Annotated in this window: 52 protein-coding genes and 2 pseudogenes (2 of these 54 running past the window's edge); 35 read left to right on the top strand and 19 right to left on the bottom strand. The window is 72.6% G+C overall.

Features of this window, described 5'->3' with window-relative positions:
- Positions 1 to 4,461, bottom strand: the 5' portion of a protein-coding gene (locus ACGFIZ_RS13470; protein ID WP_393419039.1) for a carboxyl transferase domain-containing protein. The gene continues 1,008 nt to the left of window position 1, outside the view; the window shows 4,461 of its 5,469 coding nt (coding positions 1-4,461); it begins with the start codon at positions 4,459 to 4,461; its stop codon lies beyond the left edge, outside the window.
- Between the two features lie 732 nt (positions 4,462 to 5,193).
- Between ACGFIZ_RS13470 and ACGFIZ_RS13465 the strand changes: the two genes are divergently transcribed.
- The 8 genes from ACGFIZ_RS13465 (at position 5,194) to ACGFIZ_RS13430 (ending at position 11,554) form a co-directional block, all read left to right on the top strand.
- Entirely contained in the window at positions 5,194 to 6,270 is a 1,077-nt protein-coding gene (locus ACGFIZ_RS13465) for an NAD(P)/FAD-dependent oxidoreductase (protein WP_393418970.1), read from the top strand.
- Between the two features lie 761 nt (positions 6,271 to 7,031).
- Positions 7,032 to 7,658 (top strand): VOC family protein, encoded by a 627-nt coding sequence (locus tag ACGFIZ_RS13460; protein WP_393418968.1) that lies wholly within the window; start codon positions 7,032 to 7,034, stop codon positions 7,656 to 7,658.
- A gap of 353 nt (positions 7,659 to 8,011) precedes the next feature.
- Positions 8,012 to 8,719: a hypothetical protein gene (locus tag ACGFIZ_RS13455; RefSeq protein ID WP_393418966.1), complete on the top strand. Its 708-nt coding sequence runs from the start codon at positions 8,012 to 8,014 to the stop codon at positions 8,717 to 8,719.
- Positions 8,720 to 8,725: 6 nt separating this feature from the next.
- Positions 8,726 to 9,319 (top strand): MauE/DoxX family redox-associated membrane protein, encoded by a 594-nt coding sequence (locus ACGFIZ_RS13450; RefSeq protein ID WP_393418964.1) that lies wholly within the window; start codon positions 8,726 to 8,728, stop codon positions 9,317 to 9,319.
- Positions 9,316 to 9,867: a hypothetical protein gene (locus tag ACGFIZ_RS13445; RefSeq protein ID WP_393418960.1), complete on the top strand. Its 552-nt coding sequence runs from the start codon at positions 9,316 to 9,318 to the stop codon at positions 9,865 to 9,867. The genes ACGFIZ_RS13450 and ACGFIZ_RS13445 overlap by 4 nt, the downstream gene beginning before the upstream one ends.
- On the top strand, positions 9,864 to 10,799 hold the full coding sequence (locus tag ACGFIZ_RS13440; protein ID WP_393418958.1) for a peptidoglycan-binding protein: 936 nt from the start codon (positions 9,864 to 9,866) through the stop codon (positions 10,797 to 10,799). The genes ACGFIZ_RS13445 and ACGFIZ_RS13440 overlap by 4 nt, the downstream gene beginning before the upstream one ends.
- Positions 10,796 to 10,969: a hypothetical protein gene (locus tag ACGFIZ_RS13435; RefSeq protein ID WP_393418956.1), complete on the top strand. Its 174-nt coding sequence runs from the start codon at positions 10,796 to 10,798 to the stop codon at positions 10,967 to 10,969. Before ACGFIZ_RS13440 ends, ACGFIZ_RS13435 begins: the two co-directional genes overlap by 4 nt.
- A gap of 114 nt (positions 10,970 to 11,083) precedes the next feature.
- Positions 11,084 to 11,554: a hypothetical protein gene (locus ACGFIZ_RS13430; RefSeq protein ID WP_393418954.1), complete on the top strand. Its 471-nt coding sequence runs from the start codon at positions 11,084 to 11,086 to the stop codon at positions 11,552 to 11,554.
- Positions 11,555 to 11,602: 48 nt separating this feature from the next.
- Here ACGFIZ_RS13430 and ACGFIZ_RS13425 read toward each other — a convergent pair whose 3' ends face one another.
- The 3 genes and pseudogenes from ACGFIZ_RS13425 to ACGFIZ_RS13415 all read right to left on the bottom strand — a co-directional run.
- Positions 11,603 to 11,752: a hypothetical protein gene (locus ACGFIZ_RS13425; RefSeq protein WP_393418952.1), complete on the bottom strand. Its 150-nt coding sequence runs from the start codon at positions 11,750 to 11,752 to the stop codon at positions 11,603 to 11,605.
- A 14-nt stretch (positions 11,753 to 11,766) separates the two neighbouring features.
- Entirely contained in the window at positions 11,767 to 11,910 is a 144-nt protein-coding gene (locus ACGFIZ_RS13420; RefSeq protein ID WP_393419037.1) for a glycoside hydrolase family 38 C-terminal domain-containing protein, read from the bottom strand.
- Positions 11,911 to 11,925: 15 nt separating this feature from the next.
- Positions 11,926 to 12,105: pseudogene (locus ACGFIZ_RS13415) on the bottom strand (hypothetical protein); the annotation flags it as partial.
- A gap of 20 nt (positions 12,106 to 12,125) precedes the next feature.
- Here ACGFIZ_RS13415 and ACGFIZ_RS13410 point away from each other — a divergent pair.
- Positions 12,126 to 12,599 carry a hypothetical protein gene (locus tag ACGFIZ_RS13410; RefSeq protein WP_393418950.1) on the top strand — a complete coding sequence of 158 codons (474 nt, stop codon included), beginning with the start codon at positions 12,126 to 12,128 and terminating at the stop codon, positions 12,597 to 12,599.
- Between the two features lie 101 nt (positions 12,600 to 12,700).
- Here ACGFIZ_RS13410 and ACGFIZ_RS13405 read toward each other — a convergent pair whose 3' ends face one another.
- From ACGFIZ_RS13405 to ACGFIZ_RS13395, 3 genes are read right to left on the bottom strand one after another with little or no spacing between them, the layout of a single operon-like run.
- A complete protein-coding gene (locus ACGFIZ_RS13405; RefSeq protein ID WP_393418948.1) occupies positions 12,701 to 13,915 on the bottom strand; it encodes an RNA-guided endonuclease TnpB family protein in 1,215 nt (404 codons plus the stop codon).
- Entirely contained in the window at positions 13,912 to 14,481 is a 570-nt protein-coding gene (locus tag ACGFIZ_RS13400) for an IS607 family transposase (protein ID WP_393418946.1), read from the bottom strand. The genes ACGFIZ_RS13405 and ACGFIZ_RS13400 overlap by 4 nt, the downstream gene beginning before the upstream one ends.
- Positions 14,478 to 14,888 (bottom strand): hypothetical protein, encoded by a 411-nt coding sequence (locus ACGFIZ_RS13395; protein ID WP_393418944.1) that lies wholly within the window; start codon positions 14,886 to 14,888, stop codon positions 14,478 to 14,480. Before ACGFIZ_RS13395 ends, ACGFIZ_RS13400 begins: the two co-directional genes overlap by 4 nt.
- Before the next feature lie 403 nt (positions 14,889 to 15,291).
- Here ACGFIZ_RS13395 and ACGFIZ_RS13390 point away from each other — a divergent pair, with 403 nt between their 5' ends.
- Positions 15,292 to 16,260, top strand: a complete 969-nt coding sequence (locus tag ACGFIZ_RS13390) for a trypsin-like serine peptidase (RefSeq protein WP_393418942.1) — start codon at positions 15,292 to 15,294, stop codon at positions 16,258 to 16,260.
- A 107-nt stretch (positions 16,261 to 16,367) separates the two neighbouring features.
- Here the strand turns inward: ACGFIZ_RS13390 and ACGFIZ_RS13385 are convergent, their stop codons facing one another.
- Positions 16,368 to 17,024, bottom strand: coding sequence for a class I SAM-dependent methyltransferase (locus tag ACGFIZ_RS13385; RefSeq protein ID WP_393418940.1), 657 nt, complete (start codon positions 17,022 to 17,024; stop codon positions 16,368 to 16,370).
- Between the two features lie 258 nt (positions 17,025 to 17,282).
- Positions 17,283 to 19,478: a catalase/peroxidase HPI gene (katG, locus tag ACGFIZ_RS13380; protein ID WP_393418938.1), complete on the bottom strand. Its 2,196-nt coding sequence runs from the start codon at positions 19,476 to 19,478 to the stop codon at positions 17,283 to 17,285.
- 379 nt (positions 19,479 to 19,857) lie between these two features.
- Here katG and ACGFIZ_RS13375 point away from each other — a divergent pair, with 379 nt between their 5' ends.
- The 4 genes from ACGFIZ_RS13375 to ACGFIZ_RS13360 all read left to right on the top strand — a co-directional run bounded on the left by ACGFIZ_RS13375 (position 19,858) and on the right by ACGFIZ_RS13360 (position 23,381).
- On the top strand, positions 19,858 to 20,322 hold the full coding sequence (locus ACGFIZ_RS13375; RefSeq protein ID WP_393418936.1) for a hypothetical protein: 465 nt from the start codon (positions 19,858 to 19,860) through the stop codon (positions 20,320 to 20,322).
- A gap of 359 nt (positions 20,323 to 20,681) precedes the next feature.
- Complete coding sequence (locus tag ACGFIZ_RS13370; RefSeq protein ID WP_393418934.1) at positions 20,682 to 22,082, top strand: FAD-dependent oxidoreductase; 1,401 nt, start codon at positions 20,682 to 20,684, stop codon at positions 22,080 to 22,082.
- Between the two features lie 124 nt (positions 22,083 to 22,206).
- Complete coding sequence (locus ACGFIZ_RS13365; protein ID WP_393418932.1) at positions 22,207 to 22,845, top strand: YbaB/EbfC family nucleoid-associated protein; 639 nt, start codon at positions 22,207 to 22,209, stop codon at positions 22,843 to 22,845.
- On the top strand, positions 22,734 to 23,381 hold the full coding sequence (locus ACGFIZ_RS13360) for a polysaccharide lyase family 7 protein (protein ID WP_393418930.1): 648 nt from the start codon (positions 22,734 to 22,736) through the stop codon (positions 23,379 to 23,381). Before ACGFIZ_RS13365 ends, ACGFIZ_RS13360 begins: the two co-directional genes overlap by 112 nt.
- A 132-nt stretch (positions 23,382 to 23,513) precedes the next feature.
- Here the strand turns inward: ACGFIZ_RS13360 and ACGFIZ_RS13355 are convergent, their stop codons facing one another.
- The gene (locus tag ACGFIZ_RS13355; protein ID WP_393418928.1) at positions 23,514 to 24,842 is read right to left on the bottom strand and encodes a trehalase family glycosidase; all 1,329 of its coding nucleotides are present in this window, start codon (positions 24,840 to 24,842) and stop codon (positions 23,514 to 23,516) included.
- Complete coding sequence (locus ACGFIZ_RS13350; RefSeq protein ID WP_393418926.1) at positions 24,839 to 25,657, bottom strand: sugar phosphate isomerase/epimerase family protein; 819 nt, start codon at positions 25,655 to 25,657, stop codon at positions 24,839 to 24,841. The genes ACGFIZ_RS13355 and ACGFIZ_RS13350 overlap by 4 nt, the downstream gene beginning before the upstream one ends.
- 102 nt (positions 25,658 to 25,759) lie before the next feature.
- On the opposite strand from ACGFIZ_RS13350, the gene ACGFIZ_RS13345 reads away from it, so the two are divergent.
- Positions 25,760 to 26,872, top strand: coding sequence for an RNA-guided endonuclease InsQ/TnpB family protein (locus tag ACGFIZ_RS13345; protein ID WP_393418924.1), 1,113 nt, complete (start codon positions 25,760 to 25,762; stop codon positions 26,870 to 26,872).
- A 119-nt stretch (positions 26,873 to 26,991) separates the two neighbouring features.
- On the opposite strand, the gene ACGFIZ_RS13340 is transcribed toward ACGFIZ_RS13345, so the two are convergent.
- The gene (locus ACGFIZ_RS13340) at positions 26,992 to 28,041 is read right to left on the bottom strand and encodes a zinc-binding alcohol dehydrogenase (protein ID WP_393418922.1); all 1,050 of its coding nucleotides are present in this window, start codon (positions 28,039 to 28,041) and stop codon (positions 26,992 to 26,994) included.
- Positions 28,042 to 28,197: 156 nt separating this feature from the next.
- On the opposite strand from ACGFIZ_RS13340, the gene ACGFIZ_RS13335 reads away from it, so the two are divergent.
- The 5 genes from ACGFIZ_RS13335 to ACGFIZ_RS13315 all read left to right on the top strand — a co-directional run bounded on the left by ACGFIZ_RS13335 (position 28,198) and on the right by ACGFIZ_RS13315 (position 32,988).
- Entirely contained in the window at positions 28,198 to 29,607 is a 1,410-nt protein-coding gene (locus ACGFIZ_RS13335) for an ABC transporter substrate-binding protein (protein ID WP_393418920.1), read from the top strand.
- A gap of 2 nt (positions 29,608 to 29,609) precedes the next feature.
- Positions 29,610 to 30,620 carry a carbohydrate ABC transporter permease gene (locus ACGFIZ_RS13330; protein WP_393418918.1) on the top strand — a complete coding sequence of 337 codons (1,011 nt, stop codon included), beginning with the start codon at positions 29,610 to 29,612 and terminating at the stop codon, positions 30,618 to 30,620.
- Positions 30,620 to 31,486 (top strand): carbohydrate ABC transporter permease, encoded by an 867-nt coding sequence (locus ACGFIZ_RS13325; protein WP_393418916.1) that lies wholly within the window; start codon positions 30,620 to 30,622, stop codon positions 31,484 to 31,486. Before ACGFIZ_RS13330 ends, ACGFIZ_RS13325 begins: the two co-directional genes overlap by 1 nt.
- Positions 31,470 to 32,657 (top strand): ROK family protein, encoded by a 1,188-nt coding sequence (locus ACGFIZ_RS13320; RefSeq protein WP_393418914.1) that lies wholly within the window; start codon positions 31,470 to 31,472, stop codon positions 32,655 to 32,657. Before ACGFIZ_RS13325 ends, ACGFIZ_RS13320 begins: the two co-directional genes overlap by 17 nt.
- A gap of 130 nt (positions 32,658 to 32,787) precedes the next feature.
- Positions 32,788 to 32,988: a LuxR C-terminal-related transcriptional regulator gene (locus ACGFIZ_RS13315; RefSeq protein ID WP_393418912.1), complete on the top strand. Its 201-nt coding sequence runs from the start codon at positions 32,788 to 32,790 to the stop codon at positions 32,986 to 32,988.
- 18 nt (positions 32,989 to 33,006) lie between these two features.
- Here the strand turns inward: ACGFIZ_RS13315 and ACGFIZ_RS13310 are convergent, their stop codons facing one another.
- Both ACGFIZ_RS13310 and ACGFIZ_RS13305 read right to left on the bottom strand, forming a co-directional pair.
- The gene (locus ACGFIZ_RS13310; RefSeq protein WP_393418910.1) at positions 33,007 to 33,624 is read right to left on the bottom strand and encodes a class I SAM-dependent methyltransferase; all 618 of its coding nucleotides are present in this window, start codon (positions 33,622 to 33,624) and stop codon (positions 33,007 to 33,009) included.
- Between the two features lie 251 nt (positions 33,625 to 33,875).
- The gene (locus ACGFIZ_RS13305) at positions 33,876 to 34,376 is read right to left on the bottom strand and encodes a hypothetical protein (RefSeq protein ID WP_393418908.1); all 501 of its coding nucleotides are present in this window, start codon (positions 34,374 to 34,376) and stop codon (positions 33,876 to 33,878) included.
- 486 nt (positions 34,377 to 34,862) lie between these two features.
- Here ACGFIZ_RS13305 and ACGFIZ_RS13300 point away from each other — a divergent pair, with 486 nt between their 5' ends.
- Positions 34,863 to 35,336: a molybdenum cofactor biosysynthesis protein gene (locus ACGFIZ_RS13300; RefSeq protein ID WP_393418906.1), complete on the top strand. Its 474-nt coding sequence runs from the start codon at positions 34,863 to 34,865 to the stop codon at positions 35,334 to 35,336.
- Between the two features lie 769 nt (positions 35,337 to 36,105).
- Here ACGFIZ_RS13300 and ACGFIZ_RS13295 read toward each other — a convergent pair.
- Entirely contained in the window at positions 36,106 to 36,504 is a 399-nt protein-coding gene (locus ACGFIZ_RS13295) for an aminotransferase class I/II-fold pyridoxal phosphate-dependent enzyme (RefSeq protein ID WP_393418904.1), read from the bottom strand.
- On the opposite strand from ACGFIZ_RS13295, the gene ACGFIZ_RS13290 reads away from it, so the two are divergent.
- On the top strand, positions 36,503 to 36,814 hold the full coding sequence (locus tag ACGFIZ_RS13290; protein ID WP_393418902.1) for a hypothetical protein: 312 nt from the start codon (positions 36,503 to 36,505) through the stop codon (positions 36,812 to 36,814). The genes ACGFIZ_RS13295 and ACGFIZ_RS13290 overlap by 2 nt on opposite strands.
- A 70-nt stretch (positions 36,815 to 36,884) precedes the next feature.
- Here the strand turns inward: ACGFIZ_RS13290 and ACGFIZ_RS13285 are convergent, their stop codons facing one another.
- Positions 36,885 to 37,502 carry an ATP-dependent Clp protease proteolytic subunit gene (locus tag ACGFIZ_RS13285; protein ID WP_393418900.1) on the bottom strand — a complete coding sequence of 206 codons (618 nt, stop codon included), beginning with the start codon at positions 37,500 to 37,502 and terminating at the stop codon, positions 36,885 to 36,887.
- Positions 37,489 to 37,995: a helix-turn-helix domain-containing protein gene (locus tag ACGFIZ_RS13280; protein WP_393418898.1), complete on the bottom strand. Its 507-nt coding sequence runs from the start codon at positions 37,993 to 37,995 to the stop codon at positions 37,489 to 37,491. The genes ACGFIZ_RS13285 and ACGFIZ_RS13280 overlap by 14 nt, the downstream gene beginning before the upstream one ends.
- A gap of 206 nt (positions 37,996 to 38,201) precedes the next feature.
- On the opposite strand from ACGFIZ_RS13280, the pseudogene ACGFIZ_RS13275 reads away from it, so the two are divergent.
- From ACGFIZ_RS13275 to ACGFIZ_RS13250, 6 genes and pseudogenes are all read left to right on the top strand, one after another.
- A pseudogene (locus ACGFIZ_RS13275) lies at positions 38,202 to 38,714 on the top strand (condensation domain-containing protein); the annotation flags it as partial.
- 46 nt (positions 38,715 to 38,760) lie between these two features.
- Positions 38,761 to 40,815 carry a cytochrome P450 gene (locus tag ACGFIZ_RS13270; RefSeq protein ID WP_393418896.1) on the top strand — a complete coding sequence of 685 codons (2,055 nt, stop codon included), beginning with the start codon at positions 38,761 to 38,763 and terminating at the stop codon, positions 40,813 to 40,815.
- A 125-nt stretch (positions 40,816 to 40,940) separates the two neighbouring features.
- Positions 40,941 to 41,516 carry a radical SAM protein gene (locus ACGFIZ_RS13265; RefSeq protein ID WP_393419035.1) on the top strand — a complete coding sequence of 192 codons (576 nt, stop codon included), beginning with the start codon at positions 40,941 to 40,943 and terminating at the stop codon, positions 41,514 to 41,516.
- Positions 41,517 to 41,548: 32 nt separating this feature from the next.
- Complete coding sequence (locus ACGFIZ_RS13260) at positions 41,549 to 42,355, top strand: Rossmann-like domain-containing protein (RefSeq protein WP_393418894.1); 807 nt, start codon at positions 41,549 to 41,551, stop codon at positions 42,353 to 42,355.
- Between the two features lie 128 nt (positions 42,356 to 42,483).
- On the top strand, positions 42,484 to 43,800 hold the full coding sequence (locus tag ACGFIZ_RS13255; protein WP_393418892.1) for a low temperature requirement protein A: 1,317 nt from the start codon (positions 42,484 to 42,486) through the stop codon (positions 43,798 to 43,800).
- Positions 43,801 to 43,984: 184 nt separating this feature from the next.
- The gene (locus tag ACGFIZ_RS13250; RefSeq protein ID WP_393418890.1) at positions 43,985 to 44,896 is read left to right on the top strand and encodes a TIGR03619 family F420-dependent LLM class oxidoreductase; all 912 of its coding nucleotides are present in this window, start codon (positions 43,985 to 43,987) and stop codon (positions 44,894 to 44,896) included.
- A 51-nt stretch (positions 44,897 to 44,947) separates the two neighbouring features.
- Here the strand turns inward: ACGFIZ_RS13250 and ACGFIZ_RS13245 are convergent, their stop codons facing one another.
- A complete protein-coding gene (locus tag ACGFIZ_RS13245; RefSeq protein WP_393418888.1) occupies positions 44,948 to 45,382 on the bottom strand; it encodes a TIGR03668 family PPOX class F420-dependent oxidoreductase in 435 nt (144 codons plus the stop codon).
- A gap of 7 nt (positions 45,383 to 45,389) precedes the next feature.
- Positions 45,390 to 45,791 (bottom strand): DUF2267 domain-containing protein, encoded by a 402-nt coding sequence (locus tag ACGFIZ_RS13240; protein ID WP_393418886.1) that lies wholly within the window; start codon positions 45,789 to 45,791, stop codon positions 45,390 to 45,392.
- Between the two features lie 158 nt (positions 45,792 to 45,949).
- Here ACGFIZ_RS13240 and ACGFIZ_RS13235 point away from each other — a divergent pair, with 158 nt between their 5' ends.
- The 7 genes from ACGFIZ_RS13235 to fxsT all read left to right on the top strand — a co-directional run.
- Positions 45,950 to 47,812 (top strand): transketolase, encoded by a 1,863-nt coding sequence (locus ACGFIZ_RS13235; RefSeq protein WP_393419033.1) that lies wholly within the window; start codon positions 45,950 to 45,952, stop codon positions 47,810 to 47,812.
- A 111-nt stretch (positions 47,813 to 47,923) separates the two neighbouring features.
- Positions 47,924 to 48,823 (top strand): DUF4231 domain-containing protein, encoded by a 900-nt coding sequence (locus ACGFIZ_RS13230; protein ID WP_393418884.1) that lies wholly within the window; start codon positions 47,924 to 47,926, stop codon positions 48,821 to 48,823.
- Positions 48,824 to 48,877: 54 nt separating this feature from the next.
- Positions 48,878 to 49,135: an FXSXX-COOH protein gene (locus tag ACGFIZ_RS13225; protein WP_393418882.1), complete on the top strand. Its 258-nt coding sequence runs from the start codon at positions 48,878 to 48,880 to the stop codon at positions 49,133 to 49,135.
- Positions 49,107 to 51,437, top strand: a complete 2,331-nt coding sequence (locus ACGFIZ_RS13220) for an FxsB family cyclophane-forming radical SAM/SPASM peptide maturase (protein ID WP_393418880.1) — start codon at positions 49,107 to 49,109, stop codon at positions 51,435 to 51,437. The genes ACGFIZ_RS13225 and ACGFIZ_RS13220 overlap by 29 nt, the downstream gene beginning before the upstream one ends.
- Positions 51,438 to 51,540: 103 nt before the next feature.
- Positions 51,541 to 52,221 carry a TIR-like protein FxsC gene (locus tag ACGFIZ_RS13215; RefSeq protein WP_393418878.1) on the top strand — a complete coding sequence of 227 codons (681 nt, stop codon included), beginning with the start codon at positions 51,541 to 51,543 and terminating at the stop codon, positions 52,219 to 52,221.
- Positions 52,208 to 53,374: a TIR-like protein FxsC gene (locus ACGFIZ_RS13210; RefSeq protein ID WP_393418876.1), complete on the top strand. Its 1,167-nt coding sequence runs from the start codon at positions 52,208 to 52,210 to the stop codon at positions 53,372 to 53,374. The genes ACGFIZ_RS13215 and ACGFIZ_RS13210 overlap by 14 nt, the downstream gene beginning before the upstream one ends.
- Positions 53,371 to 56,652, top strand: partial view of an FxSxx-COOH system tetratricopeptide repeat protein gene (fxsT, locus tag ACGFIZ_RS13205; RefSeq protein WP_393418875.1) — the 5' portion only. It continues 618 nt past the right edge of the window; the window shows 3,282 of its 3,900 coding nt (coding positions 1-3,282); its start codon is at positions 53,371 to 53,373; its stop codon lies beyond the right edge, outside the window. The genes ACGFIZ_RS13210 and fxsT overlap by 4 nt, the downstream gene beginning before the upstream one ends.

Raw genomic sequence — 56,652 nt, 5'->3', positions numbered from 1 at the left:
GGCGGTCAGGTTCGGCGCCCAGTACTGCGCCTGCCCGTTCGGGCCCATCACCCGGTCGTAGCCGCCGATGCCGAAGTTGTCCTCCGCGGAGACGCCACCGGAGAAGTCGAGCGACTGCTTGCCCGTGAGCACCATCGCCGAGTCCGGCGTCATCACCAGGATGCCCTTGGTGTGCATGAGCATCGTCGCCTCGGCGTTCCAGTACGGCTGCGCGCCGACGTTGATGCCCGCGACCACGATGTTGATCTCGCCGCCGTCCTGGGTGAACTCGACGATGCGCTTGAGCGCCGCGGCCACCCAGTCCATGTTCTCCGTGCCCGACGTCATGGAGATCCGGGCGCCGGCGGACAGCGCGTACCACTCCAGCGGCACCCGCATCCGCTCGGCCAGGTCCAGCGCGGCGATCACCCGGCGGCACTCCGGCTCCGACAGGGCACCGAGCGCCTTCGTGGGGTCGCCGAGCAGCACGACCCGGGTGACGCCCTGCGGGTGCCGCGAGGTCGGCGTGGTGACCACGCCGGCGACGATCGCCGCGCTGTTGCGCCCCCTGGGCCGGTCGACCGGCACCAGCGCGTGGTCGTCGTCGAGGTCGTGCTCGACGAAGTCGCCGAGCAGGCCGGTCAGCTCGTACGGGTACACCGTGTTGCGGCTGCTTGCGCGCAGCACCTTCAGCCGGTAGTCGTCCAGCGGCTCGACCGGCTCGACCGGAGGCTCGCCGACGGTCAGGTGGGCGCCGCCGGTGGCGTCGAAGGAGATCCGCAGGGCGATCTTGGTCAGCTCGCCCGTCTCGCGGTCGCGCTGCCGCGCGATGAACAGGATCTCCTCCAGGCCGGCGCCCGCGGTCGTCGGGCGCACGCGCCCGGCGATCATCTCCATCTCCTCGCGGGTGAGGTCGCTCGGCGGCCAGACGTAGATCACGATCCGGTTGGTGTTGAAGCGCGTCTTCGACGCCCGCCGCGACTGCGTACGGCGGATCGAGTCCAGGCAGGCGGCCACGGTGTCCTCGGCCGTCGGCAGCGCGACCAGCCGCCCGTCGTGCTCGCGCAGCGCGGTCAGGTCGCGCACCTGCGCGAACGCGACCAGGCGCTCGTCGGACGGGTTCTCCCGCGCCACGCACTGGAAGAGGTAGACCTCCTCGTCCAAAGATGGCAGCCGGGTCAGGTCGAACTTGCGCAGCCGCTCCAGCTGCATCCGCTGCGCGATGTACGGGTGCAGGCCGCGGATCAGCCGTTCCTCGACCATCCCGGCGCCCGACGGGCGGAACGTGAAGTGGTGGTGCATCACGGCGCCGGCGCGGCCCGCCACGGTCGTGGTCAGCCTGCGGACCCGGTGCGGCAGCGGGTGCGCGTTGACGACCTCCAGCAGCGCGACCACCATCGCGTCGAAGTCCTCCGGCTGGTTCTCCCACCCGAGGTAGATGTCGGCGTCGATGGCGTCCCCGCCGCCGCCGAGCTCGGCGAGCCCGCGCAGCGCGCCGTCCAGCGCGTCGAAGCTCACCGCGGCGGAGACCACGGTCGAGTCCGCGCGCTCGGCGACCACGAACGTGCAGCCCGCCATCTCGCGGGTGCGGACGCTGGTCAGCCCCTTGTTGCCGTAGTACCGCCGGGTCAGGACCTCCAGCATGACCGCGTTGTCGAGGTGGTCGCGCACGAGCCGCTGGCCGAGCAGCCGTACCAGCGGCTCGGTGCTGCGCACCATCTCCGCGACCCGCTCGGCGCGGTCCGGCGAGTCCGGGTGCGCGTCCAGGTGCCGCAGGTGCCTGCGGACCTGGGCGTAGACGCGGGCGCGGTTGCGGCGCAGCAGCGGCTGGGCGAACCAGGCGAACACCACGCCGCGCGCGAGGTCGGCGACCACCGGGAAGCGGACCTGCGTGGCGGCCACCAGCCGCTCCAGCGCGAGGCCGGCGGGCTCGTGCAGCGTGTCGTCCGGCGGGGGCTCCCGCAGCCACGCGCGCAGCAGCGTCGCGACCACCGTGGCGTCGGCGGACGCGCGCTGCAGCGCGAGGAAGATCCGGAACACGGCGGCTTCGAGTTCGGGGGAGCGCTCCAGGTCGGTGACCCCGTAGTGCCCGAGCGCCTTGACGAGCTTGGCCTGGAACGCGCTCGGCAGCCCGGCCCGCTCGACGTCGAGGCTCTGCAGGTAGGTGTGCAGGTACTCGCGGGCGCTGTGCACGTGGCCGTCGCCGCCGTCCTCGCCCGTGGGCCGGTTGCGGCTCAGCTCGGCGAGGTCGGCGAACACGTTGACGAGTTCGAGTTCCTCGGCCAGCGGCCGGCGGCCGTCCGCGCTGGCCGCGCGCCGCGCGGCGAAGTACTCGTCGAGCACCCGGCGGTCGTCGTGCGGGTCGACGTCGAAACCGAGCAGCAGGCTGCGCAGGTCCTCCTGACCGCGTCGGGTGCGCTCGAGCACCGGGATCTCCTCGGGCGCGGCGGGCAGGTCCAGCTCGACGGACCCGACGGCCGCGCTGTCCGCGGCCTCCGTGGCCTCGTCGGCGACCGGCTCCAGCCGCACCAGCGGCGCGCCGGCCTCCACCTGGCTGCCCACGGAGACGACGCATTCCTTCAGGCGCGCCTTGAACGGTGCCCGCAGCACCGTCTCCATCTTCATGGCCTCCAGCACCAGCACCGGCGCGCCCGCCTCGACCTCGGCGCCGACCTCGAGAGGCGTGGCGACGACCAGCGCGGGCATGGGCGAGCGGACGACACCGCCCTCGTCGCGGCTGATCCGGTGCGTCACACCGTCGACCTCGACCAGGTGGATCGGTCCGTGCGTGTCGGTGAGCAGGCGGTACCGGACGCCGTTGACGACGATCTGCCCGGTGTGCCGGTCGAAGCGGTCCAGTTCGACGTCGGCGGTGCGGACGACCTCGCCCGCTTCGATGCCCACGCGGAACCGGTGCGCGCCGACCCGCGCCACGCGCATGCGGTAGCCCACGCCGCGCAGCTTCAGGTCCAGCGGTCCGCCGCTGGAGTGCTGCACCTGCGGGCGACCGCCGGACGCCGTCGACAGCAGCCGCTGCCGCTCGGCGCGCTCCTCCTCCTCGTACGCCTCGACGGCCGCGGCCGCGAGCGCGACGGCGGAGTGCCGGTGCGCGACCAGCCGGCCCTCGCCGCGGACCCGGTCGATCCAGCCGGTGTCCGCGCTGGCGTCGATCACCTCGGGCTGGTCGAGCAGGTCCAGCACGAAGCTCTTGTTCGTCGCGCCGCCCTCGATGACCACCGTCGTGTTCGCCATCGCCCGGCGCAACCTGCCCAGCGCCTCGTCGCGGTCGCGACCGTAGGCGATGACCTTCGCGATCATCGAGTCGAAGTCGGCGGGGATGGTGTCACCCTCGCTGACGCCGGTGTCCACCCGGATGCCCGGCCCGGCGGGAAAGTCCAGCCGCGCGATACGGCCCGGGGAGGGCGCGAAGTCGCGGTCGGGGTCCTCGGCGTTCAGCCGGGCCTCGATGGCGTGCCCGCGCTCCACCGGCGGCGCGCCTTCGAGCCGTCCTCCCGACGCCACGTGCAGCTGCGCCTTGACCAGGTCGAACCCGGTGGTCAACTCGGTGATCGGGTGCTCGACCTGCAGGCGGGTGTTGACCTCCAGGAACGCGAACAGCCGGTCGCCGGGGTGGTAGAGGAACTCGACGGTCGCCGCGCCCCGGTAACCGACCGCGACGGCGAGCCGCTCCGCCGACGCCTTGAGCTCGGCGGCCTGCGCCGGGCTGAGCACCGGCGACGCCGACTCCTCGATGACCTTCTGGTTGCGCCGCTGCACCGAGCAGTCACGGACGCCGAGCGCCCACGCGGTCCCCTGGCCGTCGGCGATCACCTGGACCTCGACGTGCCGGGCGCCGGTGACCAGGCGCTCCAGGAACACGATGCCGCTGCCGAACGCGCGCGCGGCCTCCTGGCTGGTGCGCTCGTACGCGTCGGCGAGCTCGGCGGAGTTCGTGACGACGCGGATGCCGCGCCCGCCGCCGCCCGCGGTCGCCTTCAGCATCAGCGGGTAGCCGATCTCGGCCGCCGCCGCCAGGGCGGCGTCCAGGGTCTCGACCGCGCCGCGGCTCCACGGCGCGACCGGCACGCCGACCTCCTCGGCGATCAGCTTCGCGCCGATCTTGTCGCCGAGCTTGCGCATGGCCTCCGCGCTCGGCCCGACGAAGGTGACGCCGACCTGCTCGCACAACTCCGCGAACGCCGGGTCCTCGGCGACGAAGCCCCAGCCCACCCACGCGGCGTCGGCGCCGGTCTCCACCAGCGCGCGCTCCAGCGTCTTCAGATCGAGGTACGGGCGCGCGGACGCGGGACCGAGGTCGTAGGCGATGTCGGCCTCGCGCACGAACGTGGCGTTCCGGTCGACGTCGGTGTACAGGGCGACCGTCTCGATCCGGGTTCCGGTCTCCGCGGCCAGCTCTCTGACGGCGTGGATGAGCCGCATCGCGGCCTCACCACGGTTGACGATGGCGACACGGCTGAACACCCGACCCAACCCCTCCGGTAGACCCATGACGTACGCACCGGGGGACGACGGCGACCCTCGGTACGGATCACCCTTCCGCGCTCCGGCTGGCGGCGCTATGTCGTAACCACCGAACCCAGGCGGGAGCATTTGTAGGAACCGAACAAAACTTTTTGGCAGCCCCCGCCGGGCGGCGCCGAGCACCTTCGCGCACGGCAGCGCGACGTCGTGCCCGGCGCCCGGGGAGGAGGGCGGCACCGCCCGGCCGAACGTGCGGTGCTTGATGATCGGATAGCCGGGGGTGTACTCGATGTCGTTGTCGGTCCCGAACCCGAAGTAGTTGTTCTCCCGCTTCGCCGACGCGTACACCCAGCGCCGCTGGTCGCGGGTGAATGGCCGCTCCTCGTTGTTGCCGGCCACGATGTACTGGCGCAGCTCTGGCCCGATGGACTCGAGCAGGTACCGGGCGCGGCCGAGGACGGGGAAGTTGCGCAACAGCGCGTGGTCGCGCTGGAGCAGGTCGCGTGCGGCGAGGGCCGCGGCGGCGGCGAGGGCGGCGGGTACGGCTCTACGGGCCCAGCTCATGCCGCCACTCTTTCCGGGACCGCCGTCGCCCAGACGGTCCGGCGCGACGAGGGACGGTCAACCTGCCCGCGGCCTGCTCGTGTCGCACGTCACGCGGGCGCTCGTGTCACAAGGGCCGGGTCGCCGTCGTCCCGTGTTCGACAGCATCATCCGAAACAGGAGGCCAAGATGAGGATCGTGGTAATCGGCGCCGGCTACGCGGGCACGTTCGCGGCGAACCGGCTGGCCAGGAAGCTGAAGTCTGCCGAGATCACGGTGGTCAACCCGCGACCCGACTTCGTGGAGCGCGTCCGACTGCACCAGCAGCTCGCCGGGACCGCCACCGCCGCGGCGCCCCTCGCGTCGATGCTGCGGGACGGGATCACGTCGCACGTCGGCACCGTCGACAAGATCGGCAACGGCAGCGTCGTCCTCGACCACGGCGAGAGCGTCGACTTCGACTACGCCTTCCTCGCCGTGGGCAGCACCGCCCGGCCGATGCGGGGAACGGTCCCGGTGGGCACGTGGGAGGGCGCGGAACAGGCCCGGGTGGCGCTTGCCGCGCTTCCCGCGGGCGGCACGGTCACGGTCGTCGGGGGCGGTCCGACGGGCATCGAGACGGCGGCGGAGGTGGCCGGCGTGCGGCCGGACGTCCGGGTACGGCTCGTCGGGTCGCCGGTCGCCGGGTGCTTCTCCGACGGCGCGCGGCGGCGGGCCCGCGCCGGACTGGAGCGGCTGCGGGTCGACATCGTGGACGACGACGTCACGGAGGTGGCCGCGGGCGCGGGGCGGTTCGACGGCACCGTGCACCTCCGGTCCGGAACGGCGTTCGCCTCCGATCTGACCCTGTGGGCGATCGTGGCCGGCGTCCCCGACCTCGCCGCCCGCAGCGGCCTCGCGGTCGACCCGGAGGGTCGCGCGATCGTCGACGAGTGCCTGCGCAGCGTCACCGACGAACGGATCTTCGCGGTGGGCGACTGCGCGGCGGTGCCGGGAGCCCGTTTCGCGTGTCAGTCCGCCGAGCCGCAGGCCGCGCACGCGGCCGACACCCTGGTCCGCCTGGTCGAGGGTCGCGAGCCCGAGCCGTACTCGCTGCGTTACCTCGCGGTCTGCGTCAGCGTCGGACGCAGGGACGCGGTGGTCCAGTTCGCCCGCCGCGACGACACCCTCCGGCGGGCCTACCTCGGTGGGCGTACCGCGGCCGTGCTCAAGGAGGTGGCCTGCCGCGGTGCGAGGTTCGGCGCCCGCACCGGCACCGGTGTCTGAGCCCCCACAGGCTGGATCGCACCCGATCCGGCTGGGACCGCGTCGGCCCGGGCGGCGCTTCCGTCAGCCCCACCAGGCGGCTCGGCTTGGTCTTCCCGCCAGGCGTCGGGGCCGGGCCCGGCGTGGTTCCCCGCGCGGACTCCGGCCCTCGACCGCCCGGTCTCCCGCGGCTTCCCCTTCCGCCCCACGGATGGGTTGGGATCACACCGTGTCATCGACCACGTGCAGGTCACATGGACGTGTCGTCCCTTTGCTCTGCACCCGTGGACGCAACGGTTACCGTCCGTCGTCGCCGCCCGGGCGCCTGCCGCCGCGGCTCGACGCCGAAGGCCCAGGACGGCGCGGTGCTGCGGTGGGGGGTGCAGAGCAAAGGGGGCGGGAGAGCGTGCGGGTGCCAGCAGCTCCGGCGACGGTGCGTAGTGGTGGTGAAAGGCATCCGTGAAGGTGACGCAAGGTAGCGGCGGTGGAAGCGGATCCATGCCGGGGCGCGCCCGCCCGGCAAGGCGTTCGACCCGGCGCCGCTGCCGGCCCGACGACGAGGGGGCGGCCCCGCCCGAGAAATCGAGTTCGGTCGGCTGACTGTTCCGGAGAGGATGGCGCGGTGATCTGGGGGAGACGGAGCCGTCGGGTTCAGCCGCCGCCGGTGGTGGGCCAGGACGGGCCAGTCGGGGCGGTGCGGGCCGCGGTCGACCATGCCGCGGTGGGCCGGTGGGACACCCTGAACCACCTGGTCGAGGTTCTCCTCGACGTGGACGCCGCCGGTGACGAGGCGGCGGCGCGGTCGGCGCTGGCGGTGGTGGCCGCCACGCGGTCGTCGTGGGGGAGCTTGCTCCGCTGCTGCGGGATCTGGCCCTGGCCCGGCCCGGTGGTGGACGGTCTTCGGCGCCGACGACGCCGGCGCCGTCCGGGCCGCCGCCGGCCGGGCCGGAGCGCGGCTGGACGGCGACGAGGTACACGACCCGGTCGGTGGTGGCTTCCGCCTCCGTACCGGCGTCGCGGCGACCGCCCCCGGTCCCGGCCGGCTCTGCTGGTACGAGTACATGACGTCGGACCCGGTTGCGGCAGACCGGTTCCACGGCGAGGCCCTGGGCCTGCGGGCCACCGTGCCGCCCGGCGCCCCCGACGACTCGTACGCTCTGCTGGCCTCGGACGGCCCACCCGTCGCCGGCCGCCTCGCGACGCCCCCGCCGCTGGACACCCTGCTGCCCACCGGCTGGATGGTGTACTTCGCCGTACCCGACCCGGACGACGTGGCCGAGCGGGCCCGCCGGCTGGGCGGGCGGCTGCTGGTGCCACCGCGCGACGTGGTGACCGGTCGGGTCTGCGCGCTCGCCGACCCGGCGGGCGCGGTCTTCACCGTTATCCGACCCGCCGGGACGGGCGGGTAGGAGCCCGCTTTCAGGCGCCGCGTTGCCGGGAGCAGACCATGGCCAGCCCGCTGGCCTGACGGCCGGGCGGCGAGGCGGCACCCGGCACAGCCGCTGCAGCAGCCAGGCCGGGTCCGGATTGACCACCGCCTCCCCGCGCACGATCACCGTCGGGACCGTCTCGTTCCCACCGGCGACGGCTCACGCCCGCGAACCGCCAGCTCCGCAGCACGCGCCGAATGCTACCGCCGGCGTCGATCGCCCCCGCCGGCCCGGATCTTGCCCAGCGCCCCCCCATGATCGAGCTTGTCAAATATTTCCACGCCGCTATATCGTGCCGGTGAAGCGCCGGACCCCGGCGGAGGGTGGTCGGAATGGCAGCCGCAGCGGTACCGGTGGCACATCGGGCGGTCGACGGACGTCGGTTCGTACTCGACGGCTCGCTCGACCTCACCGCGCCGTTCACGTCCGTGGCCGACGTGACGATCGACGGCCGGCTGCACGAGTTCACGGCCGGCGTGAGCGGGCTGGCCGACGACGTCGCCCGGGCGCTCGGCGTCGACCGGTTCGACGAGGAGCTCACCTACCAGGGCGGCTCGCTGCTGACCGCGCGTACCCGGCCCTACGACCCGCAGATCCGGCTGACCGAGGACCGGCTGGTGGCGGTCTGGCGGGGGCGGCGGTACTGCTTCTTGACCGAGCTGTACGGCGCGGCGACCGTCGACCTCCTCGGGGTGCTGCGGAAACTGCGCGTCGAGGAGTACGACGACGGCCTGACCCTGCACCCCGCCGGCAGGGGCGGCGCCGAGTTCGCGGCGCCGGCGACCGTGCTCAAGGAGGTGCCCGGCCTCGGCCTGCTGGAGATGGCGCCGCTGACCCGGCAGCGGGCCGCGCAGCTGCCGTCGTGGCGGGGGCTGCGGACGCAGGCGGGCGAGCTCTTCCGGGACACGCTCTCCGACGGGAAGCCGTACTTCGTCCTGGCCACGGAGGACACCTGGCTCAGTCTGGTGCCGCTGTCCGACACCGATCTGGAGCAGGTGCCCACCCTGGTGAACCGGCTCCGCGTCTCCAGCGCCGGGTAGGTCGGGGTGTCCGCCCTGGTGGCCAGCGTGGCGACGTACACCGTGCTGTTCACCCTGCTCGTCGCCGTCGCCGAACACCTGTCCCGGCCGGCGGCGCTCGCGCGGGCGTTGGCCGCGCACCGGGTGCTGCCCGCGCCGGTCCCGGTCGCCGCCGTGGTGATCGCGGTCGAGGGGCTGCTCGCCGGCGTCGGGCTGGTGGCGGCGTTCGGCGACGGCGGCCGGGTTCTCGTCGCGGTGCTGGTCGGCAGCTTCGCGCTGTTCGGCCTGTACGCCGGCTACGGCCGGCACGTGACGTCGACCGGGCGCACCGGATCGTGCGGGTGCTCCCGGATCGAGCTGCCGATGACCGGCTGGGTGGTGGCGCGGGCGGTGATCCTCGCCGGCCTGGCCCTGCTCGCGGTGATCCTGTCCGGCTCGGTCGTGCCGCTGCTGGACCGGGCCGACGCCGCCCACGCCGTCGTGCTGCTGGCCGCGGCCACCTTCACCGCGCTGCTGTGGCACCTGCCCGCCGCGATGTACGTCCCGCCCGGCGCGGCCGAGCCGGCCGTGGCCGGCCGGCGGAACCGAAGCATGACGGAGAGAGGCGGCGTAGCCGGATGAGCTTCCAGACCAGCGCGCTGATCCTGAGTTGGATCGCGATCCTCCTGCTGGCGCTCGTGGTGTCGGGCCTGGTGCGCCAGGTGCACGCGCTGTCGAGCGGGGCCGTCCAGCGCCGCCCCGAGTCGGTCGGCCTGCGGCCGGGATCACCCGCCCCCGGACTGGCCCGGTTGGTGCCGGCGCCCTCGGCGGTCCCGCTGGTCCTGCTCTTCCTCGACCGGGAGTGCGGGACCTGCGCCGAGGTGCTGGCCGAGGCGGCCGGCCAGGTGGACCCCGCCCGGCTGGAGTTCCGGGTCCTCTACCGGGACGACCCGCCGGCCCACGCGGCGGGACTGCCGGTCACCGTGCTCGGCGGGCAGGGGGAGCTGTTCGAGCGCTACGACGTCCTCGTCACCCCGTTCGCCACCGTGGTCGACCGCGCCGGACGGGTGCTCCGCGCCGAGCCGCTCGGGTCCCGCGCGGCCCTGCGCCGCCTGCTCGACGGGCTCGACCGCCCATCCGGCGGCCCCGGACCGGCCGTCGCCACGAATCACCACGGAGGTCAGGTATGACCGCTCTCGACGCCGTGCCCTCGTTGCGCGGAGCCGACCCGGGGACCGGGGCCGCCGTCCGGCGCCTGCCGGCGGGCGCCGGTGGTCGCGGCCGGACGGGCTGGGCGCTGTCCCGGCGCACCCTGCTGCAGGCGGGCACCGCGGTGGGGATGGCCGTCCTCAGCGTCTTCCCGGCGGCCCGCCGGGCGTACGCCGACGGCTACACGATCTACGGCAGCTGCCCCACCTACGCCAGCGACCACAACTGCTCACCGGGGTGCGGCCCGAGCACGATCTTCGCCGACGCCTGCAACACCAGCGGCACGTACACCGGATTCCACAAGGACGACGGCGTCACCTGGATCCTGCGGCCCAACCAGTGCTACGCCGGGACGTACGACGGCTGGCTGTGGCGCTACACGGGGGCGTGCGGCGCCTGCGCCTGCTCGGTCGAGCGCCGCTGCCACGACGGGTACCGCAAGACCAGCTCGGGCTGGGTGAACTCGATCTGCCGGTGGAACACCCAGTGCGGATGCCTGACCACGGTCAGCTGGCCCACCACCCGGCGGGGCGAGTCCGGGGCGAACGTCTACACCGTGCAGCACCTGCTGACCGCCCGGGGCCATGCGACCGCGATCGACGGGATCTTCGGCAGCGACACGGAGACGAAGGTGAAGAGCTTCCAGACGGCGGCCGGCCTCGCCGCCACCGGCGTCGTGGACACGACCACCTGGCCGGCGCTCGTGATCGCGGCCCGGTCCGGGAGCACGGGTGACGTCGTCCGGGGCGTGCAGCGCCAACTCAACAAGTACGCCTACAAGCTGACGGTGGACGGGATCTTCGGTCCGGCGACCGAGAGCGCGGCCGCGGACTTTCAACGCCAGAACGGGCTGACGGCCGACGGCATCGTCGGGCGGGACACCTGGCGGACCATGACCGGCGGCGCGGTATGACCCGGACGCCGGCCCCGCCCGCCCGGGCGGCCCGCCGCCGGATCACCGATCCGCTCGTGCCGTTGCTGCTGCTCACCGCCGGAGCGCTGGTCGCCGCCGGGTACGGCAGCGCGCTCACCTGGGCGATGATCGGTGGGCTCGCCGGGTACAGCCTCTCCGGCTCGGTTTGAACGCGCAACAGCGCGTACGCGCTGGCCTCGCCCGGGTGGCGAGATCGGGATCGGCAGGGGATCGTCCTCGCCCTGTTCTCCGCGGGGCTGATCGCCGGTGGCCTGTTCACCGCGTTGCTGCTGGGGCTGCTCTCCGGCCTGTCCGCGCCCCTGCCCGCCCCGTGGCGGTACGCGGCCGTCGTGGCGGTGGCGGTGCTGGGGCTGCTCCGCGAGGTGGGCCTGGTACCGATCCGGCTGCCGCAGAACGCCCGGCAGATCCCGCAGGACGTGCTGCAGCGCAACGTGCGGCGTGGGGCGCTGCAGTTCGGCCTGGAGTTGGGCACGGGACTGCGCACGTACGTCTCGGCGAGCGCGCCGTACGTGCTGGCCGCCGCGCTCCTGCTCGGCGGTCAGCGCCTGCACGTCCCGCTGCTCGCGGGCCTCGGCTTCGGCCTCGGGCGCGCGCTCACCCCGCTGGCCCGCCGCGCCGCCGGCGACGGTGACCGCTGGGACGAAGACCTGCGGGTACGCCTGCGGACGATCACCGTGGCCGCGTGCGCCGTGCTCGTGGTCGCCTTCGGCCTGCTGGCGGTGCGGCAGTTCTGACTCCACCGAACCGGCGGGCGGGGGAGCGCGTCCCCCGCCCGCCCGGGCTCAGCGACCGGCCGGCGTGAGCCGGAGGGTGACCACCTGGAACGGGGCCAGCGCGAGGTCGACGGTACGGCCGTCGATCGAGATCGGGGCCAGCGCGGCAATCTCGGCGTTCTGCCGTTCGAGCAGGTCACAGACCTCGACCCGGGCCACGTCGAAGGAGACGGTCAGGCGGGTGCGGGCGCGCCCGCCAGCGCGACGCCGTACCCGGGCTCGCCGACGTGCAGCCAGCGGTGGGCGCAGATCTCGAACCGGGCCGCGTCCCAGGAGGTGTTGGTGTGGGTGGGCCGCCGGACGTGACCGAACTGGATCTCGAACGAGTCGGGCAGCCAGACCTCCCGGGGCTCGACGCCGAACTCGGCGGCGAAGAACCGCTTGCCCTGGGTGAACTGGCGCACCATCGCCTCGCCGCCCGGCATGTTGGTGTCGGACTCCACCCACATCCCGCCGACCGGCACGAACTGTCCGCTCGCCACCTTCTCCGCGACCCGGCGGTACACCTGCGGGTGGTGCTGGCGATGTGGGCGTGGCCGACGGCGAAGACCCGGTGGGCGCTGGGCACGGCGGGGGCGGCGAGTACGCCGGCCAGCCGGGACCGCGCGGCGCGGGCGCCGCCGGAGACGTCGGCGACGTCGAGTTCGTCGAGCATCAGCTCGAGGGCACGGCGGATCTGGTGCCGCCGCGGGTCCGCCTCGGCCAGCTCGCGGGCCAGCCCGTGCAGCACCCGTACGTCCAGGACGAGTCCGTGCACCTCCTCGTCCAGCACCGCGAGCTCCGCCCGGTCGAGCCGATAGAGCGGCACGTCGGGCGCCGTCTCCCGGTCCCCGAACGGCGAGACCGCGCCCGTGAACCGGGGGTTGGCGGCGGCCTCGACGTACACCTCGACGCGCTCGCCCCCGGCCGCGCGCCGGGCGATCGGCACGTAGGCCGTCCGCGGCTCGATTCCCTTGATCGGCGTGCCGTCCGCGGTGTACGCCAGCCGTTCAGAGAATCTCGGTGATTCTCTTCCTGCTTCGTAGGTCCGTGCCCTGGCGTGCCGGGGTCTTACAGGTCCTCCACAGGCGTTTGGTGTCTCCGGGGAACTGCCCGGCGACATGATCGTCAGGTGGCGGCGTGCATGGCGGCCAGCAGGTTCCGGGCGGCGTTGTGGTCCCGCTGGTGGATGCTGCCGCATTGGCACGTCCATATCCGGTCGGACAGGGTCAGGCCCGTGTTGATCGTCGCGCAGTCACCGCATGTCTTGCTTGACGGGTACCAGCGGTCGGCCGCCCACAGCGTCGATCCGTACCAGCCGGTCTTGTATTCCAACTGCCGCAGGAACTCGCCGAACCCGGCGTCGGACACGGCGCGGGCCAGGCGACGGTTGCGGAGCATCCCGGCGACGTTGAGGGACTCCACGGCGATGGCGCGCTTGGTTCTCGCGAGCCTCGTCGTGAGCTGGTGCAGGAAATCAGCCCGCCGGTGCGCCACGGACAGATGCACAGCGGCGACCGCGCGGATGGCCTTGGCCCGGTTGTTCGACCCGCGTTGGCGGCGGGCCACCGTCTTGTTCGCCCGTCGCAGCTTGCGCGTGGCTGCTGTCAACGCGCGAGGCGCGTGGACTTCCTCCACGGCGCCGGTGTCGTCGGCGATCACCGCGAAGGTTTTGAGTCCGAGATCGATACCGCAGGTCGGTGCGTCTGCCCGCACCGCTCGTCGGGTGTTGACGTCGGTGCGGTCGATGTCGGTCTGGAAGGACACCCACCAGCGGCCGGCCTGCTCGCGTACCGTCGCGCCGATGATCCGGGCACGTCCCTCACCGAGCCGATCGGTCAGCCACGACATGTCCTCGCGGATGGACACGACGCCGATACCGGGCAGGGTGACGGTGCGCGCGCTGACGGGTCGGGCCCGGTCAGCGTCGTAGCGGAACCGTGATCCGTGCTTGCGCCGACGCCAGGTCGGGAACCCGATTCGGCGTCCACGGCGGGCGTCGGCGCGGGAGGCCGCCCAGTTCTTCAGCCCCGCTGCCCGAACCCGGCAGGCCTCCTTCGGCACCCGCGACGACAAACCGGCCTCGGCGAACCACGGGAACGTGGTCGGATGGGCGGCTCGCCACGCCTTCTCCATCGCGGGCGCCGACCATGGCACGGGTGTCAGCAGCTCATCGGGCACACCGTAGGAGCGTTCTGCCTCCCGCTGGTCGAGCGCTGTCTTGACCAGCGCGAGGCAGAAGTTCTCCACCACCCGCGACAGGCCGGCGTGCTGGCCGAGCCGGACGCGCTGGGCCACGGTGGGGTTCAACTCCACCCGGAATCCCTGCTTGACGCGGCTCACACGGTCGCCTCCACGGCCGCCATCGCGGCCTTGGCCTTACGGCTGGCTGAGCGCCGGCCGTACAGGCGAGCGCAGAACGAGGTGAGCACCTCGATCATGTCCCGCACCAGATCGTCGGCCACCTCGGCGTCGTCGGTGACCACGATGCTGCGGCCGGTCGCCGCGAGAGCACAGGACAGATACTCGACGCCGAAGCGGGCCAGCCGGTCCCGGTGCTCGACCACGATGGTGGTGACCTGCGGGTCACGTAGCAGCTTCGCCAACTTCGGCCGGTTGCCGTTGAGCCCGGACCCCACCTCGGTGACGACCTCGGCCACCGTCAACCCTCGGCCGGTGGCGGCGGTGACGACCCGCCCGACCTGCCGCTCCAGGTCAATTTTTTGGTCAGCCGAGGAAACCCGGCAGTACGCGACCACCCGCCCGACCGGGTCGGCAGTCGGTTCGAGGACGAGGTACCGGCCGGTGTCGGTCTTCACCACTGGCACGGGCATCCGCCCGTTCTTCGCCCATGACCACGCAGTCTGGTAGTGCACGCCGTTGCGACGCGCCCATTCGGACAACTTCACCCACGGATGATGCCATAAGAAAGCTCAGGATCAATGATGAACCACCGGGCAGTATTCGACCCCTCGGACCGGAACCCCGGCCCGGCGTTGTCGAAGCCGAGGTCGACGAGGAGCTCGACCCGGTGGCCGCGCATCCGCGCCGGCACCTCGCCGGTGAACCGGAACCAGGTCGTGGTCCAGGCCGGCCCCCACGGCTGGCCCACGGCGAAGGGCGTGTACGCCAGTGCCAGCCCCTCGCCGGCCGGTATGGGCTCGCCGGGCAGGTGCGCCGCCTCGACGTGCACCGGCTCGACGTTCCGGTAGATGGCCGGGATGAGCCGTTCGTCGAGTGCTCGTTCGATCCGCTGGGTCAGGCTGGACAGCGACCGGTGCATCCGCAATTCCGCGGGGTGTGGGAACGTTGCCACACATCAAATCATGTAGAGATCTCTATGTCGCCGGGTGCGGGCAGGTGAGGGTGTGGGCGAGGTTGGCCGGGTCGACGCCCGCCGGGGCTGGTCCGGTGCCGCTGCGGGCGTCGTCGTGGGCCCCGGCCCCTGGCTCTTCCGTCCCGATCGGCGCGGCTGTTCCGGCGGTGGGAGATTCCAAACGGTTGTGCGGTTTCTGGCGCGCCTGGATTCCTGGCCGCGGACAAACCCAGCTACCGGCTTTTGCGAATTGCCAAACTTGCCGAGCGTGGCGGTTGCACGAGGAAGTCAGTATCTGGTTATTGGTGACGTCTTTCTCGATGTGACTGATGTTGAAAATGACCGATGTATCGACGTGGTCGGGACGTATTTTTACCCCTGTCCCCTTCAGGGAGGTGGGAACGTGTCCCCAAAACTGCCAGGAAGTCTGGCGGTCGTTGTGCTGACCGCCGCGGTCGCTTTCGCCGCGCCCGGCGCGGCGCAGGCCAGATCCGTGCCGGGCGGCGGCTCGGCCGTGAGTGCCGTGGCCCAGCTCAGCCCCGAGGTCGCCCGTACGGTGACCGGCACCGGCGTCGAGGCCCGACAGCGGGCCTTGGCGGAGTACTGGACGCCGGCCCGGATGCGGGCGGCCAAGCCCGAGAGCGAGATCCCCGCCGTGCAGGCGGCGCGCGCGGCCGGGCAGTCCGGGCAGCGCGCCAGCCAGCCGCAGGGGCCGGCCGGCACGATCGCCCCCGCCGCGCCGGCAGCCGAGCCGAGTATTGCCGGCTACCCGGTCGGGCATCCGGTTGCCCGCACCACGGGGAAGGTGTTCTTGACGCTCAACGGAAGCAACTACACGTGCATGGGGACCATCGTGAACACCGAGGGCAAGTCAGCGGTGTGGACCGCCGGCCACTGCGTCATCTGGGGTGGCCTCTGGGCGACCAACTGGATGTTCGTGCCGAACTGGAACGGCTCGGCCCCGTACGGCTACTGGTACCCCACCCGACTCTTCACGACCCCGGCCAACGACGTCGGCGCGGCGGTGATGGCCCCCAACAACGGCTGGCGCATCTGCGACTACCTGGGCGGTCAGGGCATCGCCTGGAATCGCGGGCTCCCCGCGGACGTGTACGTCTTTGGGTATTACGCTTCGGAACTCGTCGCCGGGCGCAGCCCCGCCTATGGCGGTGGGAGTGACTACTACGTGGTCGTCTTCATGCCCACTGGTACTCTCCTCGGCCCCTGGTTGATCGAGTTCGACGGCAACTGGGGATTGCTCAACGGGTACAGCGCCGGCAGGTCCGGCACCTGCCCCCAGTGCGTCTACTCGCCGTACTACGGCAACCAGGTGGCGAACCTGTACAACGCGATCCGCTACCTCTCCAGCTGAGCACCGACCTCAACGGGTGCCAGGCTCGACCTGGCACCCACCACCCCTGACGATGCGATTCCGCACTCCGAGGCCACCGGCAGGAGACCCGGGGCCGGCCGAGCGGCTCAGCGGCGACGGACCAGGACGACGTGGTCGACGAGCGTGCCCGTCTCACCGTCCGGGCCGGTGCCCGTCCGATGCGGGGCCCCGAGCCGTTCGGTGTGCCAGCCGTCGGGGTCGAGGTCGAGCGCGGCCAGGATCTCCTCCGGGCTGGCGAACCGGGCGTGCGGGTGGCTATCCCGGGCCCACGGCGGCGGCGCGCCGTGCTCGACGACCAGGAGTCGGCCGCCCGGCCCGACGGCCCGCGCCGCCGCGCGCAGCACCGCCTCCCGGGGCAGCTCCAGCGGGGACTGGAGGAACTGCGCCGAGACCAGGTCGTACCGGCCCGCCGGGAAGGTCCGGGTCAGGTCGTGCCGGGCCGTGGTGATCCGGGAGGCCACGCCGGCCCGGGTCGCCTCGACGGTGAGCCGGTCCAGGGCGGTGGTCGAGACGTCCACCGCGGTCACCCGCCAGCCCCGGCCGGCGAGCCAGATCGCGTCGCCGCCCTCACCGCAGCCCAGGTCGAGCGCGGTGCCGGGCGGCAGTTGGTCCGCCACCTCGGCCAGGACGGCGTTCGCCCGGCCGCTCCACATCCGGTCGCGCCGTTGGTACAGCTCGTCCCAGAACCGGGCGGTGCCCGCGTCCACCGCCGGGTCCACCGGGTACGCCCCGTGCTCGGTCATCGTCTCCCTCTCCGTCGGGCGGACGGCCGCCGCCCCGACCCGGCGATCGTGCGCGGCCGGGGCGCCGCGCGGCAAGGTTCCTTGCCGGTTCGGCAAAACTGTCCGGTGATGGGGGTTATCCGTTGAACGGGGAACGGGTGATGGTCGCCGAGGAGCCGGCGGGCCGCGTCGGCGTCCGGTGGGAGGAGGGCCGGTGGGTCCGGAGGCGTCGCGGGGGCCCCGGTCAGCGCCGCGCCGACCGGGGCCCCTCGTGCGTCGTCAGGCGACGTCGAACCGGTCCAGGTTCATGACCTTTACCCACGCCGCGACGAAGTCGCGGACGAACTTCTCCTGCCCGTCGCGGCTGGCGTAGACCTCCGAGATGGCCCGGAGCTGCGAGTTCGCGCCGAAGACGAGGTCGACGGCGGTGGCGGTCCACCTGACCTCGCCCGTGGCGCGATCCCGACCCTCGTACACGTTCTCGGCCGAGCTGGACGGCTTCCACTCCGTGCCGGTGTCGAGCAGGTTGACGAAGAAGTCGTTCGTCAACGTCCCGGGCCGGTCGGTGAGCACGCCGTGCCGTGCCTGCGCCGCGTTGGCATCGAGAACCCGCATGCCGCCGACGAGCACCGTCATCTCGGGAGCGGTCAGCGTCAACAGGTTGGCCCGGTCCAGCAGCAGGGTCTCCGGCGGCAGCTTCTGCCCGGCGCGCAGGTAGTTGCGGAAGCCGTCCGCCCTCGGTTCGAGCACGGCGAACGACGCCACGTCGGTCTGCTCCTGCGAGGCGTCCGTGCGCCCCGGCGTGAACGGGACCGTGACGTCGTGCCCGGCGCTCCGGGCCGCCTGCTCGACGGCGGCGCACCCGGCCAGGACGATCAGGTCGGCGAGCGAGACCCGCCTCCCGCCGGGCTGTGCGCTGTTGAACTCCCGCTGGATGCCCTCCAACGCCCGCAGCACCGTGGCCAGTTCGGCCGGGTCGTTGACCTCCCAGCTCCGCTGCGGCTCGAGGCGGATCCGCGCCCCGTTGGCCCCGCCGCGCATGTCGGTGCCGCGGAAGCTCGCCGCCGCCGCCCAGGCGATGCGGGCCAGTTGGGAGACGGACAGCCCCGATGAGAGGAGCGTGCCCTTGAGGGCGGCGACGTCGTCGTCGGCGATCAGCTCGTGATCGACCGCCGGGACGGGGTCCTGCCACAGTTGCGGCTCCGGCACCCACGGCCCGAGGTAGCGCGAGACGGGCCCCATGTCGCGGTGCAACAGCTTGTACCACGCCTTGGCGAACGCGTCCGCGAGCTGGTCCGGGTGCTCCAGGAACCGCCGGGAGATCTGCTCGTAGATCGGGTCGACGCGCAGCGCGAGGTCGGTCGTCGCCATCATCGGGGCGTGCCGGACCGAGGGGTCGTGGGCGTCGGGTACGGTGTCCGCACCGGCACCGCCCTTCGGCTTCCACTGCTTGGCGCCGGCCGGGCTCTCGGTGAGTTCCCACTCGTAGCCGAGGAGGGTCTCGAAGAAACTGTTGTCCCACGTGATCGGGGTGGGCGTCCACGCGCCCTCCAGCCCGCTGGTGATCGTGTCCCGGCCCTTGCCGCTGCCGAAGCTGTTCTTCCAGCCGAGGCCCTGGCTCTCGAGGGAAGCGCCCTCGGGCTCGGGGCCGACGTACTCGGCCGGGGCGGCACCGTGGGTCTTGCCGAAGGTGTGACCGCCGGCGATCAGCGCGACCGTCTCCTCGTCGTTCATCGCCATCCGGCCGAAGGTCTCCCGGATGTCCCGGGCGGCGGCCAGCGGGTCGGGGGTGCCGTTGGGGCCCTCCGGATTCACGTAGATGAGGCCCATCTGCACGGCACCGAGAGGGCCGGCGAGCTCCCGGTCGCCGCTGTACCGCTCGTCGCCGAGCCACGTGTCCTCGGGCCCCCAGAAGATCTCCTCGGGCTCCCAGACGTCCTCCCGTCCGAAGCCGAAGCCGAAGGTCTTGAAGCCCATCGACTCCAGGGCGACGTTGCCGGCGAGGACCAGCAGGTCGGCCCAGGAGATCTTGCGGCCGTACTTCTGCTTGACCGGCCACAGCAACCGACGGGCCTTGTCGAGGTTCGCGTTGTCGGGCCAACTGTTGAGGGGGGCGAAGCGCTGGGCGCCGTCGCCGGCGCCGCCGCGGCCGTCCTCGATGCGGTACGTGCCGGCCGCGTGCCAGCTCATCCGGATGAACAGCGGGCCGTAGTGGCCGTAGTCGGCCGGCCACCAGTCCTGCGAGGTCGTCATCACCTCGAGGAGGTCCCGCTTGAGCTCCGCCACGTCGAGGCTCCTGAACTCCTCGGCGTAGTCGAAGTCCTCGCCCATCGGATTGGCCCGCGGCGAATGCTGGTGCAGGACCTGCAGGTTCAGCTGGTTCGGCCACCAGTCCTGGTTCGTCCTGGGCCGATGCGGGGCCGGGGTGGGGGATGGGATTGCCGGGTTCTCGCTCTCGCTGCCGCGCTCAGGCACGTCGGTCCCTCTCCTGTCTCGATTCCTCGTTCTGGCTCCTGGTTGCCGGTGCCCGGACGCATCCGGGACAAACGCCCCAGGCGACCCCGGCCTCGTCGACCGAGAAGTCCTGGTGGTCGGACGCGGTCAGGCACGGAGTCTCGCCGACGGATGCGCGTGCGCCGTGGCCAGCACCGCGAGCCGCGGACGGGTGACGCGGAGCGTGGCCTCGCGCGGCATGCGCTCGAAGTCCGGTGTCGTGCGCAGTATGCACCACATTTTTCTTGGATGCATCAGAAGTGGCGGTGCGTCGAGGGTGGTGATTGGTGAGGGCGCCCGATGTGCGGGCCGCCGCCGCGTTGAAGATATTTTTCGATATTTATCGCCGTCGCGGTTCGACGTGGTCGACAAGGGGTCCATCTTCGCGTGCGACACCAACGGGCCGGACGAGATGCCGCCGGCCCGTTACAACAACTGCGTGAAGTACCGGCACAAGACCAGTGGCCGGTACGTCTTCCACATCAACGCGCACCTGAACGCGAGCATCGAGAGCAACGGCCGACCGGAGGACCTGCCGCGCACGAGGTGCGCCGAGAAGCAGATCCAGGACATCAAGGACCTGGCCGTCACCAAGAAGGACGAGGGCCAGGTCATCGTCAGCGGCGACCTCAACATCGACTTCAGCGCCGACCGGGCGTACGGGTACGAGAAGTTCCCGTGGAAGGTCTTCGAGGCCAACTCCCTGCCGAACCTGCGCTCCTGCTACAACCTCTACGGCGAGAAGGGCACCGGTACGCACGGCAGCCGGCACATCGCTACATCTACTTCTGGAAGCGCCTGGAGGAGTACCAGGTGGTCTGGATGACCGACTACAGCATCGTCGGTGGCACCAAGTCCGACCACAACGGCGCTGACTGCTACCCGGTCACCTGCCCAGGTCAGAGGAACGCGCCGACCCGGGGGTCGCTCCGTCCCAGCGCAGGATCGCGGCGTAGAGCGCCCGGCGCGCACCCGCGGGCAGTGAGCCGTCCGTGCTCGGCGGCCTGCCGACGACCGCCGGTCAGGGCGACCCGGCCCACTGACCCGTCGTGAACCTGACCGGGCGGCGGTCGGAGCCTGTGCGACGATCGTCGGGCGTGGTGCCGATCGGCCCGTCCGCCGGTCTGCTCGACGCGTCGGTGGCCCGCAGGAGGCCAGCTCGCCCCGTACCCCTTGGAGAGCACGATGTCCCCTTCCCCGGCCCGGGTGTTCGCCGCGCTGCACGCGGTGCGACCGCCCGGCGAGACGTCCCCGGTCATGGACCGGGCGGTCGTGATCGGCGGCAGTGTCGCCGGGTTGCTGGCCGCCCGGGTGGTGTCCGACCACGCGGAGAGCGTCGTCATCGTCGAACGCGACGACCTGCGGGAAGCCGGCGAGCGGCCCGGTGTGCCGCAGGGGACGCAGCTGCACGCGCTGCTGCCCGGCGGCCTCCTGCAGCTCGAGCACCTGTTCCCGGGATTCCGTGCCCGGGCCGTGGCCCGAGGGGCCGTCGAGGCGCCGCCCGCGACCAGGCGGAACTATTTCGACGGCCGCCTGAAGGTCGTCGTGCCCGACGACGCCGACAGCCTGACGGGCACCCGGCCGCTGCTGGAGGGGCTGATCCGCGAGCAGGTGCTGCGCCTGCCCAACGTGAAGACGGTCACCGCGCGCGCCACGGGGCTCGTGTTCGACGGCGCCGCGACCACCGGGGTCCGCCTGGACGTCGACGGGGTGCCCGGCGTCGAGAGCGGCGATCTCGTGGTGGACGCCATGGGACGGTCGAGCCGGCTGTCCGAGTGGCTGGAGCAGGCCGGCTGGGATCAGCCCGTCACGCGGCGGATGACGGTGAACCTCAACTACGCCACGGCCCTGTTCCGGCGTCGGGAGACGAACCCCGGTCTCACGATCGCGCTGGCGCTGAACAGCCCCCGGATGTCGTCGGACGTCGCCGGTGCCGCGTTCTTCGCCGTCGAGGGTGGCCGGTGGATGGCCATGATGGCCGGTTACGGGGACAACCGCCCGGGGCGTACCGCCGAGGATTTCGTCCGCCGGCTGCGGGAGCAGTTCCCCCCGGAGTTCGGCGAGGTCGCCGGCAACGAGCTGCTGGGCGACGTCCGGACCTACCGCCATGCCGACAGCCGCCGGCGGGACTATCACGCGGTGCGGCGGTTCCCGGCCGGTCTGGTCAGCGTCGGTGACGCGGTCGCCTCGTTCAATCCCGTGTACGGGCAGGGGATGACGGCCGCCGCCCTGCACGCGGCCTGCCTGTCGACGTACCTGCGGTCGGGGCCGGATCTGGGCCTGCCGGCGCACCGGTTCCTCGCCCTGCAGAAGGTCGTGGTCGACGCCGCCTGGTCGACGTCGACCTCGGCGGACCTGGCTCTGCCGCACGTCGACGGGCCCTACCCGCGCGGGTACCGGTTCTCCAGTTGGGTCAGCCGGCAGATCGCCACGGCGACCGTCACGGACGTCGCGATCGCCCGGCGGTTCAGCGCGGTCGTCTCCATGCGCGAACACCCGAGGTCGCTGGCCACGCCCGGGGTGATCCTGGGCGCCCTGCGGGCCAACCGGGGTGCGCGCCGATCGGGCGGCGGCGGGCGATCCTGACGGGCGGCAGTCCGGTCCCGCCGGCCGCGGTGTCCGATGTGGAGTGGGGTCACCCGCGGCCCGCGTGATCCTGTTAGGCTCCAACCCCGCCGGCTCAGGAGATCGAGAGTGACAACGGGGTGAGATGAGCGGCGTCCACAGCAACGGTCAACCTCTCGCGCCGGCGCAGTTGCGGAGCGCCGCGGCGGACCTGCGGGCGGTGGTCCAGGAATCGGTCGTCACGGTCACGTCGCCGGAGCACGCCGTCACCGTGACGGTCGGCCCCGGGAACGCGGTCATGGAGCTTCTCCTCAGCCAGCGTGCCTTCCGCTACGACGGCGACACCCTCGGCGCCGTCGTCGTCGAGACGATCCGTGAGGCGGGCCGGCAGGTCGACGAGGCGCTGGCCGAGCGGGCCCGGGAGCTGACCCGGGGACGGGTGGACGTGGCCGGGTTGCTCGGCGGCGTGCTTCCGGAGCCGCCGGCCACCGGCACCGGAGACGTCCCCGGCGCCAGCTCCGGCGGCACCGCCGACGACCCCGGGCCGGAGCCGCTCACGGCCCTGGAGGCCGAGACCGAGGAGAAGGTGCGGCGGCTCGCCGAGGAGGCCGATCGGCAGGTCGCGGCGTACGCGGAGGCGCAGGCAGCGGCACCTGTTCCGTCCCGGCCGACGTGCTCGACCTCACCAACTGGAAGATCACCCTGCCGACCGGCTCCTCGGGAAGCCCCACCGAGGTCAAGCAGCCGACGCTCGACTCGTACCAGGCCTCTCCGTGGTTCGTGACGGCGGACTCCTGCCGCGCCGTCCAGTTCCGGGCCGCCGTCAACGGCGTCACCACCAGCGGCTCCAGCTATCCGCGCTCGGAGCTGCGGGAGATGACCAGCAACGGTACGGCCAACGCCAGCTGGTCCTCGACGTCCGGCACCCACACCCTCGTCGTGGACGGCGCGTTCATGGCCCTGCCCGCGGTCAAGCCGCACCTGGTGATCGCCCAGATCCACGACGGCAGCGACGACGTGACCGTCTTCCGGCTCGAGGGCTCCAGCCTCTACGTCACCAACGGCGACACGACCCACCACAAGCTGGTCACCAGCAGCTACCAGCTCGGCACCCGCTTCCAGGCGAAGTTCGTGGTCAGCGGCGGGCAGGTGAAGGCGTACTACAACGGCGTCCTGCAGACCACCATCAGCAGGAGCTTCTCGGGCGCCTACTTCAAGGCCGGCGCCTACACCCAGGCCAACTGCACCAACTCCTCGCCCTGCAGCAGCACCAACTACGGCGAGACGCGCCTGTACGACGTGACGGTGACCCACTCCTGACCCGGCGCCACCGGCACGTCGGCTCGCCCTGGCGGGGGGCACGGGAACCCGGCCCCCGCCGGAGCCGCCGCAGGTCGACGCCGGGTGCGGCGGCCAGCGGCCAGGCCGCCCCGGCGACCGTGACCGACGGGCTCAGGCGGCGCGGATCAGGTCGAGCGCCAGCGCCGCCGTCCAGCTGAATCCGTCGGTGCCGTGTCCGGCGCCGGTCAGCGGGTCGAAGTACTCGCGGAATCCGGCCTCGCGCACCCGGCGCAGGAGCCGGTCGCGCAGGTCGTCGGCCAGGGCCGTCTCGCCGTGCAGGCGCAGTCCGTGCCAGAACAGCCAGCTCGTGTTGACCCAGCCCGGCCCGCGCCAGTAGCGGCCCGCCTGGTGGTCGGGTGCGGCCAGGTCGTACGAGGGCAGCGGGCACGCCTCGCGCAGCCGGAAGCGGCCGCCCAGCGCGGTGGCGACAAGTTCGCGGGCCACCGGCAGCCCCGGCACGACCATCGGCATCAGACCGGCGATCGTCCAGGACCGGACGAGTCGGCCGGTGTGCACGTCCCGGGGGAAGAACATGCCGGCGGCGGGGTCGTACAGCCGGGACATCAGCGCGGCGGTGAGCCGGTCGGCGGTGGCGCGGTGCGGTGCCGGGTCGCGGCCGATCGCCGCGGCGATGTCGGCGAGGGCGTGCTCGCCGGCGATCAGCAGCGCGTTGTACAGCGGATCCTCGATCGCGAAGGCGTGCACGTCGGGGGAGTCGGCGTACCCGGCGTCGCGGTAGTCGGCGGCCAGCCGGAGGTAGCGGCCGTAGTCGAGGTCGGTGGGCCGCTCGGCCGCCGCCGCGTGCGCCAGGTCGCGCCGGGTGAACGAGTCGGGTGGCACCGGCGTGATCCGCGACAGGGGGCTGTCCCAGGCCGGGCTGTTGTCCATCCCGGACTCCCAGGGATGCACGATCGAGGCGAGGCCGGCGCCGCCCAGGTCGCGCCGGTCGAGCAGGTAGCGGTGCCAGCGGGCGAGCCTCGGGTAGAGCCGCGGCAGGAAGCCGCGCGCGTGCGCGACCGCCGGGTCGGCGCGGTACGTCGCCCAGGCGGCGAGGGCGTGCGCGGGCGGCTGCACGATCCCGGACGTGGGCACGGCCGGGGCGCCCGGCGCCGCCCCGGAGCGCCAGAACGCCGGTCCGGGAAAGTACGCGTCGACCGGTACCTGTGGGTCGAAGACGATGTGCGGTACGCGGCCGTCGCGCCACTGGGCGCCGAACAGCGACTCGAGTTCCCGCTGGGCGCGGACGGAGGACAGGTGGCGCAGCCCGATGGCGATGAACGCCGAGTCCCAGCTCCACTGGTGCGGGTAGAGGTGCCTGGCCGGGACGGTGGCGCCCAGCCTCCAGTTCGTCACCAGCACCCGGCGGGCGGCCCGGTCGAGGTCGTGGTGGTCGGCCGCCGGTGCGCGGGCGGGCGGCTCGACGGTGGGCGCGAGGGTCACGCCGGGACGCCCGCGGCGTGGCGGCGCAGGAAGCCGGGGATGGTGGCGACGGCCGTTTCCGGTTCGCCGCGCAGCCGGCACTCGACGGCGAGGTACCCGTCGTAGCCGATCGCGTCGAGCGTGCCGAGCAGCGCCGCCCAGTCCAGGTGGCCGGCGCCGGGCTGGAACCGGTTGGAGTCGCTGACCTGCACGTGTCCGAGGTGGGCGGCGGCCGCCACCAGCGCGGAGGTGGGCTCGTCCTCCTCGATGTTCATGTGGTACGTGTCGGCGAGCACCTTGACCGAGGGGAGCCCGACGGCCTCGATCAGGTCGATCGCCTGCTCGATCCGGTTGACCATGTGGTCCTCGTAGCGGTTGAGCGGTTCGAGGGCCAGCACCACTCCCTCCCGGGCGGCGTGCGCGCCGAGTTCGGTCAGTCCCTCGAGGAGCACGGCGCGGTCGTCCTGTTCGCTGCGGGGCGGCTCGAACGGGGGCAGCCGGCGGGAGAACATGCCGTAGGAGGCGGGGGTGCAGGCGACGGCGCCGGGGCCGCCGATCTCGGCGATGACCGACAGTTGGGACTTCAACTGGGCGATCGCGTCGCGGCGCAGGTCCGCGTCGAACGCGCCGAAGAAGTGCAGCATCTCCACGCACACCGACGGCATGGGCACGCCGTCGCGGGCGGCGCGGCGCAGCTCGGGCAGCCGGTCGCGGAAGGCGAAGTCGCCCCGGCCGCGTACCTCGATCGCGTCGTAGCCCGCGCGCTGCGCGAACTCCCACTTGGCCTGGAGCGTCGCGCCGGGCAGCAGCTGTTCCTGGCAGGAAATCTTGATCATCGAAATCGCGGCGTGGACACCCTCGCCTTCAGGCGGGGGAGGACACGCCGCTCCCTCCCTTCGGGCGACCGTCTCAGGTGGATGGTTGATAGGTTGTGAGGCGTGGGCGGGTTGGTGAGGCGGGCGTTCAAGTACCGCTTTTATCCGTCGCCCGAGCAGGCCGAGCAGTTGAATCGGACGTTCGGCTGCGTTCGCCTGGTCTACAACCGGGCGCTTGAGGCACGTGCCCGGGCGTGGGCGGTCGACCGGCAGCGCACCAGCTACATGCAGACGTCGGCGTGGCTGACCGAGTGGAAACGCACGGAGGAACTGGCGTTCCTCAGCGAGGTGTCGTCGGTGCCGTTGCAGCAGACGTTGCGGCACCTGCAGGCCGCGTTTGCCGCGTTCTGGGACAAACGCGCCGGGTATCCGCGGTTCAAGTCCAAGCGCAAGTCTCGGGCGTCGGCCGAGTACACCCGCTCGGCATTCCGCTGGCGCGACGGCCGTCTCACCCTGGCCAAGATGGACGCTCCGCTGGACATCGTGTGGTCCCGGCCCCTGCCGGAAGGCGTGGAGCCGTCCACGGTCACCGTGTCCCGGGACGCCGCCGGCCGCTGGTTCATGTCCCTCCTGGTGGAGGATCCGACCATCACGCCACTGCCGGCAGTGGGCACGGCGGTCGGCGTGGACGTCGGGATCAGCGCCCTGGTGACTCTGTCCACCGGGGAGAAAATCGCCAACCCCCGGCATGAGCGCGCCGACCGGCGGAAGCTGGCCAGGGCGCAGCGTGACCTGTCCCGCAAGGAGAAGGGCTCCCGCAACCGGGCCAGAGCACGCGTGAAGGTCGCCCGGATCCACGCCCGTATCGCCGACCGGCGACGGGACCACCTGCACAAGCTGACCACTCGACTCGTCCGCGAGACACAAACGGTCGTGATCGAGGATCTCAGCGTGCGCAACCTGCTCCGCAACCACAACCTGGCCCGCGCCATCTCCGACGCGGCATGGTCCGAGCTGCGCCGGATGCTGGAGTACAAGGCCGCCTGGTACGGGCGGACAGTCGTCGCCGTCGATCGGTGGTACCCGTCGTCGAAGACCTGCTCCGGGTGCGGCCGGCTCCACCCGGCCATGCCCCTGTCGGTGCGGTCCTGGACGTGCCCCGGTTGCGGGGCTGAGCATGACCGGGACGTCAACGCCGCTAGGAACATCCTCGCCGCCGGGCTGGCGGAGAGGTAAAACGCCTGTGGAGGGACGGTAAGACCCAACCCGCGTATGCGGTGAGGGCACGGCTCGACGAAGCAGGAACTCCCTCGGGCGACCGAGGGAATCCCCGCCCTTCAGGGCGGCGGAGGATGTCAAGAAAACTTCAACACCACCTGAAGTGCCTCTTCGGGCCGTTGGTCGAGCATCTGGAACGCCTCCGCCGCCTGTTCCACACCGATGACGTGGGTGACCAGCCCGACCGGGTCGATCCTGCCGGCGAGGGCGAGCTGGAGGAACGTGTGGTTGAGCCGGGCCTGGTCCCACCGGCCGGCGAGCTGTGGGGGCACCCCGCTGATCTGGGATGAGACGAGCCGTACCCGGTTGTGGTGGAACTCGTCGCCGAGTCGCAGGCCGGCCCCCTCGCCCTGGTAGAAGCCGGAGGAGACGACCCGGCCGTCGACGGTGACGGAGCGGATCGCCTCGTGCAGGGCCCGGTAGGAGCCGCTGATCTCGATGGCGACGTCCGCGCCGCGGCCGTCGGTGAGCCGGCGCAGTTCGGCGGCCACGGCCTCCTCGGCGGCGTTGACGGTGGCCTCGGCGCCGAACTCGCGCGCCTTGGTCAGCCGTGCCGGCAGGGTGTCGACGGCGACCGCGGTGGCGCCGCTGAGCTGCACCAGCCGGGTGGTGAGCAGGCCGAGCACGCCCTGGCCGAAGACGGCGACGACCTCGCCGAGATGGATGTCGGCGGCGAGCACGGCGTTGAGCGCGACCGCGCCGACGCGGGCGAAGGTCGCGGCGACCGGGTCGAGGCCGTCGGGCACCACGCAGCCGCGCAGCCGGTCGGCCTGCAGGACGGCCTCGCCGCGGTGGCCCCAGATGCCCCACACCTGCTGGCCGACGGCCGGGATCGCCGGGTCCCCGGCGACGTCGGCCGCGACCTCGACGACTTCGCCGACCTCGGAGTAGCCGAGTCCGGCGATCGGGTAGTTCAGGCCGCTGGTGCCGTCCACGAACAGCCGCAGGGCCGGGTCCCAGGTCCTGTTCAGGTAGGGGTTGGTGCCCCGGTAGGCCGTCAGTTCGGTGCCGGCGGAGATGCCGGAGAAGCTCGTGCGGACCCGGATCTGGCCAGGGCCGAGTTCGGTGGGGGACTGCTCGATCACCTCGACGTGACGCGGCGAGGTGAACTGGACTATTTGGGACACTCTGGCCTTCAAGGGGTGGGTAGGAGTGCGAAAGGTGCGAGCGTTGATCGAACATGTTGCCTATTTATGTCTTGCAATCAAGCATAAGTCTTGCTGAGATCTGCCCGTAACGACTTCAGAGTGCAAAGTCATCGACACATCTCGGAGGGACGTTTCGTGAAGACCAATCACGCCCGCAGTCGACGCTGGCTCGCCGGCGGTGTCGTGGCAGGCCTGCTGACCGTGCCGGGCCTGGCCGGGTGCGGCGACGACGGGGGCGGCGGCGAGGGCGACGGCACCCTGACCGTGTGGAGCCTGGAGAACCAGACCGACCGCGTGCAGGCGACCCAGGCCATCGCCGACAGGTTCACCCAGCAGACCGGGGTCAAGGTCAAGATCGTCGCCACCGACGAGAACCAGTTCACCAGCCTCATCACCTCCGCCGCGGCGGCCGGCACGCTGCCCGACGTGGTCGGCGCGCTGCCGCTGGCCTCCGTGGCGCAGATGGCCTCCAACGACCTGCTCGACACCGACGCGGCCAAGTCCGTCGTCGACGGGCTCGGCCGCGACACGTTCTCCCCGCGGGCGCTGGAACTGGCCAGCCAGAACGGCAAGCAGCTCGCCGTGCCCTCCGACGGCTGGGCGCAGCTGCTGTTCTACCGCAAGGACCTGTTCGACAAGGCCGGCCTGCCGGCGCCGGACACCTTCGACAAGATCCGCCAGGCGGCGCAGAAGCTGAACACCGGCGGAATGGCCGGCGTGACGATCGCGACGGTGTCCAACGACGCGTTCACCGCGCAGACCTTCGAGAACTTCGCGCTCGGCAACGGCTGCCAGCTCGTCGACGACGCGAAGAACGTCACCCTCGACTCGCCGCAGTGCGTCGAGACCTTCCAGCTCTACGGCGACCTGGTGAAGAACTGGTCGGTGCCGGGCGCGCAGGACGTCGACACCACCCGGGCCACCTACTTCTCGGGCAAGGCCGCCATGGTGGTCTGGTCCTCGTTCCTGCTCGACGAGATGGCCGCACTGCGCAACGACGCGCTGCCGACGTGCCCGCAGTGCATGCAGGACCCGGCGTTCCTGGCCAAGAACACGGGCATCGTCACCGCGATCGCGGGCCCGAGCGGGCAGCCGCAGGGCTTCGGCGAGATCACCAGCTGGGCGATCACCAACACCGGCAAGGACACGTCCGACGCCCGCCGGTTCACCCAGTTCATGATGGACGAGGGGTACCCGCAGTGGCTCGGCATCGCGCCGGAGGGCAAGTTCCCGGTACGCAAGGGCGACAAGAGCGACCCGGCGAAGTTCACCACCGCGTGGAACAGCCTCCCGGCGGGTGTCGACACCAGGAAGCCGCTCGGCGAGGTCTACCCGGCCGACGTGCTCGCCGCCGTGTCGAAGAGCCCCGACACCTTCCAGCGCTGGGGCTTCCCGCAGAAGCAGGGTGCGCTGGTCGGCGCCACCCTCGGCGAGCTGCCCGTGCCCAAGGCGATCAACGCGCTCACCGGCGGTGAGCTCGACCCCGCCGCCGCGGCGAAGCGGGCCGCCGAGGACGTCCGCGCGATCCAGAAGTCCGTCGGGTAGCGATGGTCGCCACCCAGGAGCCGAGCCCGGCGGAGGCGCACGAGCGCGTCCGCCGGGCCACCGGCCCCCGCCGTCGCCTGACCCGCAAGCAGCGGGAGAACCGCGCGGGCCTGGCCTACCTGTCGCCGACGCTGATCGTCGTCATCGTCGTCGTCATCGTGCCGATCGTCTGGACGATCATGCTGGCGTTCCAGCGGATCCGGCTGATCAATGTGCGTCGCGCCGGCGTGTTCGGCCAGTACACCCTCGCCAACCTCGAGCTGGTGCTGACCTCGCCCGGCTTCTGGTCGTCGCTGTGGACCACGCTGGTCTACACGATCGGCAGCACCGCCCTGTCGGTGCTCCTCGGGCTGGTCGCGGCGCTCGCGCTGCGCGGGCGGTTCCGCGGTCGCACGCTCGTCCGCGCGTCGATCCTGCTGCCGTACGTCGCCCCCGTCGTGGCCGTGACGTTCGTCTGGGAGATCCTGCTGAGTCCCCAGTTCGGCCTGGCCAACGACTGGGGCACCCGGTTCCTCGGCTGGGACCGGCCGATCGCGTTCCTCAGCCAGCGGGAGTACCCGGTCTCGCTGTTCGGGCTCGACGTGGACCTGCCGATGGCGCTGCTCACGGTCATCGCGTTCGAGGCCTGGCGCTACTTCCCGTTCGCGTTCCTGTTCCTGCTCGCGCGGCTGCAGGCGGTACCCGCCGAGCTGGAGGAGGCGGCCCTGGTCGACGGGGCCGCGCCGACCCAGACGTTCCGCCACATCCTGCTGCCGCAGCTCGCGCCGGTCATCGCGCTGCTGTGCGTGCTGAGGTTCATCATGACGTTCAACAAGTTCGACGACGTCTACCTGCTCACCGGCGGCAGCGCCGGCACCGAGGTGGTCAGCGTGCGGGTCTACCAGTTCCTCACCGCGCGCTTCGACATCGGTGCGTCGGCCGCGCAGGCCCTGGTGCTCGCCGCCGGGCTCGTCGTGCTGCTCCTGGTCTACCTGCGGTTCTTCGCGCCGCGGATCGAGGGGAGTGACGCCTGATGGACCGCCACACCTTCGAGAAGCGACTTCTCGGCGTCCTGCGCCCGGTGATCGTCACCGTGCTGGTCGTGGTGACGCTGTTCCCCTTCTACTACATGCTGCTGCTGTCGGTGCGGCCCATCGACGAGGTGCTGGCCAACCCGGGCCGGATCTGGGCCGGTCCGGCAGAGTGGACACTGAGGACGTATCGGGAGGTGCTCACCCCGGCGGACTCCGGCGGCCAGGGCTTCCTGCGTCTCCTCGCCAACTCCGCCATCGTGTCGGCCGCCGCGACCGTGATCACCCTGCTCGTGTCGATCCCCGGCGCGTACGCGGTCAGCCGGCTCCGCTTCGCCGGGCGTCGCCAGGTCCACTTCCTGTTCCTCGCGGTCTATCTGTTCCCGTCGATCCTGCTGGCCATCCCGCTGTTCGTGCTGTTCACCCGGCTCGGACTGCGCGGCTCCCTGGGCGGCCTGACGATCGTCTACATCGCCCAGACGCTGCCCGTGTCGATCTACATGCTGCGCAACTACCTGTCGACCATCCCGGTCAGCCTCGAGGAGGCGGCGGCTGTCGACGGCTACACCCGGCTGCAGACCATTCGCAAGATCGTCCTGCCGCTGGCCGCACCGGCGGTGATGGCCAATGCGCTGTACGTGTTCATGATAGCGTGGAACGAATTCCTGTTCGCCCTGCTCTTCCTGGTCGAGGACCGGGCGGACTGGACGGTCTCGTTGGGCCTCGCCCAGCTGTCCGGCGGCATTGAGGTGAGCAAGACGGTGTTGATGGCCGGATCGGTCGTGCTTACCCTGCCGATTGTGATCATCTTCTTCGCCGCCGAGCGCCTGTTGACCGAGGGACTGACCGCGGGTGCCGACAAGGGCTAGGCCGGCGGGCAGCCAGAGCTCCGCCGGCCACCTGCTCTGGCTGGTCCGTACGGGCCGGGCCCGCACCCGCGCCGAACTGCAGGGCTACACCGGCCTGTCCCGCTCGACCGTGACGCAGCGCATCGACGCGCTGCGGGCCGCCGGTTACCTGCGCGCCTCGGGCGTGGAGGGATCGACCGGCGGCCGACCGGCCGAGCTGCTCGAGCTCGACACCGGCCACGGCGTGGTGCTCGTGGCCGACCTCGGCGCCAACCACGCCCGAGCGGCCGTCGTCGACCTCAACGGGCGTCTGCTCGCCGAGGAGCACGAGCCGATCAAGATCGGCGTCGGCCCGGAAGCGGTCCTGACCTGGGTCGACGCCGCCTTCAGCCGGCTGCTCGACAAGGCCGGCTGGCAGCCCGAGCAGGTGCGCGGCATCGGCGTCGGCGTGCCCGGCCCGGCCGACTTCGAGGCCGGCCTGGTGGCCCAGCCGCCGATCATGCCAGGCTGGGACCGCTACCCGATCGCGGAGCGACTGCGCGACACCTGGAAGCGGCCGGTGTACGTGGACAACGACGCGAACCTGATGGCGCTGGGCGAGCAGACGGCGCACTACCCCGACTGCCCGTCCCTCGTGCTGGTCAAGGTCGCGACCGGGATCGGCGCCGGCGTCGTCGTGGACGGCCACGTCTACCGCGGCATCGACGGCGGCGCCGGGGACATCGGCCACATCCGCCTGCACGACCATCCGCAGGCCCGCTGCCAGTGCGGCCTCTACGGCTGCCTGGCGGCGGTCGCCAGCGGCCTCGCCATCGCCCAGCGCCTCACCGCCGGCGGCACCCCCACCTCGTCCGGCGCCCAGCTGGTCGAACGGATCCGCTCCGGCCACGCCGAGGCGGTGCACCTGGCCCGCACGGCGGGCAAGCTCGTCGGCGAGGTGCTGGCGACCGTCGTCTGCCTGCTCAACCCCGGCGTGCTGATCATCGCGGGCGACCTGGCCGACCTGCACTTCGTGGCCGGGGTGCGTGAGGTGCTGTACCAGAGCGCGCTGCCCCGCGCGACCCGCCGCCTTGAGGTCACCACCAGCCGGCTCGGCGCCCGCGCGGCGGTCACCGGTGCACACGCCACGGTCATCGAGCAGGTGTACGCCCCCGAGGCCGTCGACGCCGCCCTGGCGGCCGGACCCTCCTGACCGGCCCCGTCACGGCCCCCGCCCGCCGCGCCGCCGTCGCCGCCTTGTCCGGCGCGGGCCGTCCCGCCCCCCCCCCGAAGTGGAGAACGAGCCGTGGAACGCGACAGCACCCCCCAGGCCGCCCCTCGACATGGAGTCGATCACGCTCGAGGGGCAGGGCCTCCAGGTGCTCAAGTTGCTGGCGGCGGGGCTCAAGGACGAGGCGATCGCCCGACAGATGAGCACGACGACCCGCACCGTCCGGCACCGCGTCCAGGACGTGCTGACCGCCCTCAACGCCAAGTCCAGGTTCCACGCGGGCGTCGAGGCCAGCCGGCGCGGCTGGGTCTGATCCGGTCCCGGTGCGGCATCACCCGGGCTTGCGGGCGGCGAACCTTTCGATCACCCCGCGGGCGAACCGCTCGTGTCGTTCGACGACCATCCCGCCGGCCCGCACGTGCCGGAGCGGGCGGCGCCGGAAGTGCTCGCCCGCGCAGGGGACGCTGAAGAGCTCGACGAGCCGTTGGAGGACCCGCACGGGCCAGGTGGCGCCGACGACGTGATCGGCGAGCAGGAGCAGACCGCCGGGGCGCAGCACCCGGATCATCTCCGCCACCGCGCGTTCGTCGTCGGGAATCGCGCACAGCGACAGCGTGCAGACGACCCGGTCGAAGCTGCCGTCCGGGAAGTCCAGGCTGTGGGCGGTGCCGAGCCTCAGGTCCACCTGCCGGCCGAGGGCGGCCGCCCGTCGCCGGGCGAGGTCGAGCATGACGGGACTGAGCTCGACGCCGGTGAGCCGTACGGCACGGGGGTAGAAGGGCAGGTTCAGCCCCGTCCCGATCGCGACCTCCAGGGTGTCGCCCCCGGCCTGTCCGCAGATCCAGGGTCGGGTGTCGCGCAGGAGGCGACGCTCGAAGAAGCTCATTTTCTGGTCGTAGCTGGGGGCCTGCCGGTCCCAGTAACGGCGCTGGCTCTCGTCGGTGCTCATGAGGCCCTTTCTGCGAGGCGGCGGCGGAACAGCTCCATCCTGCCCGTCACATCCCACTGCGTCCCCGCGTCCAGTGCGGCCGGAGGCGCCACCCGGGCGTGCGCGCGTCCGAGTCGGGCCTGCGCTCGGTGCCACCGCCTCGACGGCCGTGCTCCGCGCGCCGGTCCGGGCCTGCCGTGCGGGACAGGCCACGACCCAGCCTGCGCAGGACCCGCTGCGCACGGTGCAGGTGGCGCGGGTTCGGCACACACTCACCGGTGGACAACACCGCGAGATGCGTCGGTGCCGGCCTCCACGCGGCGGGCGAGTTTACGAGCCGACTCGTGCAGCTTCAGACGACCGAGCCGCGGCAACACGACGTGTTTACGGTCCGGTGCGACACGGATGGCGCCGGTGGTGAACCGCACGGACGGTGTCGTCCGGCGACGAGCCTTCAACCGCGGGAAACCGGCCGGTCGTCCGGCCCGTCTACCGGTTCGGGAATCGGCCCAGTTGTTCAACCCGCGGGCGAGGGCGTCCAGACCGGTGTTGAACGCTTCCTTCGAGCACTCCGCCCACCACGGCGCCACGTCGGCTTTCGCCGTGTTCCACGCTTTGCGTAGCGCCGGAAGCGACCACGACACCGTCGGGGTGAGCTGGTCATCGGGCACACCGTAGGTGCGCTCGGCGGCCCGCTGGTCCATGACGGCTTTGACCCGGGCAAGCGCCCAGTTGTAGGCGACACGAGCCGCTCCCGCATGCGCGAGAACCATCCGCTCCTGCCCGGCAGTTAAGGTCCAACGCGAACCGGTACGCCTGAACCGTCCTCACGATACGTCACCCGCAGCGGCGGCCTCGACCGCCCGGCGGGCACCAGCAGATCCTGCCCCGTCACCCATCCAATGACGCGGACGACCCGACGGCTCAGATCGGCGCGCTGACCCCCCACCAGACGCCGACACAGACGACAAACTACCCAACCCTGACGGCCGAAGCCAGCGACTCACCGACCATGTTGGACCACCCGACCCGACAAGCCGGCCGCATACCGACGCCGAACGGCGACACACGAAACGCCCTCCGACGCCGCCCATTCCCTCACGCCAACGGACAACCACAGCGCCCAAGGCAGCTAACGCTGCCTCGCTTGCCACCTGGTGGCATCCCCGCGGCGTACCCGATCGTGGACGCCGGGCCGACGGAGGCCGGCGCGACCTTCCGCGGATCCGGGTCGGGGGGCCGGCCGTAGAATCGCAGCCGTGCCCGAGATCGTCCAGTTGCTGGCCTCGCCCGTGCACCGCTACGAGGGCCGGCCGGCCGACGGTCCGGCCCCCGCGCCGCCCGACGAGCTCGTCGAGGAGGTCGAGATCCGCGCCGGGTTGGGCATCGTCGGCGACCGCTACTTCGGCCGGCCGGCGCACCGCGACGCGAGCATCACGCTGATCGCGTGCGAGTCCCTGCCACCCGGCGCCGACCTGACGCAGGTGCGGCGCAACGTCCTGACCGTCGGCATCGCCGTGGACGAACTGGTCGGGTCGGTGCTGGTCCTCGACTCGGGGCAGGGGCCGGTCAGCCTGCGGGTGCACCGGGCCGCCCCGCCCTGCGCCTGGATGGACGTCGCCGTCGGCCCGGGCACCTGGAAGGCGTTGCGCCGCCGTGGCGGGATCCGGTGCGCGCCGCTGACCGACGGCACGCTGCGGGTGGGCCCGGTCGAGGTCGCCGTCCTTCGCTGACCGTGGGCGCCGTCCGGCGATGTTCGGCGGCTGCCTCCGCTGCCGGTGACGACCACGCCCCGGGCGTTCCCGTCGGCGCGAAACCAGGTGTGACAGATGCGCGGACATCGCCGACCAAGAATGTAACGCATCGACGCTTTGCCATTGGTCGATGGCGTGCCGTAGCATGTGGACGGAGATGAACGTGCATGTTAAAGTCGGCCCTCGCGGATCGTCTGGAGTCTGGTCGGACAGGAGACTGAGGGCTGACCGTGTGTGAGACATATCTTCCTGTGAAGAAAGTCCAGCTCGAATAGTCAACGCTTCCGGCGTAGCCACGATGCCGCCGCCGGAACAGTTCCGCGCCGTGTCGACCTCCGCGCCCGCGCCGGCGACCAGATGCGTTCGAGCCAGCCAGACGCTGCTCCCGCCCATGCCCTGAGCAGGAGTTACTCCTACGGCTCGGGTCGTCGTTCCTCGCCACGGGCCGGTCACCGCCGCGGGCCGAGTGAAGGGCAGAGAAAGGCAATGGACAGCTCTCTTTTCGCAAAACTGATCAATCGGAGCCGCCCCGCACTGGCGATCGCGACCGACGCGGCAGGGGGGCCCGAAATGTGGCCCGGAATGCAGTCCAGGGAGTACGCGCGGGTCGACGTCGACCGGGTCAAGGATCCCGACCCGTGGCGCTGGGGTTCGACGCGAGGGGAATGAAGCGACACCGGGCATCCGGTCAGGCGGAAGGCGGCAACCGCGCGGCGGGCCGCCGGGCCGCCCAGGCCGGTGGTCTCGCTCATTGCGTCCTCGGGGAGTCGGGGATGGACAGTCCGGCCCGGTACCGCACCAGCCGGTCCGCGGCCGCGCGCAGCGTCTCCGGCGACTTGCAGATCGCCAGCCGCACCAGGGAACGGCCGGCGTCCGGGTCGTCGTAGAAGGCGACGCTGGGAATCACGGCGACCCCGGCGGCGTGGATCAGGTCCCGGCTCAGCGCCGCGCCGTCGGTGCCGCCGAGGACGGCGGCGTCGAGCTGGACGAAGTAGGTGGCCGGGCAGGGCAGGGTGGGGATGCCGCCCCGCGCCAGCGCGCCGGTCAGCAGGTCACGGCGCTGTTGCAGGTCGTCGCGGATCGCCCGGACCGCCGCGCCCGAGGCGCGGGAGAAGATCGTCAACTGGGCCGAGAACGCCGCGTGCATGGTGGCCCGGTTCCGGGTGGAGACGGCGAACTGGCTCGGTGAGCCGCGGCTGACCGAGCTGGTCGGCGTGCTGCGCGAGGTGAGCCCGCTCTTCCGCCGGCTGTGGGACGAGCACCACGTCACCACCGGCTCGACCCGCCGCTACACCGCCCGTCACCCCGAGCGGGGCGTCGTCGACATGCAGGCGGTGGTGTTGCAGGAGGCGCACGGCTCCTTGAACATCACGTACTTTCTGCCGGCCGACGAGAGCGCTCTGGCCGCGGACGAGGACGGGTGGACCGCGCCGGCGCGGCTGGTCACGTCATGCTGAGAGACGCCGCCGGTGGGATCGTCGGCTCGGGCCGGCCACGGGAAGGGCCGGCCCGAACCCGACGGTCGGGTCAGACGAGGCTGCCGTTGTTGGTGCCGATCTGCGCGGCGTTGGAGATGACGTGGTCGATCATCCCGTACTCCTTCGCCTCCTCCGCCGTGAACCAGCGGTCACGGTCGGAGTCGCGCTCGATCTCCTCGTAGGTGCGCCCGGTGTGGAAGGCGATGCGCTCGATCGTGGTCCGCTTGACGTAGAGCATGTTCTCCGCCTGGATCGCGACGTCGGCGGCCGTGCCGCCGATGCCGCCGGAGAGCTGGTGCATCATGATCCGGGTGTGGGGCAGCGAGTACCGCTTGCCCGGGGTGCCGCAGCAGAGCAGGAACTGCGCCATCGAGCCGGCGAAGCCCATCGCGATCGTGGCCACGTCGTTCTTGATGTACTGCATGGTGTCGTAGATCGCCATGCCGGCGCTGATCGAGCCGCCCGGCGAGTTGATGTAGAGGTGGATGTCGCGCTCGGCGTCCGCCGCGGCGAGCAGCAGCATCTGGGCGCAAATGGTGTTGGCGGACGCGTCGTCGACCTGGGTGCCCAGGAAAATGATTCGTTCCTGGAGGAGCCGGTTGAACACCTGGTCGCCGAAGGACGACTGCTGCTGCTCGGCCCGCATCTGGTAGTCAAGCCCGGTCATGAACCCCTGCCTTCTCATTCGTCGCGTCACTGCTGGTTTCCCGAACGTCATGTTGCCGTACGTCGAAACCAATTCCCAACAGGTTCTGCTGACGGGAGATCTGCTGACAGCAGAAGCCGCCGCGCCCGAGACGGCGCGGCGCGGCGTCCGGATGCCGCGCCGACAGCGAGCCGGCCGCCGCGGGCCCGGCGGGGCCCGAGCGGTCGGTCCGCCCGGCCGGGCCGGTCGTCAGCGGTGGACGGTGCCGCCGCGCCGCCGCCTCCCCGCGGCGCACCTCCGCGCCGACCTGGTCGAGCAGGTCGTCGAGGGTCACCGCGAGAGCGCCGCAGACCGCGGCCAGGACCTCGGAGGACAGCTCCTTACGCCCCAACTCCACCTCGGACAGGTACGGCACGGAGACGTCCGCGGCCGCCGCCGCGTCGCGGAGCGTACGCCCCTGGGCCAGCCGGATCCGGCGCAGGACGGTGCCGATGGCCTGGCGCAGCAGGGGCATCTCGTTCCGCCCTTCCGCCGAAGGTCATGGGCCGGCGGCTGCGGTAGCCGGCCGGAGCGCCACACGCGGGCAGGTCGCACTCTAGCACGCTTCGATCGATGGAATGCCTTCTCCTGCCGTTCCGTCCGATCGGTTTCCCGTCCTGGTAACGCCCAGCGTGGTCGCGGAAAGACCAGGTTCCCTGTGCGCTGGATAGGAATCCCGGAATGGCCGAGTCTTGCAACATCCAGGCGGCGCGGGGCGTCAGCCCGCCGATTCCGGATTCTGGCCAACGACCTTGGGAGCCATTTTTGTCTGCCATGCTTCCTGTTCCGCTGACGGCCCACCAACAGGACATCTGGGCGGCTCACTCGCGTTTTCCGGAACTCAACCAGTTCAACTGCTTCATCTACGACCGGTACACCGGCGAGGTCGACCTGGCGCTGCTCGCCGACTGCCTGGTCCGGGCCGTCGAGCGCAACGACGCCCTCCAGCTCCGCTTCGACGAACGCGACGGGGAGCCGTACCAGTGGCGCCAGGCGTGGACCCCCGAGGTCGAGGTGGTCGACCTGCGCGACGCGCCGGACCCGGCCGCGGCCTGCGCCGAGTGGATGCGCGAGTCCTTCCGCCACCCGTTCGACCTGCGCCGGGGCCCGCTGATCCAGCTGCGCATCCTGCGCGAGACCGACACGGTCACCTACGCCTACGTGCAGTACCACCACATCCTCACCGACGCGTGGGGGATCAACCTCTACATGTGGCAGGTCCGCACCCGACTACGCACACGTGCTGGGCACCGGCGCGCCGGCGCCGCTGGACCCGCCCTCCTACCTCGCGTACGCCGAGCGGGAGCGCGGCTACCCGGACAGCCCCGAGTACGGGGCGGCCAGGGACTTCTTCCGCACCTACCTCGACGGGGCCGAACCGGCGCTGTTCGGCCGCCGCGCGCCGAACGGGGCCCGGCGTTCGGTCACCGAGACCTTCCTGATCCGGCGGGAGGTGATCGACCGGATCCGGGCCCGGGGCGAATCCCCGTTCGGATTCGTCTCCGCGGCGATCTCCCTCTACCTCTCCCGGGTGCTCCGGGCCGACGAGGTCATCCTGGGCGTGCCGGTCGCCAACCGGCTCGACGCCACCGAGCGGGACGTCGTCGGTCACTTCGCCAACACGCTGCCGATGCGGCTCGCGCCCAACCCCGACAAGACCATGCGCGAGGTGGTCGCCGAGGTCCGCTCGGCCACCCGGGCGCTCAAGCGGCACGAGCGCTTCTCCCCCGGCTCGCTCCTGCGGGACCTGCGCCGCCACGGCGCCGGCCACCCGCAGCTGTTCGACGTGACGCTGTCGTACATGCGCTGGTCGCCGCCGGTGGAGATCCCCGGCCTGCGCTACCGGACGGTGGCCCAGAACCCGCCGCACGACCTGGACACCCTCGCCGTGCTGGTCAACGAGATGGACGAGGTCAGCGACGTCGCCGTCGAGGTCGGGTATGCCGTCGACGTCTTCGACGACGACCTGCCGCCCGCGGCCGTGGCCGGGCAGCTGAGCGCGATCATCGAGCAGGCCGCCGCCGCGCCGGACGCGCCCCTGCGGACCATCGACATGCTCTCCGACGCCGAGCGGCACACCGTGCTGCACGCGCACAACGACACCGCCACCCCCTTCCCCGACCAGGCCACCCTGCCCGGGCTGATCGCCGGGCAGACCGCCCGCGCTCCGGAGCGGGTCGCCCTGGTCGACCAGTTCGGCGCGGAGACCACGTACGCCGAGCTGGACGCCTGGACCGGGGAAGCGTCGCTGCTCGACGTGGGCCAGCACCGCGCGCTCAACGCCGACCCGCCGGACCACACCCGGCTGCGGGCGCTGATCGCCAAGGCGTTCACGATGCGCCGGGTCGAGCGGCTGCGCCCGGTGGTCGAGCGGATCACCGACCAGCTCCTCGACCAGATCGCCGACCAGGACCAGGTCGACCTGATGGCCGCCTTCTGCTTCCCGCTGCCCCTCATGATCATCTTCGAGCTGATCGGGGTGCCCGCCGAGGACCGGGAGAAGTTCCGGGAGTGGGGCGAGCGGCAGGGCACCCCGCTCACCTGGGCCGAGGCCGAGGAGCTGACCGGGGAGCTGACCGCGTACCTCGAACAGCTCATCGCCCACAAGCGGGCCCACCCCGCCGACGACCTGCTCACCGGGCTCATCCAGGCGCGGGACAACGACGACAAGCTCAGCGACCCCGAACTCGTCGGCATGACGTACCTCATGATCATGGCCGGGTTCGAGACCACCATGAACCTGCTCGGCAACGGCCTGCTCACCCTGCTGCGCCACCCCGACCAGCTCGCCGAGGTCCGCGCCAACCCGGAGCTGCTGCCGCAGGCCCTGGAGGCGTACCTGCGCTACGACGGCCCGGTCGTGGCCTGCATGCTGCGCTTCACCACCGGCCCGGTCGAGCTGCGCGACGTCACCATCCCGGCCGACTCGTTCGTCCTGGTCAACCTCACCCTCGCCAACCGCGACCCGGAACGCTACGCCGACCCGGACACCTTCGACATCCACCGCCAGATCGAGGGGCACCTCGCGTTCGGCCACGGGGTGCACTACTGCATCGGCGCGCCGCTGGCCCGCATGGAGGGCCAGGTCGGCATCGCCCGCCTCCTCGAACGCTTCCCGAACCTCTCCCTCGCCGTGCCTCCGGCGGCCTGCGCCGCTTCGGCCGCGACCCGGCCGCCGCCGCGCTCGAACGGGTCTGCGAGTACGTCAGCTACGGCGCGGAGGCCGTCTTCTTCGACGACTCGATCTTCTGGAGCGGCAACTTCCCCAACATCGGCGCGTTCTGCACCGCGCTGACGCGGACGCGGGCGGCCGAGCGGATCGAGGACCTGCCGCAGCGGTGCCGGCACTGGATCACCACCGACGACGCGCTCGCCCGCCTGCGGCAACTGCAGTTCGGCTGCCAGGTCACCGCCGACCTGATGACGACCCTGCACAAGGAGTCCGACGTCCGGGAGATCCTGACGCTCATGCGCGAGGCCGGCTGCACGTACGTCTACATGGGCATCGAGAGCCTCTCGGCGCAGGTCGTGGACAACGTGCACAAGAACGTCCGGCGGGTCGAGGGCTTCCCCTGGGAGAACAAGGTCCGCACCGCCCTGGAACGCATCCGCGACGCCGGCATCCCCGTCGGCAGCTCCGTCCTGTTCGGGCTGCACGGCGAGGACCAGGCCAGCATCGCCGAGACCATCGAGGGAGTGGGGCGGCTCATCGACGACGGGCTGCTCGTACTGGCCAGCCCCAACATCCTCACCTACCATCCGGCGACGGCCATCACCCGGATGCACGGCGTCGCCGACCAACTCGACTACCACTCCCCGAAGGTGGAGAACCGCCCCCCGTACACCTTCTTCGAGGAGGCGTTCCCCGGCGTCGTCTCCCGCCAGCTCGACGAAGCCGACATCTGGCACATCCACCAGATGACGGAGAAGAGATGGGGATCGCAGCGCAACTCGGCAGCCGCCGACGAGATGTACGCCGCCCCGACCGGAGCCTAGGAAGACCGGCCCCGCCGAGAAAGGACCCCCGCATGGACTCCATCCTGGACGACCTGCGCGCCATCGTCGCCGAACGGGGACGATCCGTGCCCGACGAGGACTTCGCCATCCGCAGCCTCTGGCGCGTCGACCACCGCTCCCAGCCGACCGTGTACGAGCGGTTCATGGTCTACAGCTTCGTCATGGCGCAGACCGTCCGTCAGGGCTGCTCGTACGCCGACTTCGGCTCGGTGCGGATCGGCCCCTGGACCGACGCGCTGATCGGTCAGGACGCCCGGGAGGTGCGTGGCCTCAGCGTCGAGGAGGACATCGCCATCCTGGACGCGGCCTTCGGCGCGCTGCCGCGGCGGCCGGCCGAGACGCACGTCATCGACGGCTGGCCCGAGCAGAAGGCGCTGCGCCGGGCCGAGCTGATCGTGGGGGAGACGATGCGGCTGCTCGCCCACGGCGGCCGGCGGGTCGCGCAGATCGGGGTGATGGGCAACCTCATCCACCACCTGCGCGGCGAGGACGTCGACCTGACCGCCAGCGACTTCGACCCCGACCTGATCGCCAACGGCATCCTGGGCGTCCCGGTGGTCTCCGGCGACGAGAGCCCCCGGCTCGTCGCCGAGAGCGACGTCGCCCTCGTCTGCGGCGAGACCCTGGCCAGCCAGACCCTCGGCGAACTGGTCTCCGCGGCGCACGAGCACGGGACGAAGCTGGTCGTCTTCGCGGTGACCGGCTGCCACTTCGCCGAGGAGTACTGCCGTACCTTCGGCATCGACACGGTGATCAGCGAGCCGCAGCCACAGTACCTCTTCCAGGGCCCGTCGACCCTGGAGATCTACCGCCGCTGACGGCGGCCGGCAGTCCGGTGGTGGCGGCGACCGGCCGGCGCCACCCGACTCTGCCGTGGCACCGCGCGTAGCCCGCCGAATGCCCGGTTGCGCCGCCGACCCGGCACCCGTCCTGCTAGACATGCGGGGTGGGTCAGCGACGTCGGCGATCGCAGCGGTCCCCGGACGATCCGCTGGTGCACCGGGTGGCGCCCGGCGCCCGGGTCGACAGGCTGGAGCTGTTCTTCGACCTCGTCTTCGTCTACGCGTTCTTCTCGGTCACGAACACCGCCGCGCGGGAACTCAACGCCGGCGGGCTGCTGCAGGGGCTGTTGATGCTCGCGCTGCTGTGGTGGTCCTGGTGCGCGCACACGGTCGTCGCGAACCGGGTCCGGCTCGGCGAGGGCATCGCCCCGCCGGCGATGTTCGGCGCGATGGCCGCGGTCTTCGTGATCGCCCTGGCCGTCCCGCACGCGTTCGAGGATCAGCCGGGCGGGCTGTACGGCCCGTTGATCTTCGCCGTGGGCTACTTCGCCGTCCGGTCGGTGCACCTGGTGCTGCACTGGTACACCGCCCGCGGCGACCCGCCGCTGCGGCGGCAACTGCGGCGCCTGTCCGCGTCGATGAGCGTGGCCACGGCGCTGCTGGTGCTCGCCGCGTACCTGCCCGAGCACGTCGAAGGGAGGTACGAGAACGCCGTCCGGTTCTCCCTCTGGATCCTGGCCGTGGCCGTCGAGTACGGCACGGGCCTGCGCATCGGGCTGTGGGGCTGGGCGGTCGCCTCGGCCGGCCACTGGGTCGAACGGTTCGAGCTGATCGTCATCGTCGCGTTCGGCGAGAGCATCATCTCCATCGGCGTGGGCAGCGAGCTGACCGGCCAGGCGATCACCTGGCTCACCGTCGTGACGGCGATGCTCGGCATCACCGTCATCGCCACGCTCTGGTGGGCCTACTTCGACCTCGTCGGACCGGCCGCGCTGCACACCATGCACGGCACCCACGGCACCGCCCGGGTGGCGCTCGCCCGGGACGGCTACATCTACCTGCACCTACCCATGATCGCCGGGCTGATCACCCTGGCCCTCGGCGCCAAACCCGTGCTCCACCACCTCGGAACCCTGGGGGTCGATCTCCGCGCACCGCTGCCCGGCTCCGGCGTGGCGCTCGGCTACGGCGGCGTGGCGCTCTACCTGCTCGGGCTCGTCGGCTTCCAGCTACGCGTCCTCGGCACGCTGCTCTGGACCCGACTGATCACCATCGTGCTCGTGCTGGGGCTGACCCCCGTCGCCGTCCGCCTGCCGGCCCTGGCGGCCGTGGCCGTCCTCACCGCGGTCTGCCTGGCGCTCCTGTCCACCGAACTCGTCGTCCTGCGGCAGTCCCGGCACGCGCTGCACGACGCCGTCAGGCGGGAGCGGGCCGCCCACGAGGCCCGCGAGACCGAGTGGAGACGCGAACCGTACGGGTGATTGCCCTTGGGCGTGTTCACCTCGCGTGCCACGCCCACCACTGGGAGCAGATTGTCCGGGGCGGACGTTAGCGTGCCCGCCATGGGAAGTGACAGCGACGCCGTCCTGCGCGAACCGGCCGGGGCTGCCTGGCGGCCTGTCCGACGCGGCGTTGGAACCCGAGGGAACTGGGTACGGTGCCGGTGTGCAGGTTGGATTCGCCCCGCCCGTGTCCGGCTCGTGGGCCACGCCGGAGAACATGGTGCACGTCGCCCGCCGGGCCGAGCAGCTCGGGTACCACTCGCTGTGGACGTTCCAGCGGCTGCTGGTGCCCGCCGACCTCGGTTGGAGCGAGACGTACCACAGCGTGCAGGACCCGCTGACCACGCTGGCGTTCCTGGCGGCCCACACCGGGCGGATCCGGCTCGGCGTCGCGGTGCTCGACATGCCGTTCCTGTCCCCGGTGGTGCTGGCCAAGCAGGCCGCGACGCTGGACGTCCTCGCCGGCGGGCGGCTCGACGTCGGGCTCGGCCTGGGCTGGGCGGAGGAGGAGTACCAGGCCACGGGCGCGAGCCGGCACCGGCGGGGCCGGCGGGCCGAGGAGTTCCTGGCCGTGCTGCGCGCCCTGTGGCGGGACGAGGTCGCGGCGCACCGGGGGGAGTTCTACCAGGTCCCGCCGACGCGGATGCAGCCGAAGCCGGTGCAGCGCCCGCACCCGCCGATCCTGCTCGGCGGGCATGCGCCCGGCGCGCTGCGCCGGGCGGGTCGGCTCGCCGACGGCTGGGTCAGCGGCAGCCAGGCCGACCTGCGGGGCATCGGGGCGGCGGTCGCGACGGTCCGGGCCGCCGCCGACGACGCGGGTCGGGACCCGGCCGCGCTGCGCTTCGTCTGCCGGGGCGCCGTCCGGGTCCGCCCGGCGGGCCCCGCCGACCGTGAGCCGCTGACCGGCACGCTGGGGCAGATCCGGTCGGACCTCGGCAGGCTGGCCGAGGCGGGGATCACCGAGCTGTTCGTCGACCTGAACTTCGATCCGGAGATCGGCTCGCCCCGGGCGGACCCGTACGAGTCGTTGCGCCGGGCCGACGAGGTGCTCGACGCCCTCGCTCCGGGCCGCTGACCCGGGCACCCGCGGGCGGAAGGGCGAGCGCGCCGACAGCGGCCCGCGCGGTCAGCCGGGCTGGCCGGGCGCGCCCTCGGTCGCCGACCACGCCGACCAGCGGGTGATTGCGACCGCGACGACCGGCCCGTCCGGCGGCCGGTCGGCGTACTGCGGGTACTTGGCGACCAGCGCCGCGCGGGCCGCGTCCTCCTCCGCCGGGTCGTCCACCACCCGGCCGTGCCCGTCGAGCCGGACCCACCACAGCGTCGACCAGTCCTCGTCGTAGCAGTCGACGAGCAGGCACGCCTGCCCCGTCGCGCGGATGTTCTCCAGCCGGCGCAGCCGCCGGTGGCGCTTGGGCTTGTGGTCCACGGCGTGGTAGGCGACGTCGCCGAGCAGGGCGAAGCACACCGCCACCAGGTGGGGGCGGCCGTCGGCCCCGACGGTGGCCAGGCGGGCCACCCGGGCCGAGGCGACCCGGTCCCGCGTCGCGTCGCCGGTCACGACCGCGCTAACCGCTGCTGCGTTCCACGTACGGCGCCGACGGGTTGATCAGGTCCCAGAGCTTCGACGGGAGTTGGGCGACCGCGTCGGAGTACTGGCCGGGGGTGACGGCCTCGCGGAGGGTGTCGAACACCGCGCGCACGCCGGCCTCCGCCAGCGGCACGTCGACGCCGGCGCGCCCGCTGACCCGTTCCACGAACACGTCGCGGCCGAACTTCTCGGCGGTCTCGGTGGCCGCGAACGCGTAGCCCCGCAGGTCCTCGGGCAGTTGGTCGGCGAGGTCGCGGGCCTCGCCGCCGTCGATGCGTTCCGCCAGGGTCGTCAGGGTGGCCCGGGTGATGTCCGCCGCCTGCTCCGCCGACGTCCGTGCCCGTTTCGCCACCGAGCCGATGAAGTCCTCGCTGTTCACCTGTGGGGCCTCCTCGTCGGGCTGGGTGCGCCCGTCTACCCGCGCCCCGCTGCCCCAAACGGCGCCGCCCGCACCCCCGTGGCCGGCAGATCGGTGGATACGGGACAGGGCAGGGGTTTCCCTCGCTACGGTGGGTGCCGGAGGCGATGCCGGTGACGATGGAAGCAGAGCGGACCCTGGGCGAGGAGCAGCTCACCCAGCTCCGCGAACTCGCCGCCCAGCTGCGGGTCGACGCGATCCGCTGCAGCACCCGGGCCGGCTCCGGGCATCCGACCTCCAGCCTGTCCGCCGCCGACCTGCTCGCGGTGCTGATCTCCCGGCACCTGCGCTACGACTGGGCGGACGCGTGTCACCGGGGCAACGACCACCTCGTCTTCTCCAAGGGCCACGCCTCGCCGCTGCTGTACTCGGTCTTCAAGGCGGTGGGCGCGATCACCGACCAGGAACTGGTCGACACGTACCGGCAGTTCGGGTCGCGCCTGCAGGGGCATCCCACCCCGGCGCTGCCCTGGGTCGACGTCGCCACCGGGTCGCTCGGTCAGGGCCTGCCGGTCGGCGTCGGGATCGCGCTGGCCGGCCAGTACCTCGATCGCCTGCCGTTCCACGTGTGGGTGCTGTGCGGCGACAGCGAGACGGCCGAGGGCTCCATCTGGGAGGCGCTGGACAAGGCCGGGCACTACGGGCTGCGCAACCTCACGGCGATCGTCGACGTGAACCGGTTCGGGCAGCGGGGGCCGACCGAGCTGGAATGGGACCTGGACACCTACCGGCGGCGGGTCGAGGCGTTCGGCTGCCAGGCGATCGTGATCGACGGGCACGACCTCGCCGCGATCGACGACGCGTTCGGCCGCGCCCGCCGGGCGACGGGCCCGACGGTGGTGCTGGCCCGGACGGTCAAGGGCAAGGGGGTGCCCGAGGTCGAGAACAAGCCGGGCTGGCACGGCAAGCCGCTCAAGCCCGACGCGGCCGAGCAGGCCGTGGCGGCCCTCGGCGGGGTGCGCCGGATCCGCGTCGACGGGCCGCGGCCCGAGCCGGTCCCGCCCGCACCCGCCCGGCCGGCGGGCCGGCGGCCCGAACTGCCCCGGTACGACAGGGGAGCGAAGGTGGCCACCCGCAACGCGTACGGCGACGCGCTGCGCGCGCTGGGCGTACGCCCGGACGTGGTGGCCCTCGACGGCGAGGTCAGCGACTCCACCCGCGCCGACCGGTTCGCCGAGGCCCACGCCGACCGGTACTTCGAGATGTTCATCTCCGAGCAGCAGTTGGTCGCCGCGGCGGTCGGGCTGCAGGTGCGCGGCTACCGCCCATTCGCCTCGACGTTCGCCGCGTTCCTCTCCCGCGCCTACGACTTCGTCCGGATGGCCGGCGTCTCCGGGGCCGACATCGCCCTGTCGGGGTCGCACGCCGGGGTGGAGATCGGTGCGGACGGGCCCTCGCAGATGGGGCTGGAGGACCTGGCCGCGATGCGCGCCGTCCAGGGGTCGACGGTCCTCTACCCCAGCGACGCGGTGTCCTGCGCCGCGCTGGTCGCCGAGATGGTCGACCGGAAGGGCGTCAACTACCTGCGCACGACCCGGGGCGGGCACCCCGTGCTCTACGACAACGACGAGACCTTCCCGGTGGGGGGCAGCAAGCTGCTGCGCGGCGGGTCCGACGACCGGGTGGCGCTGATCGGCGCCGGGGTGACCGTGCACAACTGCCTCGGCGCGGCCGAGGAGTTGGCGGGGGAGGGGATCGCCGCCCGGGTGATCGACGCGTACTCGGTCAAGCCCCTGGACGCCGACCGGGTGCTCGCCGCCGTCCGCGACACCGGCGGCCGGCTGGTGGTCGTCGAGGACCACTACCCGGAGGGTGGCCTGGGCTCGGCCGTCCTGGAGGCGCTGGCCGACCTTCCCGAGCCGGTGCGGGTGAGGCACCTGGCGGTACGTGGGCTGCCGACCTCGGGGACGCCCACCCAGCTGATGGACCAGGCCGGGATCGGGGTGGACGCGATCGTCGCGGCGGCGCGCGCCCTGACCTGACGCCGGGCCGGGTTCGGCCGGCCCGCGGCCCCCGGCGCGCGGCGTTCCGAGGAACTGCGCGCGTGGGGGTGCGAGCCCGCAGGGATGCGCGGCCCGCCTACGATGCGGGGCGTGGCGGACTTCGATGCGCCGGTCGTGTCCCGGGTGTGGCGGCAGCAGGGCTTCTGGTCGCAGGCAGCCGAGGCCGCGAAGCACCGGATCACCTGGGCGCGCCGGGGCGTCGCCGCGCTCACCGTCGTCGCGGCCGTCGCCGGCACGGCGGCGGCGCGGCTCGCCGGTGTCGCCCCGGCCGTCGGCCGGGCGCTGGCGATCGTCGCGGCCGCGGCGCTGCTGCTGGTGCCGCTGCTGGCGCGGTCGGCCTCGCCCGCCGCCGTCCGCGGGTGGACCAGGCTCCGATCGGCCTCCGAGGCGGTGAAGGCCGAGGTGTACGGGTACCTCGCGGGCACGGCGCCGTTCGCCGACGCGGACCGGGACGCCGTCCTGCTGCGCCGGTTCGACCGGCTCATGGACGACGCCGGCGACCTGGTCGGGCACACGCTCGACCGCACGCCGGTCCAGCGGCCCCTGCCGCCGGTCTCGGACGTGCCGACCTACCTCGCCGAGCGGGTGCGGCGCCAGGTCGACGACTACCTCCTCCCGGCGGCGCGGCGGGCGGGCCGGGCGGCGGCGCGGACCGGGTACGCGGCGACCGCCCTGACGATCGTCGCGGCCCTGCTCTCGGCGACCGTCGGCGTGCTCGGTGACGGTCTCGGCCTGAGCGCGTGGGTGGGCGTGGCGGCGGCCGTGACCACGGCGCTGACGGGCTACGGCGCCGCCCAGCGGTACGAGCAGCAGCAGATCGAGTACGCCCGCGCGGCCGACCAGCTGACCCGGCTGTGCCTCACCCGCGAGGCGGGACAGGGCTGGACCGACGACGACGCGTTCGTGGCCGAGGCCGAGCGGATCATCGCACTGTCCAACGCGGGCTGGATGGCGAGGATGATCGAGGAGGATGGCGCGGCGCAGCCGTGACATCACCCATCGCACCATATAGGATCGTCGATAACCTTTTTGTCGACTGTCACCGTGATCACGGCCGCCGAGGTGCCGGAGGCGGTGGCACTCGGGGATCTGTCCATCTTCGACCCACATGGAGGACTCGACGTGGACACCACCGCACGTCAACTCGATCCGACCGCGACCCCTGCCCCGCTCGGCGACGTCCGGCACACGCCGCTCGGCCGCATCCCGCTCGACCGGGCCCGCGCCGTGGCCCGCGTGGACGACCGGAGGGCGGAGCGCCCTGCCCGGGTCGATGTCGCAGCCTTCGCCTCCTCGATCTGATCCCGCCGCGCCGGCCGCGCCCGTCGCCCCACTGAGCCAGTACGTCCTCAAGCTCACCAGCCGCTGCGATCTGGCCTGCGACCACTGCTACGTCTACGAGCACCCCGACCAGTCGTGGCGGCACCAGCCGCGGGTGATGACGTCCGCCACGGTGGAGGCCGCCGCGCGCCGTATCGGGGAGCACGCCGCGGCGCACGGGCTCGGCACGGTCCGGGTGGTGCTGCACGGCGGGGAGCCCCTGCTCGCGGGGGCCGCCCGGCTCGACCGGACCGCCGCCACCCTGCGCCGCGTCATCGGCCCGGTCGCCCGACTCGACCTGCGCATGCAGTCCAACGGCCTGCTGCTCACCCCGGCGGTCTGCGACGTGCTCGTCGCCCACGACGTCAAGGTCGGGATCTCCCTCGACGGCGACCGCGCCGCCAACGACCGGCACCGCCGGCACGTCGACGGCGCGAGCAGCCACGCCCAGGTGCTGCGGGCCCTGGCGCTGCTGCGCCGTCCCGCGTACCGCGGCGTCTACGCCGGCATCCTGTGCACCGTCGACCTCGCCAACGACCCGATCCGGGTGTATGAGGCACTGCTTGCCGAGCAGCCGCCGCGCGTCGACTTCCTCCTGCCGCACCACAACTGGGACCGGCCCCCGGTCCGCCCGGACGGCGCCGCCACGCCGTACGCCGACTGGCTGCTCGCGATCCACCGGCGCTGGCTGGAGGACGGCCGTCCGGTGCCGGTCCGGGTGCTGGAGTCCCTGCTCGCCACCGCGGCCGGCGGCGTCAGCGGGACGGAGGCGGTCGGGCTGGGCCCCGCCGACCTGGTCGTGATCGAGACCGACGGCAGCTTCGAACAGGTCGACTCCCTCAAGTCGGCCTACCACGGCGCCGCCGCCACCGGCCTGGACGTCTTCCGGCACCGCGTGGACGACGCCGCGGCCCACCCCGGCATCGCCGTCCGGCAGTCCGGCCTGACCGGCCTGTGCGACACCTGCCGGGCGTGCCCGGTGGTCGAGGGCTGCGGTGGCGGCCTCTACACCCACCGGTACCGCTCGGGCAGCGGCTTCGACAACCCGTCGGTCTACTGCGCCGACCTCGCCGCGCTCGTCCGGGAGACGGCCCCGGCCCCGGCCCCGGCCGCCGAGGCGCCGTCCGGGCCGGCCGACGCGCTGAGCCCCGTCGTCCTCGACGACCTCGGCGCAGGCCAGGGCACCGGCGAGTCCGTGGGCCACCTCGCCTCGATCCACCTCGGCGTGACCCGCGCGCTGGTGGTCGCGCTCAGCCCCGAGGCGGCCGGCGACCCGCTCGCGGCGGCCGGCTGGGACCTGCTCGTCGACCTCGACGTCGCCGCCCCCGACGCGGTGCACACCGTGCTCAGCCATCCCTTCGTCCGGCGCTGGGCGCAGCAGTGCCGGGCCGAGGCGGCCGACCACCTGCCCCACCTCGCGTGCGTCGCCGCCGCCGCCGCGGTCCACGCCCGCGCCGACGCGGAGCTCGCCGTCCCGGCCCGCGCCGGCCTGGTCCACCTGCCGACCCTCGGCGTGCTCGCCCTCGACACCGACGCGGACACCGCCACGCTGTCCGTGTCGCGGGGCGAGGTCGAGGCGCGGGCCGGGGGACGGTCGGTCCGGATCCGGCCGGACGAGCCGGAGAACCCGGACGGGTGGCGGCCGGTGCGACGGGTCCGCCCCGGAGGGCGGGACATCCTGCTGGAGGACACCGACCCGTACCGGGACTGCTTCGGCCTGCCGCCGACCGGCCGGCTCGCCCCCGAGGCGGCCGAGCGGTGGGCCGCCCAGGTGCGGCGGGCGGTCCGGCGCGTCGACACCGAGGCCGAGGACTACTCCGCCGGGGTCCGTACGCTGCTGCGGGCCGTGGTGCCGCTGCGTCCGGACCCGACCGGCCGGTCCCGTAGCGCTGCCGCCCGGTCGGCGTTCGGCGCGGTCGCCGTCACTCCGGCGGCCGACGACGCGGCGCTCGCGGTCCTGCTCGTGCACGAGGTGCAGCATCTGAAACTGGGCGCGGTGCTCGACGTCTGCGACCTGTTCGACCCGGCCGACCCCCGGATGCTGCGGGTGCCCTGGCGCGACGACCCACGCCCGGTGGAGGGCGCCCTGCACGGGGTCTACGCGCACCTCGCGGTCGCCGACGTGTGGCGGCGGCGGCCGGGCCGGGCCGCGCTGGTCACCTACCGCCGCTACCGGGACTGGACGACAGGGGCGATCGACGCGCTGCTCGACCTCGGCGCGCTGACCGAGGCGGGCGAGCGGTTCGTGCGCCGCATGCGGGCCACGGTGGACGGGTGGCCGTGACCGCCCGCCCCGCCCGGCGTCCGCCGCGGGTCGGGCAGCACGGGTTTGGCGGCGGTGGTTACTGTGGTCGTCCTCAGGGGACGGCGCCGGGCGGGAGCGGCAGGTGGCGGAGGAACAGTTCCGGGAGGACGAGGGCGCCCCCGTGTTCTTCCTCAGCTATGCCCGCACCCGCAATCGGGTGTCGGCGCCGCCGCGGGACACGAACCAGAAGGTCTTCCAGCTCTTCGTCGACCTCTCCGACCACGTCGTCGAGCTGCTCGGCCTCGGTGCCGGACGGACGGCGGGCTTCATGGACCGGATGCTCGACGGGGGGCAGCTGTGGACCGAGGACCTCGCGTTCGCCGCCGGCCACTGCCAGGTGTTCATCCCGTTGATCTCCCCGCAGTACCTGCGCAGCCAGTGGTGCGCCCGGGAGTGGGACGCGTTCACCCGCCGCCGCACCCTGCCCCGACTGGGCGCGGAACCGTCGGCGGGGGAGACCCCGGTCATCCCGGTCAACTGGTCGGTGGTGGACCGGCGCGACGTGCCCGAGGTCGTGTCGCGACGGCAGATGTTCACCCCCACCCGGCTACCCTCGGACATCGCCCCCCAATATCACGACGAGGGCATATACGGCCTGCTGAGTCTCGGCCGCAACGGCAAGGACGCCTACGACGCGGTGGTCTGGCGACTGGCGCAGCGCGTCGCCCGGGCGTACCGGACGCACTGGGTCGAGGCCGGGGTACCGACCGACATGCGCCAGCTGCGCGACAGCTTCGAGGAGGGCCGGCATGACCTGGTCTGACACCTCCCTGGCACGCCGCCCGGCCGGACGCGAGACGTACTTCTTCCTCAGCTACGCCCACTCCGTGCCGCTGTCGGCCGCCGCCCGCCCCGACACCGACTACTGGGTCAGCCGGTTCTACCAGGACCTGGCCGCCGCCGTCCGCGCCCGCGCCAGCCGAGCCAGGGAGCTGGAGGCCGGGTTCTTCGACGGGCAGGTCAACCCCGGCGCCGACCTCAAGCAGGCGCTCACCGACGCGCTGAGCCTCGCCCACGTCTTCGTGCCGCTGTACTCGCCGAACTACTTCCGCAACGCGTGGGCCCTCGGCGAACGCGAGTCCTTCCGCAGCAGGCTCGCCCGGCTGGCGCCCGGCCGGGCCGAGCGGCACATGCTGCCGGTGCTCTGGATGCCCCTGCCCTCCTGGGGGGACCGCCCGGAGACGACCCGGGCGCTCGAGCTGGTGCGCGACCCGGACGAGCGCGCCGACTACGCCGAGAACGGGCTGCGGGCGCTGTGCAAGCTCAGCGCGTACCACCGGCAGTACGAGAGCCTCCTCGCGGCGCTCGCGGACCGGATCGTCACGGTCACCGAGGCCGAGCCGCTCGCCCCGTCCCGGGCCGCGACCCTGACCACCAACCCGGTCACCGACACCGGGGGGCAGGCGCTCGTGGTCACCGCCCTCACCGTGGCCGGCCCGCCCTGGCGGCCGTACGGGAACCAGCACGAACTTGCCGTGGCCGACTACGTCGCCGCCACCGCCGAGCGGCTGGGCCTGCCGACCCGGGTCGTCGACCTGCCCGAGGCCCGGATCCGGGCGCCGCGCAGCCCCGTGGTCGTGCTGGTGGACGCCGCCGTCGGCGCCGAGGCCGCCCGCGCGGCCCTGGCCGGCCTGCCGCAGTGGGTGGTCCCGCTCGTCATCGCCGTCGACCACGGGCGCGTCGAGCCCACCCCGGAGGCGATCGCCGGTACGTTGCAGGACGCCCGGCTCCCCCGGGTGCTGCCGGTGCGCACCATCGAGGAGTTCGAGCGCTGCGCGCCGCTGCTGGTGACCGAGGCGCGCAAGCAGTTCCTCAGGCACGGTCCGGTCGATCCGCCGGACGGCCCGCACGCCCCGAGGCCGAGCCTGGGGCCGGTGCGGGCGCCCGACGTACGGCGAGGGAAGGAAGATCGATGACGCCACCCCGTGACGGTCAGGTCGTCACCTTCTACTCCTACAAGGGCGGCACCGGCCGCACCATGGCGCTGGCCAACACCGCGTGGATCCTCGCGGCGAACGGCCAGCGGGTGCTCGTCGCCGACTGGGACCTGGAATCCCCGGGCCTGCACCGGTTCTTCGCCCCCTTCCTCGACCCGGAGCAGGTCGCCACCACCGGCGGCGTGATGGACCTGATCCTCGAGTACGAGTGGGAGAACGCCCGGCGCGAGGAGACCGGCGACGCCCGGCCCGGCGACTGGCACCGCGAGTACGCCCGGGTGCACACGTACGCCTTCTCCGTGGGCTGGGACTTCCCCGGCGGCGGCAGCCTGGACCTGCTGCTGGCCGGCCGGCACAACCCCGACTACGCCACCAGCGTCACCGGCCTGAACTGGGACAACTTCTACAACCGCCTGGGCGGCGCCCAGTTCTTCGACGCGCTGCGCGCGGACATGAAGCGCAACTACGACTACACGCTGATCGACAGCCGCACCGGGATCAGCGACGTCGCCGAGATCTGCACCATCCACCTGCCGGACGTCCTCGTCGACTGTTTCACCCTCAGCGACCAGGGCATCGACGGCGCCGCCAGCGTGGCGGCCCGGGTCCGCGGCTACGAGGGCCGGCGGGCGCGCCGGGTGCTGCCCGTGCCGATGCGCGTGGACGAGGGGGAGAAGAGCAAGACCGACGCGGGCCGGTCGCTGGCCATGCAGCGCTTCGCCGGGCTGCCCGCCGGCATGACGGAGGCCGAGCGGCAGGAGTACTGGCTGACCGTCGAGGTGCCGTACCGGGCGTACTACGCCTACGAGGAGACCCTGGCGACCTTCGGCGACGTGCCGGGCAGCCGCGGCCTGCTGTCGGCGTACGAGTCGCTGACCCGGCACATCACCGGCGGGCGGGTCACCGCGCTGCCCCGGATGGACGAGGGGCTGCGGCGACAGACGGTCCAGCGTTTCGAGCGCAAGCCGGTGGTCGTCGAGGAGCTGATCGTGCTGCGGTACGTGCCCGAGGACCAGGCCTGGGCGGAGTGGGCCCAGATTGTGCTCAACGCCGTCGACCTGCGGGTGCTGGCCGCCCCGCTGGACACCCCGGTCGCGGTGCCGGCCGGCACCGCCTCACGCGAGCTGCACCTGGTCTCCCGGGCGTACCTGGCGGCCCGGCGCGAGCGCGGCGGCCGGCAGGTGGGCTCGCCCCCGCTCGTCCTGCACCTGGACGACACCACGCCGTCGGTCGACACGCCGCCGGGCAACTGGGCGACCGTGTACGAGCGCGGCGCGGCCGCCGCCGCGGAGCAGGTGTGGGAGCTGGTCGGGCGGGCGGCGGACGGGCGTACCCGCGGGCTGCCGGCCACCCGGTACCCGGCGGCCGAGCCGATGGTCTTCTACGCGCCGGCGCGCAACGTCCGCTTCACCGGCCGCGAGCGGCTGCTGCTGGCCCTGCGCGAGCAACTGAAGACGGCGGCGCGCGAGCGGGTGCCGGTGGCCCTGCGCGGCGGCGCCGGCATCGGCAAGACGCAGCTGGCCGCCGAGTACGCCTACCGCTTCCGCGGCGCGTACGACGTCGTCTGGTGGGTCGACGCCGACCCGCCGCAGTTCGTCGACGTGCGCTTCGCCGACCTGGGCCGGCGCCTCGGCCTGCCGGAGCAGCCGACCGTGCCGGAGAACACCCGCGCCGTGCGGCAGTGGCTCGGCCGCGGCGGCGGGCGCGGCGAGGACGAGCCGCCGCTGCGCTGGCTGGTCGTCTTCGACAACGTCGACCAGTACGAGCACGTCAAGGAGTACCTGCCGCAGGGGGACGGGCACGTGCTGGTCACCACCCGCAACCCGGACTGGGGCGACCTGGCCCGGGCCGTCGACGTCAGCGCGTTCCAGCGCGACGAGAGCGTCGCCCACCTGCTGGGCCGCACCCGGCAGCGGGGCATGTCGATGGCCGAGGCCGAGCAGGTGGCCGAGGCGGTGGAGGACGTGCCGATCCTGGTCGCCCTGGCGGGCGCCTGGCTGGCCGACAGCGTCGAGTCCGTCGCCGACTACCTGGCGGGGCTGCAGCGCACCGGCCCTGAGCGCGACGTGTGGAAGCGGTCCCTGGAGCGGCTGCGGGAGCAGTCGCCGGGGGCGTACCGGCTGCTCCAGCTGGCCTCCGTGCTCGCCCCGGACATCGCGCTCGACCTGCTCTACGGCGACCAGGTGGCGAAGGTCGTCGCCGCCCACGACCCGAGGGTCGCGGCACAGGTCGCGGACCGGGTCGCGGAGCGCGACATCGCCGCGGCGCTCGTGCAGCGGATCAACCGGCTGGCGTTGATCAAGGTGGACCTGCACGCCCAGCGGGTGCAGGTCCACCGCCTCCTGCAGGCGGCTCTGCGGGCCCGGATGTCCCCGGACGAGCTCGACGAGGCCAAGCACGACGTGCACCGCATCCTCGCCGGCTCCCGCCCCTCCGGCGAGGTGGACGACCCGGCGCTCAACGACCAGTTCCGCATCCTCTGGCCGCACCTGGACGGCTCGGACGCCATCTTCTGCTCCGACCCCGGCGTCCGGCAACTGGTGATCGACCGGGTCCGGTACCTCTTCCTCAGCGGCGGCTACGAGCAGGGCGAGCGGTACGCCCGGCAGGCGGACGAGACCTGGTCCGAGGCGCTCAAGGGGCTCTCGGGCAACAAGGACGCGCACCGGGCGCTGCTCGTGCAGCTGCTGCACCTGCGCTTCAACCGGGCGAACCTGCTGCGCAGCCTCGGCCGCTTCGAGGCGGCCCGGCAGATGGACGCCGACACGCTGCGCCAGCAGGAGGAGCTGCGCCCCGAGAACATCTCGTACACCCTGATGACCGCCGGCGGGTACGCCGCCGACCTGCGCGCCCTCGGCCGGTACCAGGAGGCGCTGGAGCGGGATCTGCGGACGTACGCGGCCTCGGTGGAGGTGTTCGGCGAGGACCACCGGCGCACGCTGAACGCGGCCAACAACCTGGCCGCCTCGTACCGCCTGATGGGCCAGTTCGACAAGGCCCTCGACGGTGACGAGGCGACCTACCGGCGGCTTCGCCTCGTCCTCGGCCCCCACCACCCGCGCACCCTCAACTCGGCCAACAACCTCGCCCGCGACCTGCGCGAGACCGGCGACTACCAGGCCTCGGTGACGATGCTGGAGGACACCGTCGAGGGGTACCGGCGGCTGCTCGGCGAGCAGTCGCCGGCCGTCCTGCCCGTGCAGGCGAACCTCGCGGCGTCGCTGCGCAGCCTCGGGCGGGTCGCCGAGGCGGCCCGC

The organism is Micromonospora sp. NPDC048830 (genome assembly GCF_043198215.1).
Taxonomy (GTDB): Bacteria; Actinomycetota; Actinomycetes; order Mycobacteriales; family Micromonosporaceae; genus Micromonospora.
Note: the sequence above shows the minus strand (reverse complement) of the source record. Positions and strands in the feature narration are given on the sequence as shown.

Coding starts and splice junctions, on each gene's coding strand:
- ACGFIZ_RS13235 (WP_393419033.1), top strand. CDS start 45,950: ATGGAAGCAGAGCGGACCCTGGGCGAGGAGCAGCTCACCCAGCTCCGC.
- ACGFIZ_RS13295 (WP_393418904.1), bottom strand. CDS start 36,504: ATGCACGCGGCGTTCTCGGCCCAGTTGACGATCTTCTCCCGCGCCTCG.
- ACGFIZ_RS13315 (WP_393418912.1), top strand. CDS start 32,788: ATGGAGTCGATCACGCTCGAGGGGCAGGGCCTCCAGGTGCTCAAGTTG.
- ACGFIZ_RS13280 (WP_393418898.1), bottom strand. CDS start 37,995: ATGCCCCTGCTGCGCCAGGCCATCGGCACCGTCCTGCGCCGGATCCGG.
- ACGFIZ_RS13330 (WP_393418918.1), top strand. CDS start 29,610: ATGGTCGCCACCCAGGAGCCGAGCCCGGCGGAGGCGCACGAGCGCGTC.
- ACGFIZ_RS13435 (WP_393418956.1), top strand. CDS start 10,796: ATGACCCGGACGCCGGCCCCGCCCGCCCGGGCGGCCCGCCGCCGGATC.
- ACGFIZ_RS13385 (WP_393418940.1), bottom strand. CDS start 17,024: ATGACCGAGCACGGGGCGTACCCGGTGGACCCGGCGGTGGACGCGGGC.
- ACGFIZ_RS13265 (WP_393419035.1), top strand. CDS start 40,941: ATGACGACCCTGCACAAGGAGTCCGACGTCCGGGAGATCCTGACGCTC.
- ACGFIZ_RS13220 (WP_393418880.1), top strand. CDS start 49,107: ATGTCGCAGCCTTCGCCTCCTCGATCTGATCCCGCCGCGCCGGCCGCG.
- ACGFIZ_RS13455 (WP_393418966.1), top strand. CDS start 8,012: ATGGCAGCCGCAGCGGTACCGGTGGCACATCGGGCGGTCGACGGACGT.
- ACGFIZ_RS13350 (WP_393418926.1), bottom strand. CDS start 25,657: ATGATCAAGATTTCCTGCCAGGAACAGCTGCTGCCCGGCGCGACGCTC.
- ACGFIZ_RS13310 (WP_393418910.1), bottom strand. CDS start 33,624: ATGAGCACCGACGAGAGCCAGCGCCGTTACTGGGACCGGCAGGCCCCC.
- ACGFIZ_RS13325 (WP_393418916.1), top strand. CDS start 30,620: ATGGACCGCCACACCTTCGAGAAGCGACTTCTCGGCGTCCTGCGCCCG.
- ACGFIZ_RS13445 (WP_393418960.1), top strand. CDS start 9,316: ATGAGCTTCCAGACCAGCGCGCTGATCCTGAGTTGGATCGCGATCCTC.
- ACGFIZ_RS13305 (WP_393418908.1), bottom strand. CDS start 34,376: ATGGTTCTCGCGCATGCGGGAGCGGCTCGTGTCGCCTACAACTGGGCG.
- ACGFIZ_RS13465 (WP_393418970.1), top strand. CDS start 5,194: ATGAGGATCGTGGTAATCGGCGCCGGCTACGCGGGCACGTTCGCGGCG.
- ACGFIZ_RS13290 (WP_393418902.1), top strand. CDS start 36,503: ATGGTGGCCCGGTTCCGGGTGGAGACGGCGAACTGGCTCGGTGAGCCG.
- ACGFIZ_RS13285 (WP_393418900.1), bottom strand. CDS start 37,502: ATGACCGGGCTTGACTACCAGATGCGGGCCGAGCAGCAGCAGTCGTCC.
- ACGFIZ_RS13210 (WP_393418876.1), top strand. CDS start 52,208: ATGACCTGGTCTGACACCTCCCTGGCACGCCGCCCGGCCGGACGCGAG.
- ACGFIZ_RS13260 (WP_393418894.1), top strand. CDS start 41,549: ATGGACTCCATCCTGGACGACCTGCGCGCCATCGTCGCCGAACGGGGA.
- ACGFIZ_RS13440 (WP_393418958.1), top strand. CDS start 9,864: ATGACCGCTCTCGACGCCGTGCCCTCGTTGCGCGGAGCCGACCCGGGG.
- ACGFIZ_RS13370 (WP_393418934.1), top strand. CDS start 20,682: ATGTCCCCTTCCCCGGCCCGGGTGTTCGCCGCGCTGCACGCGGTGCGA.
- ACGFIZ_RS13365 (WP_393418932.1), top strand. CDS start 22,207: ATGAGCGGCGTCCACAGCAACGGTCAACCTCTCGCGCCGGCGCAGTTG.